Raw genomic sequence first — 57671 nt, forward strand, 5'->3', positions numbered from 1 at the left:
CCGTGGTCGGCCTGTCCGCCGGTGAGTCGGGCGAGTTCACCTCCACTCTGGTGGCGGGCGAGCACACGGGCAAGGAAGCGGTCATCACCGTGGCCGTGCAGTCGGTCAAGGAGCGCGAGCTGCCCGAGGCCGACGACGAATTCGCCCAGTTGGCTTCGGAATTCGACACCCTCGACGAGCTGAAGGAAGACCTCAAGAGCCGCGTCGAGCGCTCCAAGCAGGTCACCCAGGCCGGCGAGATCCGCGACAAGGTGCTCGAGGCGCTGCTGGAGCAGGTCGACGTGCCGCTGCCCGAGGCCGTGGTCAAGGCCGAGATCGAGGCCGTCGAGCACGACGCCGTGCACGGCTTCGACCACGACGAGGCCAAGCTGGCCGAGGCGCTCGAGGCGCAGGGCTCCAGCCTGGAGGAGTTCAAGTCCGACACCAAGGAGTCCGCCGAGAAGTCGGTGAAGACCCAGCTGCTGCTGGACGCCATCGCCGAGGCCGAGGGCACCCAGGTCGGCCAGGAGGAGCTCACCGAGCGCATCCTGTTCCAGTCGCAGCGCTACGGCCTGTCCCCGGAGCAGTTCATCCAGCAGGTGCAGCAGGCGGGCCAGCTCGGCGCGATCTTCGCCGACGTGCGCCGCGGCAAGGCGCTGGCGGGTGTGGTCGGTCAGGTCAAGGTGACCGACTCCGAGGGCAACGTCGTCGACACCGCCGAGATGTTCGGCGCCCCGGCTGACGAGGTCGCCGACGAGGCCGTCGCCGCCGAGTGATTTCAGAAAAGCCCAGGGCGGCAAGATCTTGATTGCGCTCTGAGCGAAGAAGGGGCGGTACCGGGAGTTCGGTGCCGCCCCGCTTCGTTAGTGTTTGTGACAGCGAACGCTGTGTAGGTTTCTCCGTACAAGCAAGCCGGTGAGAAGAGAAGGCAGGTATCCGTGACAATGAACAAGGCAGGGGTCGTCATGAGTTCCCCCACTGCTGGTCTCAACCTCAGTGATTCGGTGTACGAGCGCCTGCTGCGTGAGCGCATCATCTTCCTCGGTACGCAGGTCGACGACGACATCGCCAACAAGATCTGCGCCCAGATCCTGCTGCTCTCGGCGGAGGATCCGGAAAAGGACATCGCGCTCTACATCAACTCGCCCGGTGGCTCGGTCACCGCGGGTATGGCCATCTACGACACCATGCAGTACGCGGAGTGCGACATCCGCACCGTGGGAATGGGTCTGGCCGCGTCGATGGGGCAGTTCCTGCTCACCGCGGGCACCAAGGGCAAGCGTTTCGCGCTGCCGCACGCCCGGATCATGATGCACCAGCCGTCCGCCGGTATCGGTGGTTCGGCCGCCGACATCGCGATCATGGCCGAGCAGTTCGCGCACACCAAGCGGGAGCTGAACGAGTTGCAGGCGCTGCACACCGGCAAGTCCGTCGAGCAGGTCACCGCCGACGCCGACCGCGACCGCTGGTTCACCGCCAAGCAGGCCCTGGAGTACGGCTTCGTCGACCATGTGGTCAGCCACGCGAACCAGGCGAACGGATCCGGTAACTGAGCCGCGGCGAAAACCGCTCACCCACACAGACTTTGGAGACGAAGATGGCCTTGATCGACCCGCGCGCCGGACTGTCCGGCACCGCACCGGCGAGCCCCCAGGCGCGCTACATCCTGCCTTCGTTCATCGAGCACTCGAGCTTCGGTGTCAAGGAGTCCAACCCGTACAACAAGCTGTTCGAGGAACGCATCATCTTCCTCGGCGTGCAGGTGGACGACGCCTCGGCCAACGACATCATGGCCCAGCTGCTGGTGCTGGAATCGCTGGATCCCGACCGTGACATCACGATGTACATCAACTCGCCGGGTGGCTCGTTCACCTCGCTGATGGCCATCTACGACACCATGCAGTACGTGCGCGCCGACGTCGCCACCGTCTGCCTGGGCCAGGCCGCCTCGGCGGCGGCCGTGCTGCTGGCCGCCGGTACCCCCGGCAAGCGTGCCTGCCTGCCCAACGCCCGTGTGCTCATCCACCAGCCGTCGCTGGAGGGTGGCATCCAGGGCCAGGTGTCGGATCTGGAGATCCAGGCGGCCGAGATCGAGCGCATGCGGCGTCTGATGGAGACCACCCTGGCCCGGCACACCGGCAAGGACGCGGACACCATCCGCAAGGACACCGACCGCGACAAGATCCTCACCGCACAGGACGCCAAGGAATACGGCATTGTCGACACGGTGTTCGACTACCGCAAGCTGAGCGCGCAGAAGTAGGACGCACTCCGGGGTCGCTCGGAAGTTGCTGTTGGTCAGACGAATTGGGCCGGGCGGTCTGCCTCGCGGCGGATCGCCCGGCCGGTTTCACTCCGGGCCGCCGATCCCGCCGGGATACGGATCGGCGATTGCGCGCACCTGGCGGGGCGAATCTGCCCTCGTAGCGCGGAACGTGTTACAAAGCAGTGAGAACTCGCACATCCCGGGGCGAGAAACATGCGCGAGTTGTCGACCTCCGTCGCACTCACCGGGTACGGTCGAGCTAGGGATCGTTGCTCCCGGTTGACGGCGCCGCCCGACCCGCGCGAAATACTCGAAGTGTTCGTGATTACACGCGAGTGCGGCGGAAAGCTGGCAACCTGGACAGACGGTTGCACGCGGACAAGGAAGTAGGGACCCACGAGATGGCGCGCATCGGAGACGGCGGCGATCTGCTCAAGTGCTCGTTCTGCGGAAAGAGCCAGAAGCAGGTCAAGAAGCTCATTGCGGGACCAGGGGTGTACATCTGCGACGAGTGCATCGACCTGTGCAACGAGATCATCGAAGAGGAGCTGGCCGAGTCCAGCGAGGTCAAACTCGACGAGCTGCCGAAACCGGCCGAGATCCGGGATTTCCTGGAGAACTACGTCATCGGCCAGGACACCGCCAAGCGCACGCTGGCCGTGGCCGTCTACAACCATTACAAGCGCATTCAGGCCGGCGACAAGAGCCGCGACAGCCGCGGCGAGATGGTCGAGCTGGCCAAGTCCAACATTCTGATGCTCGGCCCCACCGGCTGCGGTAAGACCTACCTGGCGCAGACCCTGGCCAAGATGCTGAATGTCCCGTTCGCCATCGCCGACGCCACCGCGCTCACCGAGGCCGGATACGTCGGCGAGGATGTCGAGAACATTCTGCTCAAGCTGATCCAGGCCGCCGACTACGACGTCAAGCGCGCCGAGACGGGCATCATCTACATCGACGAGGTCGACAAGATCGCCCGCAAGAGCGAGAACCCCTCGATCACCCGGGACGTCTCCGGTGAGGGCGTGCAGCAGGCGCTGCTGAAGATCCTGGAGGGCACGCAAGCCTCGGTGCCGCCGCAGGGCGGACGCAAGCATCCGCATCAGGAATTCATCCAGATCGACACCACCAACGTGCTTTTCATCGTGGCGGGCGCGTTCGCGGGCCTGGAGAAGATCGTCTCCGATCGCACCGGCCACCGCGGTATCGGCTTCGGCTCCGAGGTGCGCTCCAAGGCGGAGGTCGACACCATCGACCACTTCGCCGAGGTGATGCCGGAGGATCTGATCAAGTTCGGCCTGATCCCCGAGTTCATCGGCCGCCTGCCGGTCGTCGCCTCGGTGACCAACCTGGACAAGGAATCACTGGTCAAGATCCTCTCCGAGCCGAAGAACGCGCTCGTGAAGCAGTACATTCGCCTCTTCGAGATGGACGGCGTGGATCTGGAGTTCACCCAGGATGCCTTGGAGGCCATCGCCGACCAGGCCATCCTGCGTGGCACCGGCGCCCGTGGCCTGCGCGCCATCATGGAGGAAGTGCTGCTGCCGGTCATGTACGACATCCCCAGCCGCGACGATGTCGCCAAGGTGGTCGTCAACGCAGATACCGTCACCGAGAACGTGCTGCCCACCATCGTGCCCCGCAAGGCGCAGCGCGCCGAGCGCCGCGAGAAGTCGGCGTAAGCCTCAGCGACCACCGTTGATGCCCCTGCACGGCCCGCTGCGTCCACTGGATGCGCGGGCCGTTCTCGACGACGAGGTGTATTGATCCGGCGCTCGGGGTACTCCGACAGGAGGGTTGAGCAACCAGCCCAGTCGTGAGCCATAGTCGCTTGCCGGACGCCGGAATCGTGGTGCCGTGCGCGACAGGACCGGGGTTCCCATGTCCACCGTCGAAACCGCTCAGGTCGAGCTATCGAATCAACAGCCGCGGACCAGGACAGCGCAGTCCCCGCATCCCGCCGACCGGTTACGGGTATCTGTCACCAGGCCGAGTAGATCCGTCACGCTGTGCGCCGTCGCCGGTGAAGCCGACCAGTTCACCGCCGAGCACTTCCGGCACCGGCTGATCGGCAGCCTCGATTCCGCCGCGCCGACCGTGGTGGTCGACCTCTCCAACGTGAGTTTTCTCGGCGTCGCCGGGCTGCGCGTGCTCCAGGAGGCGCGGGACTGGACCGGGCACACGCGGCGCACGCTGCGCCTGGTCACCGGTTCCCGCAGCGTCGACCGGCTGCTCGAAGTCGCTTCGGCCGCCGCCCCGTTCGAGATCGCGCCGGATCTGGCGTCGGCGGTCCTGGGCGTCGCGTAGCCGAACGGTCAGCTCGGGTCGCTGCTCATATCGTCCTGGCTCCAGTAGGCGCGCATGCTGACGATCTTGCCCGCGTCGTCGAACTCCATCACATCGATGGGGGACAGGGTGAAGCGCTTGTCACCGAACTTGGTGACGAGAGTGAACACGAAGGCCGCGTGCTTGCCTGCGATCCGCACGGTATCGGCCCGGAGTTCGGTTTCCCGGTCCAGGTTGGCGATCACCTCGTAGAACTCCCGGATGGCAGCGTGGCCCGTGCGCGGCTCGGTGCCGATCGGGTCCTCCACCGTGGCGTCGGGCGCGTAGAGCTGCACGATGTCCTCGGTCGGCCCGGAGCCGACCAGCTTGACGTACTGCTCGACCACATCGCGGATCTGCTGTGTCATGGACATTCCTCACGATTGAAACCTGTTTCAGTTCGGAGGGTAGCAGTCCCGCCGTGGTTCCCGCGGGAGGGAGCGCCATTGCTTCCTCGAATCGCCATTGAATCGATGGTCCCCGCGAGTGGTATCTCTGCTGAATGTGTCGGCTCACCCGGCGGTGTTGTTACGCCGATCCGGGCCGTTGCCCGGCATTGCCCGGCGCGGCCGAGCGTGCGAGTTCCCTCGCGGACGGGCGGGGCTGAAGCCGAACCGGATCGGTTCGCCACCCGGCATCGTTAAGTGTCTCGGCCGCAAGGTATTTCGGTCGCGGATCGCGCGTGCGGTCGCGTGCGTCACTCGAGTCATCGTGCGGGGTCCGGTGATTCGTCGCTGCCGGGCGCGGACCACCCGCTGCCGGTCGATCCGCCACTGGTATCTTCCTCCGGACCGTCGGGCGCGTGCCGTGCACTGTCCCAGGGCGGCGAAGCAGGTAAGTGAAAGCTACACGTTCCGTATTCCTTTCGTCCGTTTCGCCCGCTATCCATGGGTGTTACACCGGTTCTGACGACGCGCCCGGAGAAAACTCATCACCACCTTCACGCGGTGTGTCGACACGGAACCGCCAGGTACGTGCTGTTTACTCGGTCCGGTCAACCAGATGTTCGATCCAGATGTTCGAGTGACGAGTGAAAGCGGAGGAGTTATGGCACTGCCCACGATGACCGCCGAGCAGCGCACCGAGGCGTTGGCCAAAGCGGCCGCGGTGCGCAAGGCGCGCTCCGAACTGATCGGCAAGGTGAAGGCGGGCAAGGTCTCGGTCGCGGAACTGCTGAAGAAGGCGGAGACCGATGATCTGGTGAAGAAGACGAAGGTCGCCGCCGTGATCAAGGCGCTGCCCGGAGTCGGACCGGTCAAGGCCGCGAAGCTGATGGACCAGGCCGAGATCCCGGAGGATCGCCGCATCGGTGGGCTGGGCGCCCGCCAGCGGGCCGCCCTGCTGGACGCGCTCGAGGCCTGAGTCACACCGGGTTTCGGCACGTCGTAGTCTGCTGGGCATGGAACGAACGCTCACGTCCGTTGCTTGGTTGTGTGTCGAGGACGGCAGGTTGCTCGCGGTCCGCACCCAGGGCCGCGACGCCTTCTATCTCCCAGGCGGCAAACCCGAGCCGGGGGAAACCCTGGCGCGAGCGCTCGTCCGTGAAGTCCGTGAGGAAGTCGGCGTGCGGCTTGCCGAACACGCCATCACACCCGAGGTGACCATTACGGCTCCGGCCCACGGTCGCCCCGGCACCCTCGTCGAAATGCACTGTTTCCGCGCACCGGGACACGGCAGGCCCGCTCCGGCCGCGGAGATCGCCGAAATGGCCTGGCTCGGTCCCGAAGACGACCATCTGTGCGCACCGGCCGTGGTGCGGGCACTCCAGCATCTCACCGCGGTGCGTGGCTGGGAGTGGACCGCCTGACCCAACAGACCTGGAGACGCCCCGCAGCCGAAAAGCTGTGGGGCGTAACCAGTTTCAGCGAGGACCGGAGCGGCGAGGGAAGCGGAACTCGATCGGTTCGGGATCGGGGACCTGCGGTGTGCGCGGCGGCACCAGCATGCAGGCCAGACCGAGGCCCAGTAGCGCGATCACGCCGATCAGGCTCAGCGCGTAGCTGAACCCGCCGAGTTCGGCGGGTTTGTGGGCGGCGTGATAGATCAGATGCGGCACCGAGAACACCAGCCAGCCCAGCCCCGTCGCCTGGGCCAGGGCCGGACCGCCGCGCCACAGCGCGAACAGCGAGATCGCACCCAGCGCCAGGAAGAACCCGCCGACATCACCGGCCAGATGGTGATTGAACGGGCCGTCGACGGAGACCCACCGCAGGCCGAGACCCGGATAGCTGGTGTACCAGGAGCGCGGCGCCAGCACGGCCCACAGCCCGGTGACCAACCCGGTCGCGGCCAGGATGCCGAGCATGATCCGGACCGCCAGCCAGCGTTTGCGGTGCTGGTCGAATCGCATCCGCACCCGCACCCCGCCGGAATCGCCTTCCACCCTGATCCGCATCGGTCACCCCATTCCCTGCCGAGAAGATCGTGCTGTCACCGTAAACCCGCGATACACCTACCGGCAAGAGCGCTCGGGTCAGCGCTGAATGCGGTGTGCGCCGGTGTAGATGTTCATGCTCGGCCCGCGTAGGAACCCCGCCAGGGTGAGGCCGGAATCCGCAGCGAGGTCGACAGCCAGCGAACTCGGCGCCGAGACCGCGCCCAGCATCGGGACGCCGGCCTGCACGGCCTTCTGCACCAGCTCGAAGGAGGCGCGGCCGCTCACGATCAGCACGAGATCGTATGCGGGCACCCGATTTTCGCGCAGCGCCCAGCCGAGGACCTTGTCCACGGCATTGTGCCGGCCGATGTCCTCGCGCAGCGTGAGCAGCGTGCCGTCGGCGGTGAACAGGCCCGCCGCGTGCAGGCCGCCGGTGGCGTCGAAGACCGACTGCCGGTCGCGCAGGGTGCCGGGCATGCCGGCGAGGGCGGCCGTGGTGACGGTAAGCCCCTCGGCGGGAATGGGATAGCGGGTCCGGGCCCGCACCTCCTCGAGCGCGGTCTTCCCGCACAGCCCGCAGGCGCCGGTGGTCAGGAAACCACGCGGCGACACCGGAACCGGGGTACGCAGCCGCACGTCGAGCACGTTGTAGGTGTTCTGACCGTTCTCGTCGGTGCCCGCGCAGTACCGGGCGCTGACGATGTCCTCGGCGTCGGCGATGATGTTCTCGCTCAGCAGGAATCCGTGCACCAGGTCGATATCGCTGCCCGGGGTACGCATGGTGACCGTCAAAGACGTTCCGTCGAGCCGGATTTCGAGTGGCTCCTCCACCGCGAGGGTATCGGGGCGCTTGATCGCTCCGGCCTCGGCGATCCGCAGGGTCGGCCGGCGGGCGGTCACCCGGCTCACGACGGCGCCCCGACGTGCACGTGCGGCTCCAGCCGGATCGTCACCGCTTTCGAGACGGGTGTATTCGAGCGCGCCGCAACATGTTCCAAGGGGACCAGCGGATTGGTCTCGGGGTAGTAGGCGGCGGCATTGCCGCGCGGAGTCGGGTAGGCGACGAGCCGGAACCCGGTGACGCGGCGTTCGGAGCCGTCCGTCCACTCCGAGACCAGATCGACCAGATCGCCGTCGGCGAAACCGAACTCGGCGATATCCGCGGCGTGCACGAGCAGCACGCGGCGGCCGCCGTGCACGCCGCGATAGCGATCGTCCAGGCCGTAGATGGTGGTGTTGTACTGGTCGTGGCTCCGCAGCGTCTGCAGGATCAGGCGGCCCGGCGGCACGGCCAGCCAATGCATCTCGTTCACCGCGAAGTTGGCTTTGCCGGTGGCCGTGCGGAATTCGCGAGCGTCGCGCGGTGGATGCGGCAGTACGAAGCCGTTGCGCTCGCGGACCCGGCGGTTGTAGTCGGCGCAACCGGGCACCACGGCGGCGATGGCATCGCGGATCCGGTCGTAGTCGTCGCGGTAGCGGGCCCAGGGCACCGGATGGTCCGGGCCGAGCAGGGCCAGCGCCAGCTCGCAGACGATCGCGACCTCGCTGCGCAGGTGCTCGCTCACCGGCTGTAAACGGCCGGTGGACAGATGCACCATCGACATCGAATCCTCCACCGACACCTGCTGTTTCACGCCCGCGCGGAGATCGGCATCGGTGCGGCCGAGGGTGGGCAGGATGAGCGCGGTGCGGCCGTGCACCACATGGCTGCGATTGAGCTTGGTCGACACCTGCACGGTGAGTCGGCACCCGCGCAGGGCGGCCTCGGTGACCTCGGTGTCGGGCGTGGCCGAGACGAAGTTGCCGCCCATGCCGACGAACACCTTGGCCCGGCCCGCCCGCATGGCGCGAATCGCGGCGACGGTGTCGAGGCCGTGCTCGCGCGGGCTGCTGATGCCGAATTCGCGGTCCAGCGCGTCGAGGAAGGCGGCGGGCATCTTCTCCCAGATGCCCATGGTGCGATCACCCTGCACGTTGGAGTGGCCGCGCACCGGGCACACGCCCGCGCCGGGCTTGCCGATCATGCCGCGCAGCAACAGCAGATTCGTGGCCTCCTCGATGGTGGCGACCCCGTGCGCCTGCTGGGTCAGGCCCATGGCCCAGCAGATGATGATCCGCCGCGCACCGGCGAAGCGAGCGGCGGTGCGGTCCAGGTCGGCGCGGGTGAGCCCGGTCGCCTCCGCGACGGTGTCGAGATCGACTGCGCGGGTATGGGCGTCGTAGTCGGCGAAGCCCGCGCAGTGCGCGTCGACGAAGGGGCGATCCACCACCGTGCCGGGCGCGCGGTCCTCGGCCTCCAGCAGCAGGCGGCCCAGACCTTGGAACAGGGCCAGATCGCCGCCCAGCCGGATCTGGAGGAAATCGTCGGCGATGGCGACACCGCCGGTCACGCCCCGGACCGTCTGCGGGTCCCGGAAGCCGAGCAGCCCGGTCTCCGGCAGCGGATTGACCGCGATCACGGTGGTGCCGTTGGCTTTCGCGTCCGCCAGCGCGGTGAGCATGCGTGGATGATTGGTGCCGGGGTTCTGGCCCGCGACGATGATCAGATCGGCCAGGCCGAAGTCGTCGATCGAGACCGAACCCTTGCCGATGCCGATGGAACTGGTCAGCGCCGTGCCGGAGGATTCGTGGCACATGTTCGAGCAATCGGGCAGATTGTTGGTGCCGAAACTGCGGACCAGCAGCTGGTACAGGAACGCCGTCTCGTTGGCGGTGCGGCCCGAGGTGTAGAACACCGCCTCGTCGGGCGAAGCCAAGGCGCGCAACTCGTCCGCGATCAGGCGGTGGGCCTCGGCCCATTCGATCGGCGCGTAATGGGTGGCGCCGGGGCGCAGCACCATGGGATGGGTGAGCCGCCCCTGCTGGCCCAGCCAGTAACCGGATTTGCTGTCCAGCTCCTCGATGGAGTGGGTGGCGAAGAACTCCGGTGTGACAGTGCGCAGCGTCGCCTCCTCGGCGACCGCCTTCGCGCCGTTCTCGCAGAACTCGGCCGGACGGCGATGTCCGGTCGGCTCCGGCCACGCGCAGCCGGGACAGTCGAAACCGTGCACCTGGTTGACTCGCGCCAGCGTGCGCGCGGTGCGGATCACGCCCATCTCCGCCACCGACCGCGTCAGCGAGACAGCCACGGCGGTGAGACCCGCCGCCTGCTGTTTCGGCGGGGTCACGCTCAGGGCCGACTCGTCGATATCGGGTCCGGGACCGCTGCGGTGCATGGTCGGTATTGTCCTCTCCGCTCGCCGATCAGCGGCGGCAACCCCCGATCATCGGCGCTTCTGCAGGATCTTCGGCATGGCGGAGCGGCGTTCGCCGGGCCGATAGGTCACCACGCGTTCACCGACCCGGATGCTCCAGCCGGGCGGCAGCTCGGTGGCCGCGGTGCCGATCCGGGTCCACTGATCGGCGCCCGGCGCGGCGATGAACGTGCCCGCCGGGGTGGACGCGTCACGCACGAAGACCTTGCCGCGCTCCGGCGTGACGTAGGCGTGCACGCGTGAGACGTGCCGGTCGCGGGGGACCTGCAGTGGCGCGGCGGCCGCGGTGCGCACGGAATCGTCCGCGGCGGGGCTGCGCCCGATCACGTAGGGGCGATCGAGCGGGAAGGTGCTCTCGCCGTAGACCAGCGCACCGGTGCCCGGGCCGCGGGAATCCGGTGCGCTGGCCGGTGGGCGGGGCGAATCGGGGATCGGATTCTGCTGTGCCACAGCCGGTTCCGACACCTGCGACCACGCCTTGGGCATGGCCTCGGTGGCCGGGGGTTCGGCGCGTCCGTCGGGCGACTTGGCGGTGGGGCCCTCGGAGTCGGTGACGCGACGAGGCTGGGCCGGCTTCCCGCCCGAGGCGGGGGCCCGGCGCGGCGTCGCGGTCTCGGGTGTGCGCGCCGGGTCGGGGCGCTGCGGGCGGTCGTCGGTCTCGGCCGGTGCGGCCGCGGTGGGTGGCCCGTCGGTTTCGGCCGCGGTGACGGTTCGAGTAGATGTGCCTGCGGTGGCGGGTCGATCGGACGTGGCCTCGGTGGTCGGTCGATCGGATGCGGCTGCGCCGGCCGATCCGTCGGACGCGGGCGACGTGGTCACCGGGCCGGCACGGCGGTTGCGGCTGGACTCGTCGGGGACGGTGGGTTCGTCCAGCGCGTCGAAGCCCGCGGGCATGGTCTGGGCGGGCTGGGCCGGTTCGGGTGCGGCGGCCGGGCGCCGGGCCGGTCGCCGACCGGCGCGGCGTAGCCCGACGTGTAGTTCGAAGCCGCCGCCGGGCACGATGCCGTCACGCAGATCGGAGCGTGGATGCACCGGCATATCGATATTGCCGCTGATGCTGATGCGGCGCACCGGGTCACGCACGATCTCGTCCACCCAGGTGAACGCCCGGGCTCCGGACAGGCGCCGGGTGCCTTCGGCCCCTTGGATTTCCGCGATCAGCGGTCCGCGCAACAGGATGACGGTGCCGTCGGAGGTGGGGGCCACCAGACCGAACGGCGGCGGCTCGGAACCGCTCACGAAGATGACCGAAGCCAGCCGCTGCACGATCGCCGCACCCGGGTGCTCGCCCACGGCCACCGCCTCGATGGCCCCGAGAATCCGTTCGGTGGCGGCGGTTTCACCGCCCAGATAGATGACGACCTCACCGAAACGCGCGATCAGACCTTCGCCCGGCGCGATTCCCACGGTCGACGGGTTCTTGACCACCCGCGCCTCCTTCCGAGCATCCCGCTTGCGGCGCGCTGACAACACGGCCGCGGTCCGAACGGGTCACGCTCGCACCGGCGTCCAGCATAGGTTGTCTCCGACCGTCTGATCGGCGTCTCGCGCAGGTCGGCCGGGTTGCGCAAGCGCCTGTGCGGTGCGGTTTCCCGGGTGCGTTACACGCCTGCGGGATCACCTGCGGTGATAAGGATCATCGGGCCGCTGCGAACTCATGGACGTGATCGCGCACCCATTCGCCGAACGGGCGGGCGGGCCGGCCGGTGACGCGTTCGACGGTGTCGGTGAGCTCGGTCGGCACGCCGTCGCAGCGCGCCCAGTAGTCGAGCAGGCCGGTGGCGTACTGCGCGGGCAGGTGATCGGCCATTTCCGCGCGCCAGGCGGCCGGCGTCACGGGTTCGAACTCGATCGGATGGCCGATGATCGCGGCGAGTTCGCGCAGTTGCTCGGTGAAGGTGAGCGTCTGCGGGCCGGTCAGCGTGTGGTGGCGGCCGCGGTGTCGGGGGCTGGTGAGCAGCGCGTGTGCGACGGCGGCGACGTCGAGTTCGTGGATGGGATCGGTGTAGGCGTTCGGGTAGGGCAGGGTGATCGGGCGTCCGGCCCGAATCGACCAGGCCCAGCTGCGGGCGTTGCCCGCGAACGCGCCCGGGCGCAGGACCGTGACCGGCATCGGCGCGTCGGAGAGGGCGAGTTCGGCGTCGAGATGTGATTTCGCGACGGGGTTGGTGGCGGCGTCGGGGTCCAGGGTGGACGACGACGAGAGCAGCACGATGTGCTCGACGCCGGATTCGATTGCAGCGTCGAGGAATTCGGTGAGGTGGGCGGCTTCGGCGTAGAGGAAGACGGAAGCGATTCCGGCCAGGGCGGCCGGGAAGGTGCTCGGATCGCGCAGATCGCAGTGGACGGCGGGCTGGTCGAGTTCGGCGGGGCGGGCGGAGCCGAGGCGGACGGCGTGGCCGTCGGCACGCAACAGCGGGTGCAGGGCGGAGGCCACCGCGCCGCGGGCGCCGGTGAGCAGAAACATGGGAGATCCTTTGTGGCGAACGGAGATCGTTACGAACAGTGTTCGTCAGCGACGGTAGGTCCGGAACGATGTTCGTGTCAAACGCTGTTCGTCCAGGGCGTAGGCTCGCGGCCATGCGTGCACCCGTCAGCCGCCGGGCCCGACCGGCGAAAGCGCCGCTCAGCCGGGATGTGATCATCGAGACCGGACTGCGCGTCCTGGACCGGGAAGGGCTCGCGGCACTCACCATGCGCCGCGTCGCCCAGGAACTCGACACCGGAGCGGCCTCGCTCTACGTCTACGTCGCCAACCGCGACGACCTGATGACCGCCATGCTCGACCACGTACTCGGCACCGTGCCCGACCCAACCCCTGCCGACCGGCCCGCCGCCAAGGGCGCCGTGAAAACCGGAACCGGCGACGGCAATTGGCGAGAACAGCTGGACGCGCTGGTCGACGCGTCGGTGGCGGTGATGAGCCGGCACGAGGGACTCGCGCTGGTCGCGCTGGGCGCGATACCGACCAGCCCGAACGCACTGGCGCTGCTCGAACGCATGCTGACGCTGCTCGACGAGGCCGGGCTGGATGCGCGCACCCGGGCGTGGGCCGTCGACCTGCTGTACCTCTACATCACCGCGCAGGCCGCCGAGCAGAGCGCCTACCGCGTCAAAGGCGGTGACGTCGAGGGCACGGTCGCCGCGGCGCAGCAGGTGATCGACGCGCTCCCCGCGGACCGGTACCCGATGATCACCGGACTGCGCGAACAGATGCTCACCGGCGGTGACGCCCGCGAGGTGTGGGCGCTGCGCGTCCTGATCAACGGCATCCTCGCGACACCGGCCCGCTGAATCCGTGCCAGGATCGGGCATGCGAATGATCAGGCAGGCCACCGAATCCGACCTGCCGGAACTCCAGGAGATCGAGCGGGCCGCGGGGAAACCGTTCGCGGACATCGGAATGGACGCCGTCGCCGACGACGATCCACCCACGCTGGACACGCTGCGCGAGTTCCAGCTCGCGGGCCGCGCCTGGGTCCGCCCCGACGACACCGACCGCCCCATCGGCTACCTGGTACTGGGCCTGGTCGACGGCAGCGCCCACATCGATCAGGTGTCGGTGCAGCCGCGCTACCGTGGCCGGCGCATCGGCAAGGCGCTCATCGACCACGCTGTCACCTGGGCGAAGAACCAAGGACTGCAAACCATCACCCTCACCACCTTCATCGAGGTCCCCTGGAACGGCCCCTACTACCAGCGGCTAGGCTTCCACTACCTCACCCCCGCCGACGAAACCCCGGGCCTGCGCGCCCTGCGCGCCGCCGAATCCGCGCACGGCCTGGACCACTGGCCCCGCGCCTGCATGCGCGCCGACCTGGCCACCTGGACCTTCGGCTGACCGAGCTCTGTAGAGAGCCATCGAGTCGGCGATCAGGACACGGGACCCCTCGAGCTCACAGCGCTTTCCGTGACTCCGGCAGTGCTTTCGCTCATGCGATGTCGCGTGCGGGCATGTGAGGCCGGCGGCGGGGTAGTCGACTACGGCTGCGGTGCCTGTAGTCGAGTTCGGTTGTGGTGCTGGTGGTTGGGTTGGGGGATGGTGGCCGGGTTGGGGGACGGCGATCGGGTTCAGGGGGTGGCGGCCGCGGCGGCGGGGTAGGCGGCGGTGCGGTCTTCGGGGATGAGGCCGATGCGGGTGCGGCGGTCGAGCAGGTCGTCGGGGGTGAGGGCGGCCTCGTGGGTGACGGCGAAGGTGAATTCGGCTGCGGTGACGTCGATTCCGGGGGCGACCGGGGAGGCGGGGCCGGCGGCGAGGACGAGGGGGGCTTCGCTGCCGTAGCGGTCGACCAGGAGCGGGGGTGCGGTGATGCGATCGCGGGCGGTGCCGGAGACCGCGCCTACCAAGGGGATTCGGTGGGTGCGGCAGGGGGTGGCGGGCAGGTGGCGGGCGGTGACGGCGGCGTCGACCGCGTCCTGCGCCATGCGGCGGTAGGTGGTGAGTTTGCCGCCGACGATGGTGATGATGCCGTTGGGGGAGTGCAGGACGGCATGTCGGCGGGAGATGTCGGCGGTGCTGCCGCTGCTCGTTTTCAGCAGGGGACGAAGTCCCGCGTAGGAACCGCGAATATCGTTGCGGGTCAACGGTTCACGCAGGGCCGTGTTGATGGTGTCGAGCAGGAAATCGATCTCGGAGTCGGTGGGTTTCGGCTCGTCGGGGACCGGGCCGGGCGCGTCCTCGTCGGTGAGACCGAGATAGACGCGCCCGTGCGCGGCGGGGAACGCGAAGACGAAACGGCTGGTGGAGCCGGGAACCGGGACGGTGAGCGCGGCGGAGAGCCCGCCGAACGCCGCGGCGTCGAAGACCAGGTGGGTGCCGCGGCTGGGCCGCAACTCGATGCTCGGATCGACCTGATCGGCCCACACGCCGGTGGCATTCAGCACGGCGCGCGGCCGTACCTGGACGGTCTCACCGGTGAGGGTATCCCGCAAGGTCGCCGAATCACCCTGCACATCAAGGGCTTCCACGCGGGTGAGCACGGTGGCGCCGTGCCCGGCAGCGGTGCGCGCGAGCGCGACCACCAGGCGGGCGTCGTCGACGAGCTGTCCATCCCAGGCTTGTAATCCGCCGCGCAGCCCAGCGCGCCGGACGGTCGGCGCCAGCCGGAGCGCCTCGGCGCTCGCGATGTGCCGGGATCGAGGTAGCATCGCGGCCGGGGTTCCGGCGCTGCGCCGCAACACATCTCCGGCCACGAACCCGGTGCGGATCAGCGCGCGCTGCGCCGATCCGATGCCGGGCAACAGCGGCACCACCTGCGGCAGCGGCCGCACCAGATGCGGCGCGGTGGTCCGCAGCAGAATGCCGCGCTCGACCGCGCTCTCGTGCGCGATCCCGACCTGCCCGCTGGCCAGATATCGCAACCCGCCATGCACCAGCTTCGAACTCCACCGGCTGGTGCCGAACGCCAGATCCTGCCGTTCCACCAGCACTGTCCGCAGGCCCCGCGCGGCCGCATCCAATGCCGCCCCGGCCCCGGTGACACCGCCACCGATCACCAGCAGATCGATCCCGCCCGAATCGCCGAGCTCCCGCAGCTCCCGAGCCCGTCGCGCGGCGTTCAACGCGGTATCTCCCGGCATCGAATTCCTCGTCATCACAGTGCCTTTCCAATACCGGGCGACGACTCCACCGCAAGGCGAATCGCTGCATATGTAGTGACTTCGCAGTACAACTGGCGACTCCGCCGGCGTGAACGCGCGTGTGAAGTCACGTTTGACTGGGTGTTGTGGTGAGCAGGTGTGTGTTGTGCCCGTGTCGCGACTTCACAGGGCGGTTGGTGGCTCCGCCGGTGTGAACGCATGTGTGTTCGTCGCGTGTGGGTGTGGGCTGTGGTGGACTGCGGTGTGGGGGTCATGGGGTGGGGCGGAGGTAGCCGTCGACGGCGTGGGCCAGTTCGGTGTCCAGGGCGGTGTCGGGGAGGAGGGGAGAGACGGTGCCCGCCGATTGGACGGCGGATTGCGAGATCAGCAGGAGCATGGTGGCGAGGTGCTCGGGTGGGCCGGGGCGGATGGAGCCGTCATCCTGGCCCGCGCGGATTCCGGCGGCGAACAGGTCGATCAGGGTGCGCTGGTTGCGGCCCAGGCGGCCGAAGACGTAGGTGAGCATCAGGTCGGTGTCGGTGCGGAAGATCTTGCCGAACAACGGGTTCGAACGGATGCGGGCGGCACCGGCCACGATGCCCTCGACCAGCCGGGTGCGGCCGGGCCCCGCCTCGGGCATGGCGGAGGCGAGAATGGTGCGCAGCTCACGCACCAGCAGCTCGGCCACCAGGGCTCCGGTATCGGGCCAGCGCCGGTAGACGGTGGGCCGGCTGACACCGGCGCGCCGGGCCACCTCGGTGAGCGTGGTGCGGCGGACGCCGAATTCCTCGACGCACGCGCGCGCGGCATCGAAGATCGCCAGGTCGATGGCGGGCAGTTCGGGTTCGGTGCCGGGCTCGGGCATGTTCCTCCTCGTTACTGCTTGACACTCTATGTCAAACTGTAACGCATGGTCGATACGCAGCGCATCGAAGCGGAGTCCGAACCCGTCGAAAACCCGGGCGGGCCGACGGCGGCGGCGAGTATGGTGTGGGACGCCTGGGGTGTCCCGGCCGGACAGCAACCACTCTCGGAGCAGATCCGAGGCCTGCTGGCGCAGGTGTTCGGAGTATCCGGAACCCCGACGGCGCGCCGCGATGAGGGCGACGTGCCCCTCCGCGAGTCGGTCCTGACTCCGGCGCAGCGGAGCGGGTTGGTCGCGGTGGTCGGCGCGGCCCACGTCTCGACCGACCATCACGATCGCCTGCTGCGCGCGGGCGGCAAGAGCACACCCGACCTGCTGCGCCGCCGCGCCGATGGTCCACAGGATGCCCCCGACGCGGTGGTGTTCCCCGCCGACCACGACGAGGTGCTCGCGGTTCTGGAGTACTGCGCCAGCCACGAGATCGCGGTCGTCCCGTTCGGCGGCGGCACCAGCGTGGTCGGCGGCGTCGATCCGGTCCGGGGGCGCTTCGCGACCGTGCTCGCGCTCGATCTGCGCCGCCTGAACGCGGTGACCGGCATCGATCCGATCAGCGGCACCGCCACGCTCGGCGCCGGGCTCACCGGCCCGCAGGCCGAGGAACTGCTCGGCGCGCACGGACTCTCGCTCGGGCACTTCCCGCAGAGCTTCGAGTTCGCCAGCATCGGCGGCTTCGCTGCCACTCGCTCCTCGGGTCAGGCCTCGGCGGGCTACGGCCGCTTCGACGACATGGTGCAGCGCCTGAAGGTCGCCACGCCCCTGGGGACTTTGGATCTGGGCCGCGCCCCCGCCTCGGCCGCCGGACCGGATCTGCGGGAACTCTTCGTCGGCTCGGAGGGCACGCTCGGCATCATCACCGAGGTCACCCTGCGCGTGCATCCCAAGCCGGAAACCATCGGCTACCAGGCCTGGTCGTTCCCCGACTTCGCCACCGGCGCCGCGGCGCTACGTGGTGTGGTGCAGGCCGGGGCCGCCCCGACCGTGCTGCGACTGTCCGACGAGGCCGAGACCGGACTCAATCTGGCTCGCTCGGGTGATATCGGCGGTCGGCCCGTCACCGGATGCCTGGCCATCACCACCTTCGAGGGCAGCGCCGCCCACGTCGCGGCCCGCAGCGCGGAGGCGAGTGCCCTGCTGACCGCGGCCGGTGGTACGGCGCTGGGCGAGACCCCGGCCCAGGAGTGGGAGCACGGCCGCTTCAAGGCTCCGTACATGCGTGACGCGCTGCTCGACGTAGGTGTGCTGTGCGAAACCCTGGAGACCGCGACCACCTGGTCCGGCCTGCCCGCGCTGAAGGCGAAGGTGACTGCGGCACTGACGGATTCGCTCGGCGCGCAGGGCACCCCGGCGCTGGTGATGTGCCATATCTCGCACACCTACCCGACCGGCGCCTCGCTCTACTTCACCGTGGTCGCCAAGCAACTCGGCGACCCGCTCGCGCAATGGGCCATCGCGAAGCAGGCCGCGGGTGACGCCATCGTCGCGGCGGGTGGCACCATCACCCACCATCACGCCGTCGGCACCGATCACCGCCAGTGGATCCCGAACGAGGTCGGCGATCTCGGCCTGCGCGTATTGCGAGCGGTGAAAAAGGAACTGGACCCCGCGGGCATCCTCAACCCTGGGAAGCTGCTCTGATGACATCGGCGGTACCCCTCACCTCGGCCCTGGTCGTCACCAACCGGCTCTCCGGGCTCGGCAAGGGCCACGACGCGGCCACGGCGGCGATCACCCGGCTCGCCGAGCGCGGTGTCGAGATCACCGAGATCCGCGCTCCGTCGGCGGCGGAATCCGTTCGCCTGGTGCGTGATTCGCTGGACGCGCCGGATACCCGCCCCGGCGCCGTGATCTGCGTCGGCGGCGACGGCCTCATGAATGTCATGCTGGAAGCCGTTGCGCGGACCGGTGTTCCGCTCGGCCTGATACCCAGCGGCACCGGCAACGACCTGGCCCGCGCACTGGGCATTCCCACCGACGACCCGATGGCCGCCGCCGACCTCGCGGCCGCGGGTAAGACCAGGGTGCTGGATCTGGGCCGGATCGAGGCGGCGGGCGCGGACCCGATGTGGTTCGCGACCGTCACCGGCACCGGGTTCGATGCGCGAGTCACCTTGCGCGCCAATCGGATGCGCTGGCCCAAGGGGCCGCTGCGTTACTCCTTCGCGGCGCTGGCCGAACTCGCCACCGGGCTGTCGGTGCCGTATCGGATCGAGCTGTCCGGCGTCGCGCCCGGTGCGCTCGACAATCCGGCGGGCGACACCGTGATCGAGACCGACGCGGTGCTGGCCGCGATCGGCAATACCCGCACCTACGGCGGCGGCATGCTCGTGTGCCCCGACGCCGAACCCGACGACGGGCTGCTGGACATCACGGTGGTCGGCGCGGTACCGCGGACCGAAATGCTGAAACTGCTGCCGGCGCTGTCGGCGGGCAAGCGCATCGACCACCCGGCGGTGACCAAATATCGGGTCGCTGCCGTCACCTTGACGGCCGCGGGCGCACCGGCCACGGCCGACGGCGAGCCCGCGGGCACGCTGCCGATCACGTTGCGCGCCGTCCCGGGCGCGCTGACGGTGCTGGTGCCCTGAGCCCTGGACCGGCACCGAGAAGTGGTGCGAGCTGATGGCCATGTGGTGCCGCATGGAGAGGCGGTGGGCCGGCGCGCGGTCGGCGGGCCGAATTCGGTGGTCCGCTCAGCGGCCGAAGGCGACGCGGCCGAGTCGATTGAGGGTGCTCCGATCGACGAGCACCGCCGAGCGCGCCGAGCGGACCGGGGAGCGCGGGGCCTCGGCTGTCATCCGGCCGGCCAGCCGGGCCCAGCGACGGCAGTGCACGGTGAAGAAGAAGCCGTTGACCCGCCGCCCGCGGGCGTACTGCCCGGCCCGGGCCACGGTCGGCGGGACGTCGAGCATGACCAGGTGCAGTTCGCGTCCGTAGGCCGCCGACCAGCGCGCGATCAGGCGCCGCGCCCAACCGTAGGTGGCGCAGTCGTGGATCACCACCGGGCCGCGCGCGTCCCGCAGCGCCGCGCGGATCCCGGCATAGTGCGCCACGTGCACGACCGGCCGCCACAGCGGGTAGGGGAGCCAGCCGAGCTTGTGCCGCAAGCGATTTCGGGTGTGCTGCGAATCCAGGACCAGTGAGCCGCCCGGGCCGCGCGGCGGCGCCTCCAATTCGGCGGTCGCCCCGAAGAACATCCGCAGCGCGGTGCTCTTGCCCGCCCCGGGCACGCCCGCGAAGACCAGCGCCGACGTCGCCGGGTAACGCAATTCGTCGAGCGCGGCGCCGCGCAGATCGTGGATCGCGTCCGGCGCCAGGGCGGGCGCGTATCGGTACCCGGGATCAGGGTAGTGCGGCTCCGGGGAATACACCGGCAGAGCGTCGAGCGGGGGGTTCACCCTTCCCAGCGTTCACCAGTCCGCCACGGTTCGGCAACCGGGAAAACCCTGAATTTCCACCGGAATTGCACCGCCGGACACCCATTTACCGGCTGGACCAGCCGGTTTGCCGGACCGATGTGGATGCGATCACGGTGTGGATCGGCTCTTCGGCCGGGCCCGGACGTGCATGCGCTCGCCCTGACTGCCGAACAGGCTGAGGATCTCCACCGGCCCGCGCCCGGTGCTGCCGAACCAATGTGGTTGGCGCGTATCGAATTCCGCGGTTTCGCCGGGTCCGAGGATCAGATCGTGCTCGGCCAGGATCAGCCGCAATCGCCCCGACAGCACATACAGCCATTCATGGCCGTCGTGCACCCGCGGATCGGGTTCGCAGCGATCCGCCGGAATGATCATCTTGTAGGCCTGTAGCGGCCCGGGTTGCCTGGTCAACGGCATCACGGTGGTGCCGTTGACCTTTCGTGCGGTGGGGTGCACGCGCGGGTCGGCGATGGTGGGGGCGGCGACCAGTTCGTCCAGCGGCACCCCCAGGGCCAGCGCCACCGGCAGCAGCAACTCCAGACTGGCCTTGCGCTGCCCGGATTCCAGCCGGGACAGCGTGCTCTTGGAAATGCCCGTGCTCGCCGCGAGGGCGGTCAGGGTCATGTCGCGGCGAGTGCGCAGCGCCTTGACGCGCGGCCCGATTCCGGCCAGCGTGCCCGCGATCTCCGGTTGCCTGTCCATCGCTCCAGTGCACCTCCGATTCCCGGAAATGGCAACATCCGTTGCTGATGTCGCCGTTCGATGGCAGCCTCGTTCGCGGAGGTGATCGTCGAAATGAACGACGCGTATGACGTAGTGATCGTGGGTGGCGGAGCGGCGGGACTGTCGGCGGCACTGGTGCTGACCAGAGCGCGGCGGCGGGTGGCCGTGGTGCGCGGCGGCGCGCCGCGCAACGCGCCCGCCGAGCACATGCACGGATTCCTGTCGCGGGACGGAATGCCGCCCGGCGACCTGGTGACGGCGGGCGCGGCCGAGGTGGCCGGATACGGCGGGGAACTGCTCGACGACGAGGTGATCGACGCCGAAAGCGACACCGGCGCAGACGGATTCCTCGTCACACTGGCGGGCGGGCGGGTGCTGCGCGCCCGGCGCATCCTGATCGCCACGGGGCTGCGCGACGTCCTGCCCGAGGTGCCCGGCGTGCGGGAACGCTGGGGCCAGGATGTGCTGCACTGCCCGTACTGCCACGGCTACGAGGTTCGCGACCAGCCGCTGGGCGTGCTCGGCGGCACCGACCCGGGCGCGATCGCGCGGGCGGTGCACGTCACCCTGCTGCTCGGGCAATGGTCCCCGGACGTGACTCTGTTCGCGAACGGGATGACGCTGACCGAGGACGACCGGGCCCGGTTCGCGGCGCGGGGCGTGCGGGTCGTCGAGGGCGAGGTGGCCCGGCTGGTCGTCGACGGCGGATTGCGCGGTGTGGAACTCGCCGACGGGCGGGCCGTCGGGCGTGCCGCGATCTTCGTCACGCCGGAATTCGTCGGCAACGACGGCCTGTTGACCGCGCTGGGCTGCGAGTTCGACGACACCGGCTGGGTGCGCGCCGATCGCACCGGGCGCACCAGCGTGCCCGGTGTCTGGGCGGCGGGCAATGTGGTCGACCCGGCCGCGCAGGTGATCGTGGCCGCGGGCGCTGGATCGGCGGCCGCCATGGCGATCAACGGTGACCTGGTGGCCGAGGACACCCGGCTGCGGGTCGACGCGAGAAGCTGAGAATTGCTTATGGATTCGGGGCCTGGCCTCGGATCGCCGGTAAGCTCGCAGAGGTAGGCGCGGTCTTCGGTGTCCCTCATCCACCGAAGACCGCGCCTTCTGTATGTCCGGCGGAGGGCTGGCGGCGATCGGCCCCGGTGCCGACGACTAGAATGCCTGCGTGACCAGCGCAGCCTCTGATAAGCCGAATCGTGCCGACGCCCTCCCCAAGAGCTGGGACCCCAGCCAGGTAGAGAGTGCGATGTACGAGCGCTGGGTAGCGGCTGGTTATTTCGCCGCCGATCCGGCCAGCGGCAAGCCGCCGTACTCGATCGTGCTGCCGCCGCCGAACGTCACCGGCAGCCTGCACATGGGCCACGCCCTGGACCACACGCTGATGGACACACTCTCGCGCCGCAAGCGCATGCAGGGCTACGAGGTGCTGTGGCTGCCCGGCATGGACCACGCGGGCATCGCGACCCAGACCGTGGTGGAGAAGCGGCTCGCCGTCGACGGCAAGACCAAAGAGGACTTCGGCCGCGAACTGTTCATCGACAAGGTCTGGGACTGGAAGCGCGAATCCGGCGGCCAGATCCAGGGCCAGATGCGCCGCCTCGGTGACGGCGTCGACTGGAGCCGCGACCGCTTCACCATGGACGACGGGCTCTCCCGCGCCGTGCAGACCATCTTCAAACGGCTCTACGACGCGGGCCTGATCTATCGTGCCGAACGCCTGGTGAACTGGTCGCCGGTGCTGAAGACCGGCATCTCCGATCTCGAGGTCGACTACAAGGACGTCGACGGCGAACTCGTCTCGCTGCGCTACGGCTCGCTCGACGACGCCGAACCGCACGTCATCGTGGCGACCACCCGGGTGGAGACCATGCTCGGCGACACCGCCGTGGCCGTGCACCCCGACGACGAGCGCTACCGCGGCCTCGTCGGCACCACGCTCTATCACCCGATCACCGGCCGCCAGATCCCGATCGTCGCCGACGACTACGTTGACCCCGAATTCGGTTCCGGCGCGGTGAAGATCACCCCCGCGCACGACCCCAACGACTTCGAACTCGGCCTGCGGCACAACCTGCCGATGCCCACCATCATGGACGAGACCGGCAAGATCGCCGGCAGCGGAACCGAATTCGACGGCATGGACCGTTTCGAGGCGCGCGAGAAGATCCGGCTGCGGCTCGAGGCCGAGGGCCGCGTGGTCGGGCGCAAGTTCCCGTACACGCACAGCGTCGGCCACTCCGAGCGCTCCGGCGAGCCGATCGAACCGCGGCTGTCCATGCAGTGGTGGGTCAAGGTGGAATCGCTGGCCAAGGCCGCGGGCGACGCGGTCCGCAACGGCGACGTCAAGATCCACCCGGCCAGCCAGGAACCGCGCTGGTTCGAGTGGGTCGACAACATGCACGACTGGTGCATCTCGCGTCAGCTGTGGTGGGGCCACCGCATCCCGATCTGGTACGGCCCGGAGGGCGAGATCGTCTGCGTCGGCCCCGACGAGACGGCCCCCGAGGGCTTCGTGCAGGACCCGGACGTGCTCGACACCTGGTTCTCCTCGGGCCTGTGGCCCTTCTCCACCATGGGCTGGCCCGACGCCACACCGGAACTGGCGAAGTTCTATCCCACCAGCGTGCTGGTCACCGGTTACGACATCCTGTTCTTCTGGGTGGCCCGGATGATGATGTTCGGCATGTTCGTCTCCGACGATCCCGTGCTCACCGCCGGGAAGACGGACAAGCAGGTGCCGTTCCGGGATGTGTTCCTGCACGGCCTGATCCGCGACCAGTTCGGCAAGAAGATGTCCAAGTCGCGCGGCAACGGCATCGACCCGCTGGACTGGATCAGCGAATACGGCGCCGACGCGACCCGCTTCACCCTGGCTCGCGGCGCACAGCCGGGCGGCGACCTCTCGGTCGGCACCCCGCACGTCACCGCCTCGCGCAGCTTCATCACCAAGCTGTTCAACGCCACCAAGTTCGCGCTCATGAACGGCGCCGAGCCGGGCGAGCTGCCCGCCCGCGACACCCTGACCGACGCCGACCGCTGGATCCTGGACCGGCTCGACGAGGTCATCGTCGAGACCGACGCCACCCTGGACCGCTACGAGTTCAACAAGGCGTTCGAGGGCCTGTACCACTTCGCCTGGGACGAAATGTGCGACTGGTACCTGGAATTGGCGAAGGTGCAGTTCACCGCCTCCGAACAGCGGGCGGCCAGCACCCGGGTCGTGCTCGGCACGGTGCTGGATTCGCTGCTGCGCCTGCTGCATCCGGCCATACCGTTCGTCACCGAATCGCTGTGGCAGGCGCTGACCGGCGGCGAATCCATCGTGATCGCCAGCTGGCCCACCGTTTCCGGGGCGGCCGCCGACGCGGTCGCCGACCGCCGCATCGCCGACACCCAGCGCCTGATCACCGAGATCCGCCGCTTCCGCAGCGACCAGGGCCTGGCCGACAAGCAGAAGGTGGCGGCCAAGCTGATCGGGCTCGACGCCGCCGACCTGTCCGCGCAGCAGGACGCGGTGACGAACCTGGCCCGGCTGACCGAACCGGAAGCGGACTTCGCGGCCACCGCGTCACTGGAGGTCCGGCTCGGCACGGGCACCGTCACCGTCGAACTCGACACCTCCGACAGTATCGACCTCGACGCCGAACGTCGCCGCCTGGCCAAGGATCTGGCCGCCGCCGAGAAGGAGCTGGCCCAGACCACCGCCAAACTGGGCAACGAGGCCTTCCTGGCCAAGGCGCCGGAGAACGTCGTCGACAAGATCAAGGGCCGCCGCGATGTCGCCGCCGGCGAGGTCGACCGGATCACCGCGCGCCTGGCCGAACTGGAGGGCAAGTGACCGACGGCGAGGGCCACGACTACGACGACAACCCCGAACCCGAGCGGCGGTTCGCCGACGCGCGCCTGGACGCGGGGCCGTCGCCGGTCGACCTGGCCGAAATGGCGCTGGTGGAGGCCGAACTCGACCAGCGCTGGCCGGAGACCAAGATCGAGCCGTCGCTCACCCGGATCGCCACCCTGATGGACCTGCTCGGCTCGCCGCAGCAGAGCTACCCGGCCATCCACATCGCCGGCACCAACGGCAAGACCTCGGTCACCCGCATGATCGACGCGCTGCTCAGCGCGCTGCATCGGCGCACCGGCCGGATCATCAGCCCGCACCTGCAATTGGCGACGGAGCGGATCAGCGTCGACAACCAGCCGATCACCCCGGCGAAATACGTGGAGACCTTCCGCGAACTCGAGCCCTACATCGAGATGATCGACAAGCAGTCCACCGACGCGGGCGGCCCGCGGATGAGCAAGTTCGAAGTGCTCACCGGCATGGCGTTCGCCGCGTTCGCCGAAGCGCCGGTCGACGTGGCGGTGGTGGAAACCGGCCTGGGCGGTACCTGGGACGCCACCAACGTGATCGACGGCCAGGTCGCGGTGATCACCCCGATCGGGCTGGACCACACCGACTATCTCGGGTCCGATCTCGCCGCCATCGCCGGGGAGAAGGCGGGCATCATCAAGCGGGCCCCGGCCGACCTGCTGGTCCCGCGCGACACCGTCGCGGTGATCGCCGAGCAGGATCCCGCGGCCATGGAGGTGCTGTTGCGCCGGGCCGTCGAGGTCGACGCGGCCGTGGCACGCGAGGGCGCGGAGTTCCGGGTACTGGCCCGCCGGATCGCGGTCGGCGGCCAGCAACTCGAACTCCAGGGCCTCGGCGGTGTCTACGACGAGATCTTCCTGCCGCTGCACGGCGAGCACCAGGCCCGCAACGCCGTGCTCGCGCTGGCCGCCGTCGAGGCGTTCTTCGGCGCGGGCAAAGACCGTCAGCTCGATCTCGAGGCGGTGCGCGCGGGCTTCGCGAGCGTGGCAAGCCCCGGCCGGATGGAGCGGATGCGCAACGCGCCCACCATCTTCATCGACGCCGCGCACAATCCGCACGGCGCGCAGGCCCTCGCCGCGACACTCACCGCGGAGTTCGATTTCCGCAAGCTCGTCGGCGTGGTCGCGGTCCTGGCCGACAAGGACGCCGCGGGCATCCTGGACGCGCTGGAACCGGTCTTCGACGAGATCGTCGTCACCACCAACGGCTCACCGCGCGCGCTGGACGTCGACAGCCTCGCCAACCTCGCGGTGCAGCGATTCGGCGACGAACGCGTCGTCACCGCCGACAGTCTGCCCGACGCCCTGGAGACCGCCATCGCGATCGCCGAGGAAGCGGGCGAGGCGGGGGAGATGGTCTCCGGCGCGGGCGTCGTGGTGACCGGTTCGGTCGTGACCGCGGGCGCGGCCCGCTCCCTGTTCGGAAAGAACCCAGCGTAAAGGTGTTTCGCAGTGAGTGAAGCCGAGAAAGCCGTACCGGAACCCGCCACCGATCCGTGGAAGGGATTCCGCGGTGTCATGGCGGGCACGCTGATCCTCGAGGCCATCGTGGTGTTGCTGGCGCTGCCCGTGCTCGGCGCGGTGGGCGGCGGGGTGACCTGGGTATCGGGCACCTACTGCGTGGTGCTGGCCGTGCTGATGATCCTGGGCGCCGGCGTGCAGGGCCGATCCTGGGCCATGCCGTTCAATCTCGGACTGCAGGTGCTGGTGCTGCTCGGGGTGTTCTTCCATCCCTCGATCGGCGTGATCGGCGTGCTGTTCGCGGTGGTCTGGGGCTTCATCCTGATCCTGCGCAACGATGTGCGCCGCCGGATCGAGGCGGGTTTGCTGCCGAGCCAGCGCACGCAGCGCTCGGCCTAGTCCACCCGCCCATTATGCTGTCGCCGTGACTGAACAGACGTTGGTACTCGTCAAGCCGGACGGCGTTGCGCGCGGCTTGACCGGTGAGATCCTCGCCCGGATCGAGCGCAAGGGCCTCAAGATCGTGGCGCTCGAGCAGAAGAACGTGTCCGATGAGGTAGCCAAGGCGCACTACGCCGAACACGCCGAGAAGCCGTTCTTCGGCTCGCTGATCGAGTTCATCACTTCCGGCCCGGTGGTCGCGGCCGTCCTCGAGGGCCCGCGCGCCATCGCCGCGTTCCGTCAGATCGCCGGCGGCACCGACCCCGTCGAAAAGGCCGTCCCCGGCAGCATCCGCGGCGACTTCGGCCTGGAAACCCAGTACAACCTGGTGCACGGCTCCGATTCCCCCGAATCCGCCAAGCGGGAGATCACCCTCTGGTTCCCGGAATTCCCGGCCTGATTCATCCCGCGCATCGGGTGCGCTCCAGAGTCGCTGTCGGCGTGTTGGGTCTGCGCCGATGGCGAACGGGCGATGCTCGGTGTGGGATACTGGCAGTGGTTGCCACAGGCGCCGACTATTCGCGCAGGTACGCGAATTATCGGTGCCGGGTAACCGGATGACACCGCGGTTCGATGCCGATCATCGCTGCCACGGATGTCCACGCCCGAACGGGGCGGGGATGTTCGCGTCGGCATGCTGGATGAACGCTCACCCCGCGGAGTTCAGCCAACAGCCAGGCGCCGCGTAACCGGTGAGCCCGACCGACGAGAACCGTTGGCGGTCACCGGGCACGCGGTGCGAGACCACAGGACCTCACATCACCGATGTGAGGTGAACGGACAGCGCCCCCGCGTCGGCCGCGTTACTCCATACCGGGAGGGACGCGCCCGGGGGCCCGAGGAGACTTCGTGGCCGATCAAGAGCCGCTGGAAACAACATCACAGGATGCCGATCAATTGCCGGAGCGAATCCGAGTTCATGCGCTTGCCAAGCGGCTGGGAGTGACGAGCAAACGCATCCTGGCCAAACTCACCGAGTTGGGTTCCGACGCGCGTAGCGCGCAGTCGAATGTGGATCGGGCCGTCGCGGAGTCCGTGCGCGACGCGCTGGCCGCACCCGAGACCGAGACCCCCGCTCCCGATACCGGGGCCGCGCCGCCTGCCGTCGAGCCCGAGGCCGCGCCCGCGGCCGGAGCCGGACTGCTGTTCTCCGCGCCCGACGCACCGCACGGCGAACCGCACACCCCGTCGACCGAACCCGCGCACCAGCCGTCGATGCAGCTGTTCACCCATCCCGAACGGGACGAACCGCATGTCGTCGAACCGGTGGTGTTCGAGGCCGCCGCGTCGGTCGCCGCGCCGCTGTTCCTGCCGCCGGACGCGTCCGCGGTGGAGCAGGTGCGCAAGCAGCGCCGGTCCCGGCGCACCGAGGACACGCCACGCCGCGACGAAGAGCCGCCGGTGGAGACCGAGGAGGTCGAGGACGCCGGCGCCGAGGACGAGACCGATGCCGAGCAGAGCGGTGACGGCGACCAGCCGCGCCGCCGTCGGCGTGGCCGGCGCGGTCGCGGTCGCGGCCGGGGCGAGCAGCACGCCGAGGGAGAGGGCGAGGACGGCGACTCCGACGAGGAGAACACCGCCGCCGAGTCCGCCGACGGCGAATCCGCCGAGGCCGACACCGACAGCGACAGCGAGGACGACGAGTCGACCGGCGAGGGTTCGACCCGTCGCCGCCGGCGTCGCCGCCGCCGCAAGGTCGGTGGTGAGGGCGGTGAGAACGAGTCCGCCGACGACGATCCGCCGAACACCGTCGTGCACGAGCGCGAGCCGCGCAACAAGAGCCGCAGCCGCAATGTCGACGAGGTGCAGGGCATCACCGGCTCCACCCGGCTCGAGGCCAAGCGGCAGCGCCGGCGCGACGGCCGCGAGGCCGGTCGGCGTCGTCCGCCGATCCTGACCGAGTCGGAGTTCCTGGCCCGCCGCGAAGCGGTGGACCGGGTGATGGTGGTGCGCGAGAAGCACTTCGCCGGTGTCGGCGGCGCCGATCACCCGATCACCACCCAGGTCGCCGTCCTCGAGGACGACATCCTGGTCGAGCACTTCGTCACCAATACCGGTTCCGCGTCGATGGTGGGCAATGTCTATCTCGGCAAGGTGCAGAACGTGCTGCCCTCGATGGAGGCGGCGTTCGTCGACATCGGCCGCGGCCGCAACGGCGTGCTCTACGCCGGTGAGGTGAACTGGGAGGCCGCCGGGCTCGGCGGCAAGGAACGCAAGATCGAGCAGGCGCTCAAGCCCGGCGATCAGGTGCTGGTGCAGGTCTCCAAGGATCCGGTGGGGCACAAGGGCGCTCGCCTGACCACCCAGATCAGCCTGGCCGGACGCTTCCTGGTGTACGTGCCGGGCGGCACCTCCACCGGGATCAGCCGCAAGCTGCCCGACACCGAGCGCAAGCGGCTCAAGGAGATCCTGCGCGATATCGTTCCCGCCGACGCGGGCGTCATCATCCGCACCGCGTCCGAAGGCGTGGCCGAGGACGAGCTGGCGCGCGATGTGGAGCGGTTGCAGGCCACCTGGCGCACCATCGAGAAGGCCGCCGCCGACAAGGGGTCCGGCAGCCCCAAGACCCTGTACGAGGAGCCCGATCTCCTGGTCAAGGTCGTGCGCGATCTGTTCAACGAGGATTTCTCGCGGCTCGTCATCGAGGGTGAGCGGTCCTGGAAGACGGTGGAGAACTACGTGCGCACCGTCGCGCCGGACATGCTCGACCGGGTGCAGCGCCACGAGAACAACGGCGTGGACGTCTTCGGGACCTACCGGATCGACGAGCAGTTGGCCAAGGCGCTGGATCGCAAGGTGTGGTTGCCCTCGGGCGGCACCCTGGTGATCGACCGCACCGAGGCGATGACCGTGGTCGACGTCAACACCGGCAAGTTCACCGGCGCGGGCGGCTCCAACCTGGAGGAGACGGTCACCCGCAACAATCTGGAGGCGGCCGAGGAGATCGTGCGCCAGATGCGGCTGCGCGATATCGGCGGCATGATCGTCGTCGACTTCATCGACATGGTGCTCGAATCGAACCGGGATCTGGTGTTGCGCCGCCTGACCGAGGCGCTGGGCCGCGACCGCACCCGGCATCAGGTGTCCGAGGTGACCTCGCTGGGCCTGGTCCAGATGACGCGCAAGAAGCTGGGCACCGGTCTGGTGGAGGCCTTCTCGACGACCTGTGAGCACTGCCACGGTCGCGGCATCGTGGTGCACAACTATCCGGTGGAGCCGTCGGCCGCCGCCGAGGACGGTGCCGGTCGCAAGGAGCCGGGTTCGCGGCGTCGCCGCGGCCGGGACAAGGGTGCTGCCAATGCCGCACCGGCCGCCGCCGCACCGAGCGCCGCGCCGGTCGAGGAGGAGTCCGACGAGCAGATCGCGGTCAAGCGGGCCCATCCGGTGGCGCTGGCCATGGCCGCGCATCACGAGCACGACGAGGTGGAGGCCGACGAGGTCGTCGCCGTGACCGAGGAGGCCGTCGCGACGGTCGCCGAGGAGGCGGTGGCCGTCGCAGCGCCGGTCGAGCAGACCGCCGCCGAGCCGGTGGTGGAAGAGCGGCCGGTGCCGGAGCCGCCGGTTGCCGAGCAGCAGCCGGTCGAGGCGCAGCCCGCCCCCGAGCAGCAGCCGAAGGCGGCGGAATCCGCGAAGTGGGAGCCCGCTGCCGAGCCGAAGTCTGCCGGGGAACCGGTTGCCAACGGTGTGCCGGAGGTCCCGGCTACGCGTCCGTCCCGGCGCAGGCGGGTGGCTCGTTCGGCCGCCGCGCCCGCGGCCGACAGTTCGAGTGCGGTGTTCGTGCTCTCCAGCGCGGACGAACCGGCCGCCCCGGTCGCCGACTTCGCCGCGGATCCGGTGCCCGCCGAGCTGTTGCAGCGCAAGCCGCGACGACGGGCCGTCGGTCGACCGGCCGGACCGCCGGTCGAATAGGCCAGGGTTGCCAGCTGGCTGCCGGACCCGCGAATTGGGTCCGGCACCCCGGGTCTGGTAGCCTTGGTCGGTCGCTGCCTGGCGATGCGCGTGGCTGTTCGTCTCGACGAAACAGATGCCGCGCCCCGTGCAGCAACCAGCCAAGAAGTACTCGCGTCGCACCCTGCGGCGTGACCCAGCACGTACATCATTCGAGTGGAGGAAGCCGACCGATGGCAGCGTACGCAATCGTCAAGACCGGCGGAAAGCAGTACAAGGTCGCGGTCGGTGACCTGGTGAAGGTGGAGAAGATCGAGGGCGCGCCGGGCACTGCCGTGGCGCTGTCCCCGGTCCTCGTCGTCGACGGGTCCGAGCTGACCACCGACGCCGCGAAGCTGGCCAAGGTCTCCGTGGCCGCCGAGGTCGTCGAGCACACCAAGGGCCCGAAGATCCGCATCCACAAGTTCAAGAACAAGACCGGCTACCACAAGCGCCAGGGTCACCGTCAGCCGCTGACGGTCATCAAGGTCACCGGCATCAAGTAAGACATCCCGAGGAGAATCAGCTATGGCACACAAGAAGGGCGCGTCCAGCTCCCGGAACGGACGCGATTCCAACGCCCAGCGACTCGGCGTCAAGCGCTTCGGCGGTCAGACCGTCAACGCCGGCGAGATCCTGGTCCGTCAGCGCGGCACCCACTTCCACCCCGGCGTGAACGTCGGCCGTGGCGGTGACGACACCCTGTTCGCCCTCGCGGCGGGCGCGGTCCAGTTCGGCACCAAGCGTGGCCGCAAGACCGTCAACATCGTCGTCCCGGAGCCGGTGGAGGCCTGACCGCCTAGCCGTTCCGACGCAGACTGAAGCGGGTCAGGGTTGCATGCCCTGGCCCGCTTTGCTGTTCATATCACTGTTGTGTCCGCACTGCCTGTCCCTCAGGGGACGTTGAGCCAAGAGGAGGATGATTCGGCCTATGTCCAAATTCATCGACCGTGTCGTGCTTCATGTGCGTGCGGGCAAGGGTGGCCACGGCTGCGCCTCGGTGCACCGGGAGAAGTTCAAGCCGCTCGGCGGGCCGGACGGCGGCAACGGGGGCAATGGCGGCGACGTCATCCTCGAGGTCGACTCCAATGTGCACACGCTGCTGGACTTCCACTTCCACCCGCATGCCAAGGCCGGGAACGGCAAGCCCGGCGAGGGCGGCAATCGGGACGGCAAGCGCGGCGGTGAGCTCGTGCTGAAGGTGCCCGATGGCACCGTGGTGCTGGGTTCGGACGGTGAGGTGCTAGCGGACCTGGTCGGGCCCGGCAACCAGTTCATCGCGGCCCGCGGCGGGCGCGGCGGCCTCGGCAACGCCTCGCTGGCCTCCAAGGCGCGCAAGGCGCCCGGTTTCGCGCTGCTCGGGGAGGACGGCGAGGAACTCGATGTCGTGCTCGAGCTGAAGTCGCTCGCCGATGTCGGTCTGGTCGGGTTCCCGTCGGCCGGTAAGTCCTCGCTGGTCTCGGTGCTCTCGGAAGCCAAGCCGAAGATCGCGGACTATCCGTTCACCACGCTGGTGCCGAATCTGGGTGTGGTGCAGAGCGGTGACACCACCTTCGTCATCGCCGACGTGCCGGGTCTGATTCCGGGCGCCAGCGAGGGCCGCGGCCTGGGCCTGGATTTCCTGCGCCATCTGGAACGCTGCGCGGTGCTCGCCCATGTCGTCGACTGTGCGACGCTGGAGCCGGGCCGGGATCCGGTGTCCGATGTCGACGCGCTGGAAGCCGAACTCGCCGCCTACAAATCCGAGCTGGCCGCCGATACCGGTCTCGGTGATCTGGCCGACCGGCCGCGCGTGGTCATCCTGAACAAGACCGATGTGCCGGACGCGGCCGAACTGGCCGAGATGGTCACTCCCGAGTTCACCGCGCGCGGCTGGCCGGTGTTCGAGATCTCCGCGGTGACGCGACAGGGCTTGCGGCCCTTGACTTTCGCGCTCGCCGATATGGTGCGCGAGTACCGCGAGGCGCATCCCAAGGCCGCGCCGAAGCGGCAGGTGATCCGTCCGATCGCGGTCGACGCCTCCGGGTTCAGCGTGATCGCGGATCCGCAGGAGCCGGGCGGTTTCATCGTGCGCGGGACCCAGCCCGAACGCTGGGTGCGCCAGACCCAGTTCGACAACGACGAGGCGGTCGGCTACCTGGCCGACCGGCTGGCTCGCCTCGGTGTCGAGGACGCACTGGTCAAGCAGGGCGCGGAGCCGGGCTGCCCGGTCACCATCGGCGATGTCACCTTCGAGTGGGAGCCGCAGATCTCCGCGGGTGTGGAGATCGTGCCGACCGGGCGCGGCACCGATATCCGGTTGGAGCACAACGACCGGATCAGCGCCTCGGAACGCAAGCACGCCTCGCGGGTGCGGCGTGGCCTGGTGGACGAGGACGGCAACGAGATCAAACGGGACACGAAGTAGTTCACGGCGCTCGGCGTCGGTCCTGCTGTAAGGGAGTTCGATTGTGACGCAGGTGAATTCGGAGTTCTCCGCGGCCGTCTCGCCCGCCGGACTCAGCCCGGCTCGCCATGCGATCGCCTCGGCGCGCAGTGTGGTGGTCAAGATCGGGTCCTCGGCGCTGACCAGCCTGGAAGGCGGCCTGGACACCGAGCGGCTGGATCGCCTCGCCGACGCGGTGGAGGCGCGGATGCGCGCGGGCTCCGATGTGGTGGTGGTGTCCTCCGGCGCGATCGGTGCGGGGCTGGCTCCGCTCGGATTATCCAGTCGCCCAAGGGATCTGGCGACCAAGCAGGCGGCGGCGAGCGTGGGTCAGCTGGCGCTGGCGCATGCCTGGGGCACCTCGTTCGCGCGCTACGGCCGCACGGTCGGTCAGGTGCTGCTGGTCGCCGACGATTTCGCCCGCCGGGAACATCACCGCAACGCGCAGCGCACCCTGGACCGGCTGCGGTCGCTCGGCGCGGTCGCGGTGGTGAACGAGAACGACACCGTCGCCACCGAGGAGATCCGGTTCGGCGACAACGATCGGCTGGCCGCGCTGGTCGCTCATCTGGTCGGCGCGGACGCGCTGGTGCTGCTGTCGGATGTCGAAGGGCTCTATGACGGCGATCCGCGCAAGGGTGCGGCCAGTTTCATCCCCGAGGTGCGCGGCAGTGCCGACCTCGACGGCGTAATCGCCGGTAGCGGTGGGGCTTTGGGTACCGGCGGGATGGCGTCGAAGTTGTCCGCGGCGCGCCTCGCCGCCGACGCGGGGGTGCCGGTGCTGCTCGCCGCCGCCGCCGAAGCCGATGTGGCGTTGACGGCGGGCACGGTCGGCACCGCGTTCGCGGCTCGTCCGGGTCGGCTGTCGGCCCGCAAGTTCTGGGTGCGGCACGCCGCGGACAGCCGCGGGGCGCTGCTCTTGGACGACGGTGCGGTGCGTGCGGTCGCCGAGCGGCGCGGGTCGCTGCTGGCGGCGGGGATCACCGGGGTGCGCGGCCAGTTCTCCGGCGGCGATGTCGTGGATCTGGTCGCCGCCGACGATCGGATCGTCGCGCGCGGCGTGGTGGAGTACGACAGCGCCGAACTGGCCACCATGCTCGGTCGTTCCACCCATGATCTCCCGGAAACCATGCGCCGCCCGGTCATTCACGCCGACGATCTGGTCGGCCTCTGAGATCAGCGGGCAGCCGCAGGATTTGGTCGGCGCCTCCGATCAGCCGGGGTGGTCCGGAGGAATTTATCGCCGACCGAGGTCAGTCGCCAGGTGGTCGGGTGCGGTCGGCGATCAGCGGGTGGGCCGCAGCGGGGCGCGGTGCAGTACCTCGACGTACATGATCCGATCGTCGACCACGTCGAGCGCGAGCATGCCGTCGGTCGACCGCAGCGGCACGCAGCGGTGGCCGGGCCCGTACGGTTCGCCCTCAGGATGCGGCGCGGTGCGCAGGCTCTGACAGAAATCGTCACGGCAGGTGCATTCGCCGACCAGCGGCAGTTCCCCGATGCTGGTCGCGAGCCGGTGTTCGCCCGCGGCCTGTAGCAGTTCGACCAATTCGTCGGCCAGATTCGGGTAGACCTCGGCGACCAGCGGAGCATCCTTCGTCATGTCGCTGCTCTCCTGGCTCATGGGAAAAGACCTGGTTGATTGGCTGTGGGCGTCGGCTGGTTCGGGTCCGCCGGGATGGGGCCGGTGACACCGGGCTGCCCACCGGGATCGGGAAGGGCGGGAGCCGGAACCGGGGCGGCATCGGGGATCTGGTTCGGGGGACCTGGCTGCGGTTCGGGGGTGGCGGGTGCGGGCTGCGGGGGCGGAGCCGGGGTTGTCGGTTCCGGTGCGGGTGATACGGGGGCCGGTTGCGGTGTCGGCGAGCTCGGTTCGGGCTGCGGCGCCGGTGTGTTGGGCTCCGGCTGCGGCGTGGGTGGAGCAGGCTGGGGTGCGGTCGGGCTCGGCTCCGGTTGTGGTGCGGGCGAATTCGGCTGCGGCGCGGGTGCACTGGGCTCCGGCTGCGGCGTGGGTGGAGCAGGCTGGGGTGCGGTCGGGCTCGGCTCCGGCTGGCTCGGCTGGGGTGTCGATGGTTCCGGTTCCGGATTCGGCTGCGGCGTCGATGGAGTCGGTTCCGGAGACGGTTGCGGTGTCGACGGGGCGGGCTGGGGTTCGGACGGCGTCGGGTCGGGCTGGGCGGGTTCCGGATCCGGAGTGGCGTCCGACGGTGGAAGGTACTGTGGCGGATCATAATCCGGCTCCGGGGTCACCGTGGGCCGATCCGTCAGCCCCGGGATCACCGGCGGTGCGGGCAGCGCGGGCACGCCGGTCCCCGCCAGGCTGTAGGCCGGTTTGTACACCATGTTCATCGCGAGCACGGCTTCCTGCCGCAGCGCCTCCTGCGCCAGCTGCGCGCTGATCACATTGGCTGCCTCGAGCAGCCGCGCGATCGCGCCGACCGGCCCGGAACCACCGGGCGGCACCACCGCGACCTTGACCGCTTCCGCGGCTGCGGCGAGCCCGCCGAGCCGGGCGCCGACCTGGCCCAGAATCCCGCTGAGTTCATCGACGGAGGCGGCGAAGCTGCGCGTGCTGGCGTAGGCTGCCTCGGCGGCCGCGCCCTCCCAGGCCATGGAGTTCATGACCCGGTCGGCGCTGGCGCGGGTGAGCGGGAAAGCGGTGGCCAGGGTGCCGGCGGCTTCCAGCCAGGTGACCGAGGCGCGCGCGATCTCGGCGGCGTCGATCTGCTGGGTGCCCGCGTAGATCTGCTCGTGGGTCATGGACTCGAAATGTTCCATGGAGGTGATGTAGTTCGGGTCGCTGCCACTCATGCCATGCTCGCTTCCAGCGCGCGCAGGGCGGCGGCGTTCGCGGCGTCGGCTTCGTCGTAGAGTCCGGCGCTGGTCAGGAACGCGGCCTGCATGGCGTAGGCGGCCTCGATGTAGCTGTCCAGCAGGGCGGCGGCCTCGCGCGCCTTGGCGCCGAATCCGGCCTGTAGCTCGCGGGCGGAGTGGAAACCGCCGTAGCCCGGCAGGTCGGCGACGGCTTCGAGTCGCTGCTTGAGGTGCACCAGCCGATCCGCTTCGTGCTGATACATTTCCGCGCAGCGCCGGGCCGCCGCGGGATCGAACTTGACGGTGCCCGCCTGCGCCTGCTGCTGGAACGTGGCGATATCGGCTCGGCTGGTCTCGATCGTCATACGCACCCCTGCTAACTCTCGGTCGGACCCAGACTAGCCGCAAGCACCCGCGCTTAGCCAAGCATCGAGGTGCTCACCGCAGCTGGACCGGAATGCGTTTCTGGAGTTGGCCCGCGAGCTGTTCGGCGGAGGCGGGCACGATGTGCACGGTGTCGCCCGCCTTGATCAGATACCGGCCGTCGCCGCGCACATCGATCCAGGTGTAGTGAATCGGCGGGGTGGGTTCGTCGCGGTCCAGCCGCGGTTCGATCCGGATATGTCCTTCGGCGCTATGGGGTTTGAGCAGCAGTTTGCGGATCGGGCTCGCGCCCGGGTGCGGCGTGGCCGATTCGGCGTCGCGGACGGCGCTGGCGGCGGCGGCCCGGGACGGCTCGTGTCCGGCGGGCGTTTTCGGCAGCCGCGCCGCGATCCGGGTGCCGATCTTGTCGCTGCGGCCGATCGAGATGTGCACGCGCCCACCGAAATCCGCGCGGGTACCGGGTTCCTGGACGGCGAGTACGGCGCGGTCGTAGACCACGCAGGCGAGCAGGCGCAGTTCGGTGCCGGGCGTGTGACCGCCGCCGATGGCCACGATCCGGGTGTGCGGTGCGGCGAGGATGCGCAGGCAGGCGGACAGGTCCGGGTCGCCGCCGCGGGGCAGCCGCTGTTCCAGGCGCAGCCGGAGCTGGTGCGCGGCGTCCTCGGTGCGCGGCGTCTCCAGGATGCGTAACGGATACGGGTGCCGATCCAGTTCGGTCTCGCGCCACAGGTGGGCGAACTCGTCCGGAGTGAATGTCCAACCCACGCCCGAATCACTCCTCACAAACCCCCGCATGACTGGTGGCAGCATAACGGGTGTCCGTCCCGACCTCGCGCGCTAACGTCGCGGACGATTATCGGATATACCAAAACACAACCCCTCGGTATCGCTCGGCTGGGTCGTGAGCTGTGTCGTCGCTTCGGTCGAGTGCCCTACTCCGCCCCGGTTCGGGGTGATGGGAGACGCTGTGCAGGTACTGGGCCCATGGACCGACCAGGCGACGATCACCGCGCTGGCGGGCGGCAAGGCACGCGGACTGCACAGTGTGCACAACGGTGGCTTCCGGGTGCCGGAATGGGTGGTGTTCGGCACCGATGTCTTCGAGTGTTTCGCCGAGGAGGCGGGGCTGGCGGCGGCCGTGGCCGAGTTCGCGGCGCTCGACGATCTGGACCGGGCGCTGGCGGCGGGCGCGGCGCTGCGGGCCCAGGTGGGAGCGGCCGAGCTGTCCGCGGGGATGCGCGCGCTGATCGGCGGCGGGTACGAGCGACTCGGGGCCGGTGCGGTGGCGGTGCGGTCCTCGGTGTCGGCCGAGGACGGCGCGCAGCACTCCTACGCGGGGCAGTTCGACTCGTACCTGAACGTCAACGGGGTGGCGGCGGTGCTGGAGCGGGTGCGCGACTGCTGGGCCTCGGCGTTCTCGGACCGGTCCATCCGCTACAGCTTCGCCCAGGGCCAGCCCCGGGCGGGCGGTACGGCCGTGGTGGTGCAGCGGCTGGTGGCGGCCCGGGCCAGTGGCGTGGTGTGCACCGCGAACCCGATCACCGGCGCGCCGGACGAGGTCGTGGTGAGCGCGGTGTACGGGCTCGGCGAGGGGCTGGTCTCGGGCGCGGTGGACGCCGATTCGGTGATCGTGCGGAAATCGACGGGCGCGGTGCTCGAGACCATCGTCGGCGACAAGGACCGCCGGTATGCGCCCGCTCCCGAACAGGGCTGTCAGGTGCGTGCGGTGGATCCCGAGGAGCGCGAGCGCCCAGTGCTCACCGCGGCGGAGCTGGCCGAGCTCACCACCTTGGCCCGCCGACTCGAAAGTGACCGCGGCACACCGCAGGACATCGAGTGGGCGATCGACGACACCGGTATCTGGGTGCTGCAATCGCGGCCGATCACCACCGCGGTGCGCGGCGGTGTGGACGCCCGCTGGGCCGCCGCCGTCATCCAGGGGGCGGGGGAGACCGTGCCCGCGGGTGAGCTGCGAATCTGGGACAACGCCAACATCATCGAGAGTTTCAGCGGCATCACCTCGCCGTTGACCTACAGCACCGCCGCCGAGATCTACGGTCGGGTGTACGACGGGTACGCGCGGTCACTGCGGGTGCGCGGCCGGCAGCTGCGGCAGACGCGGGCGTGGACTCCGGTGCTGCTCGGCAGTTTTCACGGCCGTGTGTATTACAACCTGCTGCACTGGTATCGGATGGTCGGCATCGCGCCGGGGTATCCGTTGAACCGCAAGGTGCTCGAGGCGGCGCTGGGTGTGGATGAGCCGCTCGCCGACGATATCGCCACCACCTTGCGCCCCTTCACGTTCCGTACGCGGCTCGGCCGAGTCTGGGCGCGGACCGCGACCACGGTGGTGTACCTGCGGCGGCTGTTCGGCATCGATGCCATGGTCGAGCGGTTCCTGAGCGAGTTCTACCGGGTCTACGACGAGTACGACGCGCTGGACTACACCGGAATGTCCGGTCCGCAGGCCTATCGCGCCTATCGGGAGGTCGATCGGGATCTGGTCGAGCGCTGGGGCCCGCTGATGGTGCTCGACGCGATCCTGTTGACCTGCACCGGATTGCTGTTCGGGCTGACCAAGCTGTTGCTGCCGAAAGCGCCGGACTGGCTGGCGCTGACGGTGGTGGGCCCGGGCGCCGATATCGAGTCGGCCGAGCCGGCCCGCGCGATGACCGCCCTGGCCGAGCGGGTCGGCACCGACCCGGTGCTGACCGAACTCGTCGAGTCGACTCCGCCGCAACAGGTCTACGACCGGCTCGGCGACCATCCGGAATTCCGGGCGGCGGTGCGGGACTATCTGGACCGATACGGTTACCGCAGTCTCGACGAGCTGAAGCTGGAAACGCCGGATCTGCGCGAGGATCCGGCGAGCCTGTTCATCATGGTGCGCAGCACCCTCGCCTCGCTGCGGCAGCACGGGCGACCGGACGCGGGCACCGACCGGCGCGCGGAGGCCGAGCACTATCTCGACACCCATCTGCGCGGCATCCGACGGCGCATCTACGAACGGTTGCGCGCCAAGGTATCCCGTTGCGCCGCGCATCGTGAGCGGGTGCGGTTCTGTCGCACCAGGGCGTTCGGTGTGGTGAAGCGGATGATCCGGACGATGGGCCGTGATCTGGTCGCCCGCGACGTGCTCGACGAGTTCGGCGACGTGTTCTACCTGACCGTCCAGGAGCTGCGCGGCTGTTACGAGGGCGCCGACCCGGCCGGGTTGCGCAATCTGGTCACCGCTCGAAAAGCGCAGCGCGCCAAGGACAGCGAGCTGGTGGCACCCGCTCGCTTCGTGACCATCGGGTCCGGTTTCGGCCGGGCGGAGCTGGCCGGGCAGGGCTGGGTGCCGGTCACCGAGATCCCGTCCGCCACACCCGGCACGGTGCTGGCGGGCACGCCGTCGGCCGCCGGGAGCGCCACCGGCGCCGCGGTGCTGGTGGACGAGCCGCGCGATATCGCGGGCGGCATCCTGATCGCCTATCGCACCGATCCGGGCTGGGTGGCCGCGCTGCCGTCGGCGTCGGCGCTGGTGATCGAGCGCGGCAGCCCGCTCACCCATGTCGCGATCGTCGCGCGGGAACTGGGGGTGCCGACTGTCGTGCAGGTCAAGGATGTGACGAAGAAGGTGCGCACGGGCATGCGGGTGCGGGTCGACGGTTCGGCCGGCACCGTGACCGTGCTGTCCGAGGAGGAGACGACCGATGCGTCCTGACAACGCGGCCCCGGAGTGGGCGCGCAAACTGCTGGAGCGGACCCTGGACGTCGTCGCGGTACCGGAGGATTCGGCGATCCTGCTGGAGGGTTCGCTGGCCGAGGGGTTCGGCAATGCCGGATCGGATGTGGATTTCCTGGTGGTCGTGCCGGGCGATGGTGATATGCCGACGCTGCCCGCTGTGCTGTTCGTCGACGGGCGGCGGGTGGAGGTGCGCACTCGCTCGGTGGGTCAGCTGCGCGATCAGCTGCGGCGTCTGACCGCTGATCTCGACGAGGATCTGCTCAACCGGTGCCAGCGCTTCCTTCGTGCGCTCGAGATCCGGTCCGGTGCGGTCGATCTCGATGAACTGCGGGCCCTCGTGCCGTACCCGCGCTTCGCGGCGAGCCTGGCCGGGTGGTGGACCGTTCGCGCCACCCACGCGCTGCGCTACGCGGTCGCGCTCCGCGCGCTGGGCGCGGATGCGGAGGCCACCGGGTGGGCGCGCGACGGGTTGCTCCAGGCGATCAAGGGATGGGCGGCAGGACGCGGCGAGACCTATCTGGAGACGAAATGGCTCCCGCACCAACTGGATCGGATGGCCGACGATCCGCTGATCGCGGCCTGTCGCGCACTGTCGGACCTCGATGTCTGGTCCCCGCCCGACCGGACCCCGCCCGCCGAGGACGCGCCGGGAGGCGAGAGTTCGGTGTGGGAGCGGGTGTGGGAGCTGGCCGCCGCGCTCGGCGTCGACGACATCACCCACGATTCGGATCAGGTGCTGTTCGCCCGCGTACCCGGTGTCACCACCTGGCCCCTCGGGGAGCGGGTGCATGTATTGCGCGACGACCGTGAGGTGTTCGTTCTGTCCGCCCGTGCCGCCCGCGCCTGGCGCTCGGTGGTGTTCGGCCGGTCGGTCCGCGCCGTGCTGGCGGCCGCCGACGCTGATATCCGGGTCGAGCTTGCCGCCTTCGTGCGGTTGGGCCTGGTCGGATTGCGTTGGCGCGGAGCCGGTTCGATCGAACCGGCGCTGGCAATGTGCAAGCCGCTGCGGCCCTACACCCCGGTGCCGGGCGGCCTGACGCCCGCGCTGGGACTCACCGGCGCGGCGCTGGACGACGAGATCGCCACGCTGTGCCCGCTGCCCGCGCAGCGGTTCATCGCCTGCGGAATGAACGTGGTGTGGTCGAATATCGTGCTGGAGAACGCTCGCGAGGATCTGGCGGGCGCGGTGGCCGACGGCCAGGGCGCGGTCGCCGATCTCGCCGCGCATCGCCTGATTGCCATGACTGTGCGAATCCTGCTGTCCACCTATGGTATTCATCCACTGCCTGCCGATGTCGCGCCGCTGGAGACGCTGCGGCGGGTGCTGCCCTCGGATACGCTGCGCCGAGCCGATCTGCTCGCCGCGCTGGAATCGGCGCAGCGGGTGCGCTTCTCGCGGATACTGCGTGACGGCGTCGAGCCGGAGCCGGTGCTGGCGGTACTCGACGACTTCGCCGGGCTGGTCCGCTGGGTCGCCGGTGGCGGATCGGCCGGCGGATTCCCGTCCTCCTTCGATTCCCGAGAACAGTGGAGCCGCACCTTGGCCATCAGCTACGAATGGCTGCGCCTGGCCGCCTATCTGGACGCCGAGCTGCCGCTCGACGAAGCCCGCGATCTGTTGACCACCGGTGGCCGGCAGCCGCACCTACGGTCGGGAGGAACCGCATGAGCCTGCGTGAGACGGCGCTGGTGACCGGCGCCAGCGGATTGGTCGGGGCCGAGGTGGTGGCCCGGCTGGCGGCCGCCGGGCGGCCGATCACCGCACTGCTGCACAAGGATTCGAGTATCACCCGTAATGACGGCACGGTGCTGGAGCCGGGCGTCGCGGTCTCCGGCGATATCCGGCTGCCCGGGTTCGGGCTGCTCGAGCGGGACGCGACGGAGCTGGCCGAGCGGGTGGGCATCATCGTGCACAGCGCGGCGACCACGTCGTTCAATGCCGCCCCCGCGGACTACGAGGAACTGAACGTGCGCGGCACCGCGCACGCCATCGAGCTGGCCCGCGACTGGGATGTGCCGCTGGTGTACATCAGTACCGCGTATGTATGCGGCACGCGCGGTGGCGTCGTCGGCGAGGACGAACTGGATGTCGGCCAGAGTTTCGCCAACGGCTACGAGGAGAGCAAGTTCCGGGCCGAGCAGCTGGTGCGCGCGTCGGAGGTGGACTGGGTGGTGGTGCGACCGGGCATCGTCACCGGCGCGTCCGGCACCGGCGTCATCCGGGACTACAAGAATCTGTACTCGGTGGTCAAACACATTGTCCAGGGCCGCCTTCGGACGCTGCCCGGCCGCTACGACGCCACCCTGGCGCTGGCACCCATCGATCATGTCGCCGACGTGATCGCCGCGGCCGCACTGGATTTCGACTCGGCGGCGGGCCGCACCCTGCACGCGCTCGGCCGGGACGCGCTCTCGCTGCGCGAGATCTCCGACGTGCTTGCCGAGTACCCGTCCTTCGCGGTGGCCACCTTCGTGCCCGACACCGCCTTCGACGAAAGCGCACTCGCGGAGACCGAGCGCACCGCCTATCGCCGGGTGGGCTCGCGCTACACCAGCTACTTCCAGCGCAAGCTGACCTTCGACACCACCCGGGCCGATATCCTGCTCGGCCGCCCGTCGCCGCCGACCGGCAAGGAGTATCTGCGCGTGCTGCTCGATTACTGCCTGGAATCCGGCTACCTGGGCGCGCTGCCCGGCGAGGTCGAGGGGGCCGCCCGGTGACCGCGGCCGGCGATACGCTACTGGGCGCGCTGACTCCGTCGGCGGCCAAAGCCGAGGTCTACGCCGCCGACACCTATGTGCAGGAGTCGGTGGACCAGCTCCGCGATCTCGGCATCGATCCGGCCGCGTTCGCGCGCGATCATTCCCTGCTGCTGCTCAAACCGGACGCAGTGGTCGCCCGCGCGGTCGAACCGACCCTGGAATGGCTGGCGCACAACGATTTCGAGGTGGTGGCCGCGCACCGCTGCGCCGTGAACCGGCACCTGGTACGCGCGATCTGGTACTTCGCCTGGAATATCGCCTCGGCCGAACGGCGGCGGCTGGCCGACCTGCTGGTCGGTATCTCCGACGCCCTGGTGCTGGTGGTGCGGGGCGAGGCGGATGCGCTACCGGTCTCGGTGCGGCTCACCGCGGCCAAGGGGCCCACGGATCCGCGTAAACGACAGCCCGGCGAATTGCGATATCTGCTCGGACAGCACAACTTCCTGTTGAACCTGGTGCATTCGCCGGACGATCCGGCCGATGTGCTGCGCGAGTTCGCGATCTTCTTCGACGAGGCCACCCGCAGGCGGGTATGTACCGACGCCACCGACGGCGCGGCGCGGGCCCGCGAACTCGCGCGGGAGCTCTACGCGGTGACACCCGCGCGGAGTTTCGAGCGTGCGGCGGCGGTGGCGCGCTTGCGGCGCGACCTCGGCGCGGCGAATGTGCCGGTCGCGCCGGAACTGTCCGACGCCGGCTGCGCGCGGCTGCTCTACGACGCGTGGGCCGCCGGGCACGAGCTCGACCCCTGGTCGGTGCTGGTGCTCGGCTCCTATGTCCTTCCGATGCGGACCGGCAGCGGGCCGCAGACACTACCGCCGGTGACGGCGAAAACCTGGATGGAGGGCCGATCATGACCCAGACCTCGGCGGTGGCGGCATCACATCTGCGTACCGTGTCCCGGGTGCTCGCGCATCGGTGCGCGGTGTCGGAGGTGTTCGTGACCTCGCTGGACCGGATCGGGCCGGAGGAATTCCTGGTCGGCGCGCAGCTACCCCGGATGCACGCCTACTACGGCGATCACGCGAGCGCGCTCGGGCTGCGCCATGATCCGCTGGTGGTGATGGAGGCGGCCCGGCAGGCGTCGATCGCGGTGACCCACGAGTTCTTCGGCGTGCCGCCGGAGATGGCGTTCATCGTGCGGACTTTCAACGGCACCGGCAGCGACACCGCCGTGTGGGAAACCGGTACCGCGCCGGCCGATCTCGTCATGACCGTCCGAGTTTCGGGGCGGCATCTGCACCAGGGCGTGCCGCACGGTCTGGACCTGGTTCTCGACATCGCCTGCGCCGGCGCGCCCATGATGACGGTGGACGGCTCCTTCTCCTGGACCACGCCGCAGCGCTGGGAGGCCATGCGCGCCGGTTTCCGGAACAGCCTGGGGCTCGGTGAGTTCCAGGGGCCGGGCCCGGTGGCCGAACGCGCGCCCGCGGACGTGGTGGGCCGGGAGAATCCGCGCAATGTGGTGATCGGCCCGCCGTGCCACGCCGGGCGCATCGCCCGGGCCGGCCTGGTCGCCGATCTCGCGCACCCGTTCCTGTTCGACCACCAGCTCGATCACGTGCCCGGCAGTCTGCTGATCGAGGCCGCACGTCAGACCGCACTCACCCTGCTGCCCGATCTACCCCGATTGGTCAGCGTCGCAAGTGGTTTCGAGCGTTTCGTGGAGCTGGACCGGCCGGCCGAGTGTGTCGCCGAGATCGTCGAGTCCGAGGTCGATCCGCTGGTGGTGCGGTGCTCGCTCGAGCAGGCCGGGGCGGTCGCGGCCCGGGTCGATCTGGAGTTCGGCACCGACCCGGTGCTCACCGATCCGGACGGGAAGCCGTGATGGAGACCGAGTTGCTGACCACCACCCGGGCCTTCCGGCGGCGCCTGGACCTGACGCGTCCGGTCGAGCGGCAGGAACTGCTGGACTGCCTGGATATCGCCGTGCACGCGCCGAGCGGGACGAATCGACAGCCGTGGCGGTTTCTGGTGCTCACGGATCCGTCGGTCAAGCAGGCGGTCGCCGAGTACTACCGAAAAGGGTTCGCCGCCAACCTCTCCGGTCGTACACCCCGCCCGGACCAGCTGCGTGATCTGGACTCTGGCCGATACCTGGCCGAGCATCTGCCCGAGGTGCCCGCGCTGGTGCTGGTCTGTGTGCCGGGCCGCCCGCCCGAATCGCCGGTGCGGCTGGCCAGTTTCTACGGTTCGGTCTATCCGATGGTCTGGAATCTGCTGCTGGCCTTGCACTCTCGTGGTCTGGGCGCGACGCTGACCACCGCGCATCTGGCCTTCGAACGGGAGGTCGCGGGCCTGCTCGGTATCCCGTTCGACGAGGTCACCCAGGTCGCGTTGCTGCCGGTGGCGCATCTGCGGCCCGGCGCACCGGCCCCGGGCCCGCGCATCGCGGCGGCCGAGGTCACCCGGTGGAACCGCTGGGACGGCGCGTGACCGAAACCGGCACCGCGCCAGGACTGTTCGTCTCGATCGCCCGCCTGGCCCGGTTCACCAGGGTGATGTACAAGCCGCACTACCTGGTGTACGCGATCATCTGGGTGCTGGCGCTGGAGGGCATGGCCGCGGCGGTCGCGCCACCGGAGTCGCCGTGGCGGCCGAGCGGCGCGACGGTCGTCCGGATCGTGGTGGTCGCCATCGCCCTGCTGTATCTGCGCATGCTCGACGAACAGAAGGATCTCGATTACGACCGGGTCCACAATCCGGACCGGCCGCTGGTCACGGGTGCGGTTTCGGCAGCCGAATTACGCTGGGCCATGGGGGTTCTCGGTGCAGTGTCGATCGCGCTGAGCCTGGCCCTGTCGGTGCGCTCCGCGCTCACGATCGCCGCCGTGCTCGGTTACGGGCTGGCGCTGTGGGCGATGGAGCGAGGTTCGGAGCGGATGCGTACCGGGATCCTGCTCAATCTCGCCATCACCTACCCGATCCAGTTGCTGGTGATCGCCTACGTCTTGCTCTCCGCCATCGATACCGGCGATATCGAGCCCAGCGGGCGCGCGACGGCGGTGGCTCTGGTCTCCACCGGTGTCTTCCTGAGCTTCGAGGTCGTTCGCAAGACCGCGCGCGAAGACCGGCCCGGGGAGCTGCTCTATTCGCAGCCGCTGGGCCCGGCGGGCAGCGCCGTCGTCGCCCTGCTGCTGGCGATCGGCGCGGTCACGGCCTATCTGCTCCTGCTGCGGCCCGCATTGGCGGCCCCGGTGCCACTGGAATGGATTCCGGTGGCGCTCTTGGTGATTCCGGTCGGGGCCACCTGGCGGTTCCTGCGCGGCCGGGACATCGAGCACCCGGTGCTCCCGGCGGTCGCCTTCACCCTGCTGTGCTATCTGAGCTTCATCGCCCTCGCACTCTGGTCAGGGTGACCGGCAGCCGATCCGGCGCGGGCACGAAGTCACGCGTCGTGGCCCGCACCGGATGCTCGGGATCGGGTACCGGCTGCCAGTTGGCGAACAGCGCCGTGGTGGCCAGGGTGATGGCCATGAGCGCGAAGGTGTTGCCGGGGCAGTGCCGGGCCCCGACACCGAAGGGAAGCACGGCCTTCTTGTCGATCTCACCGACGCGGCCCGGGAACCAGCGGTCGGGATCGAAGGTTTCCGGCGCCGGATAGAAGTGCTCGCTGTGGTGGATCAGATAGGGGCTGTAGACGATGGTCGCGCCGTCGGGCAATGTGGTCCCGCCGAGCCGGACCGGGCCGTCGGCGGTTTGAGTGCTCACCCACGGCGCCCAGTAGCGCAGCGTCTCCAGGATGACCAGCCGCAGGTACGGCAGCGACGCTACCTGGTCGGGGCGCACCTGGCCGTGCTCGACGAAATCGTCGAGCTCCCTGCGTAATTCGGCCTCCACCGGCGGATTGGTCAGCACCTCGTGCCAGACCCAGGCCAGAATCGACGCGGTGGAGCCGACGCCGGCGGCCAGCATGAGCAGCAGTTCGTCGACGATCTCGGCGTCGCTGAGCCGCGCCCCGCTATCCGGGTCTACGTGGCGGACCAGCGCCGAGGCCACATCCGGGAATTCCCGGTCGGTGCGCCGATATTCGGCGACGACCGCCCCGATCTCGGCGCGCAGCGCAGCGGCCTTGGCGGAGAACTTGCGATTGGCCAGGAAACGTAGCCGCCGCACCGGCGCGGGCAGTGCGGCCCGGACGATCACCTGCTTCAGCAGCCAGCGAATATGGCGGCGCACCTCCTGTTCGGCCGGACCGCTGAAGTCCGCGGTGAACAGAGTGGCGGAGACGATGTCGAGCACGAGCTCGTTCGCTTCCTCGACCAGATCCACCGGACGGCCGACGGGCAGCCCGCCGGCCCATTTGTTCACCAGATCGGCCGCGATGACGGCGTACTCGTTGATCCGGCGCTGGCGCAGCGCGGGCGCGATCATGCGCCGGCGCACGGCGTGCGGTTCGCCGCTGAGCACGTTGGACGCGCCGCGAATCACCTCCCGCATGGTTTCGGCCAGCTCGTCGCGGTGGAACGTGCCCGCCTCGCCGAGACCGACGGCGCGGACCAGGTCCGGGGTAGTCAGCACGTAGGCGGGGCGCGGGCCGAGATAGACGCGCACGATCGGGCCCAGGGCGGTCAGGGATTTCACGAAGCCGAGGGCATCACGCAGCACGATCACGCTGTGGCCGAGCAGGGGAAGACGGTGCGGTGCGGTCGGAATAGGCTGGGACACAGGCCGAATCGATTCAGTCGTCGGAGCGAGCAGTTCCTGGTACAGCGCGAGCAGATCTCCGGTCAGTCGCGACTGCCGCGCGCCGTCACGATGATCGGCGAGGATCTCGCGCATCGCGGTGAGTTTCGCGGGGTCCGCGGCCAGTGCGCGCAGGGCGGCGGCCAGAGCGGGCACCGAGGCGTCGGCGGCGCGGACGCCGCCGCCGTCCGGCACGGTCTCCGACAGTTCCGGATCGCAGTACACCACCGGCAGCGCCATCGCGATCGCCTCGAGCAATGCCATTCCCTGCGTGTCGAAACCGCTGGAGGGGAACAGCAGCACGTCGTGCTCGGCCATCCGGGCCAGGCATTCGGCCTGGGTGACCCCGCCGTGCAACCGAATTCGCCCGCCCGTCCCGGCCGACTCGATGCGCGACCGCGCCACCGCCGCCAGATCGCCGGTGCCGTAGATGTCGAGCGTGCAGTTCTCGACCCGGCCGACCGCCTCGATCGCCTCGAGCAGGCGTTTCTCCGGAGACAGACGGGCACACCACAGCACCCGCAGTGGACCTCCGGCCGGCGCTCGCGAGTCGCCGTCCGCGCGTGCGGCGTCGAGCAGCTCGTCCGCGATGCCGTTGGACAGCACCGTGACCGGACGCTCGAACCCGTGCTCGCGCACCAGTTCCGCGAAATGCCCGGACGGCACGATCACCCGATCCACCGCCCGGGCCTGTCCGATCATGGTGTGCCAGGCATGCCGGGCGGCCCGCGTCTCCGTGACGCGGGGCAAGGCGGTTCCGTGCGGCACCAGCCCCGCGTGCACGCCGCGCAACAGCAGCGCCGAGACGTAGGGCACCGGCGATGTGTGCTGGATGAAGACGTCGTCGCGACTGTGGATCGTCTGCACCACCGGCAGGCCGTGGCGGCGCGCGGCGCGCAGCCCGGCGATCGCGACGCCGTAGGTGGTGTGCAGGTGCACCACATCGATCGGCCCCCGTGCGGCGAACTCCGTGTCGATCATCCGGTTGGTGGCCGGAGTCGGCCCCACGACGGCGAATCCGTTGACGCGCAGACCCGCTAGGGCCGAAAGAACCACCAGATCGGCGTCCGGTTCGGTAGATTCCGGCGTGGGCGCGGCGAACACGGTGACCCGATGCCCGAGCCGTTCCAACCCCCGTCGCTGGGCACGCATGGAGGACTGGATCCCCCCGATCGTCGCGGGATGGAAATCGCTGAACAGTGCGATGTGCACGGGTTCACCGTACGGACCCCGGAGGGTTCATGAGTCACGATTTGCACAGCCGGTACAAGATCGAACGGATACGGGGACGATCATGAGAATCGCGATCCCGCTGACCGGCACCCGGGGCGACGTCCAACCGGCCGTCGCGCTCGGGCTGGAACTGCGCCGCCGCGGCCACGATGTCTTCGTCGGCGCGCCCCCCAACCTGGTCGACTTCGTCACCCGGGCGGGGCTGCCCGCGGCCCCGTGCGGCCCCGACGTGCAGCAGCTCTACTCCTCGGACGAGGGGCAGCGCGCGCTCGCCGCGGGCAGCAGCTTCCGGCTCATGCAGCTGGTCGGCAAGCAGATGGCCGGATACGCCGCGCGGATGAACCGTGAGGTGATCGACGTGTGCGTGGGGGCCGATCTGATCGTGTCCACCATGCTCACCGAGGATCGGGCGGCGTCGGTGGCCGAGGCCATGGAGGTGCCGATGGTCTCGCTGCACGGCTTCCCGTCGCGGATGAACGGCGCCTACCCGTTTCCCGGGGTGCTGCCGCCGACCGCGCGTCCACCGGCCGCGGTCAACAGGGCGACCTGGCTGCTGGCCGAGAACCTGCGGCGGGTGGTCTTCCTGAAGTACCTCAATCAGCTGCGCCGCGAGCTCGGCCTGCGCGGATCGCTGACCAGCCCCGCGGAGATGCTGGCTCGGCGCGCGGTGCCGGAGGTGCAGATCTACGATCCGGCGCTGGTGCCGGGCCTGGCGCAGGAGTGGGATGCCCGCCGCCCGCTGGTCGGTTTCCTGCCGCTGGAGCGGTTCACCCGGGAGGCGATCGGTGAACTCGCCGCCGATCACGGTGATCTCATCGCCTGGATCGGCGCGGGCGAGCCGCCGGTGTACTTCGGGTTCGGCAGCATGCCGATCCGGGACACCCATGCCGTGCTGTCGATCGTCGAGGACGTGTGCGCGCGGGTCGGCCGCCGTGGCCTGGTCAGCGCGGGCTGGAGCGATCTCGCCGTCGCCGACGCCGAGACCGGGCCGAATATCAAGGTCACCGGCCCGGTCGCGCACGACATCGTCTTCCCGCTGTGTGTGGCGGCCGTGCATCACGGCGGGATCGGCACCACCTTCGAGAGCCTGCGGGCCGCGCTGCCGACGGTGGTGTGCTCGGTGTCGTTCGACCAGCCCATGTGGGGCGGGCAGGTGGTGCGGCTCGGGGTCGGCGCGCACCTGCCGTTCCAGCAGCTCGATCGCGAGCACCTGGCCTCGGCGCTGCGCACGGCGCTCGGCGAGGAGACCAGGCAGCGCGCCAAAATGCTGGCCGCGCAGCTCCATTCGCACTCCGACGCCACGGCGCGCACCGCCGACATCGTCGAATCGACCGCTACCGGGTGAGCGCCGCGGCGGTTTCCGACTGCTGGGTCATGGTGCGGCGCAGCGCCCGCCGCACCATCCGGAGCCGCGACACCCTGGTGATCTCGCTGCTGCTGCCGATCCTGATCATGCTGCTGTTCGTGTACGTGTTCGGTGGGGCGATCGAGGTCGAGGGACCCTACCTGGACTACGTGCTGCCGGGGATCATGCTGCTGTGCACCGGTTTCGGTGCGTCGATCACCGCGACGGCGGTCGCCGCCGACATGAGTTCCGGTGCGGTGCAACGGTTCCGGACGCTGCCGATGTTCCGGCAGGCGCTGCTGGCCGGGCACGCGGGGGAGGGGGTGCTGCGCAATCTGGCCGCGGTGGCGATCGTGCTGATCCTGGCCCTGGTGCTCGGATTCCGGCCGCGCGCAGGTATATCGGGCTGGCTGACCGCCACAGCGATCGTGGTGCTGTTCGTCGTCGCGGTCACCTGGATCGCCGTCGCGCTCGGGCTGCTGGCCCGCAGTCCCGAGGCGGCCGGGGGATTCACCTACGCGATCATGTTCATTCCGTATCTGAGCAGCGCCTTCGTGCCGACCAGCACCATGCCGGGCTGGCTGCGCGGCTTCGCCGACCATCAGCCCGCCACGGCGGTGGTCGAGGGCCTGCGCGGGCAACTCGACGGTGCGGGCGGCGGCGTCGTCGCGGCCGGGTGCTGGTGTCTCGGGCTGGCGCTGCTCGGATACGTGACGGCCGCGCTGCGCTACGAGAGCCGCTAGCCGCCGTCGCCGGGGCGGCTCGGGGTGCGTTCGGCGGCGGTGGCCAGGTAGTCGCCGAGCTCCCGGCGCAGCGTCACATCCAGCGAGCGTGCCAGCGTGCTGTGCACCGAGGCCACCGCGAGCTCTCGCATCTTGTTGAGCATCGCTGTGGTGCCGGCGATTTCGGTGCTGGTATCGGGCAGCCAGCCCGCGCCGTGCTCGTCCACGATGTGCTGTTTGGCGGCGGTGATCATGGTGTGGGTGATGTCGTCGATCCGGTCGGCGACCTTGGCGTAGATCTCGATGAGCGTGCGCAGCTCGATGCCGTACTCGTGCAGTTCGGCGAACGAGGCCAGCAACTGGGTGTCGGTGAAGATCACCGTATCGCCGTCCAGGCGAACCAGTTTCATCTCGCGCAGCCGCTCGACGAGTTCGTCGGTCTCGGCGCCGAGAATGGTCTCGATCAGTTCGCGGGAGACCTCGAAGGTCTCGTCGGTCCCCCACGGCGCGGTGACGGCGCGTTGCAGGCCGAGCACCTCGGTGATGTCCTTGCCGGTCTCCCAGCTGGTGATGAAATCGGCGATGTGCGCGGTGGTGAAACCGCGCTGCAACAGGGCATCGATCAGGCGCAGGCGATCGAGGTGCAGGTCACCGTAGAGGCTGGCCCGGCCGTCCTTGCCGATCGGCGGGGGCAGCAGACCGCGCTCCTGATAGGCGCGCACATTGCGGGTGGTGGTGCCCGCGGCGCGAGCGAGGTCATCGATCCGGTATTCCGTCATCGCCCACACCTCCCGCGCCTGCTCCCGATTCTCGACCGCCCGAGTCTAGCGGCCCGCCGAGCCCGTCTTGGGCCGCCGCGCACGGCGACCCGCGACGGTGGCTCACGACACCGCGGCCACCGTCGAGGCGGCGCCCACGGCGGGCGCCAGCTCGTAGTCGTCCAGTTTCAGCGTGCGCAGCTGGTTGACGTACTGGGTCGCGAAACCCGGGTACATGGTGGCGTTGAAACCGTCCTCGGTCAGATACCAGCTGTGGCAGCCGGAATTCCAGGTGGTGGCGGTGAGCCGCCGCTGGATGGCCGCGTTGTAGCGGTCCTGCCGGTCCCGCCGCACGTCGAACAGGCGCAGGTTCCGGTCCAGGATGGTCTTGACGGCGTCCGACAGATAGTCCAGCTGCGCCTCCATGTACACCAGTGCCGAATTGTGGCCGGGGCCGGAATTCGGGCCGAAGGTGAAGAACAGATTCGGATACCCCGACACCGTGACGCTCTTGTACGCGTAGGCGCCGCGGGACCACTCCTCGCCCAGCACCCGGCCCTCGCGCCCGACCACCGGAATCGGCGTGCCGGCCTTGGACACGTCGAAACCGGTCGCGAACACGATGCAATCCGCCTGGTGCTCGATGCCCTCGGCGGTCCGGATGCCGTGCTCGGCGATCCGGGCGATCGGCCAGGTGATCAGCTTGCAGTTGTCGCGCTGCAACGCCGGGTAGTAATCGTCGGTCATCAGCAGCCGCTTGCAGCCCGCCCGGAAATCCGGGGTGAGCTGGCGGCGCAGCCACGGATCCTTGACCTGCCGGCGCAGCTGGGCCTTGCCGACCAGTTCCACCACCCGGGTCAGCGGGGTATTCCAGACGACGCCGAGGGCCACCGACTCGTGCCCGTAGAACCAGGCCTGCCGTGCCAGTGACTCCGTCGCCGGCACCTGCCGGTAGAGCTGTTTGAGCAGCGGATGGGTCCGCCGGTTGATCCGCGGCAGCACCCAGCCGGGCGTACGCTGGAAGACCTTGACCGACGCGGCGGTCCGCACCAGCTCCGGAATGATCTGCACCGCACTGGCTCCGGTACCCACCACCGCGACCCGCTTGCCGGTGAAGTCGTAGTCGTGGTCCCAGCGGGCGCTGTGGATCTTGTGACCCCGGAAGTCCTCGATACCGCGGATGGCCGGGAAGCTGACATTGGCCAGCGGCCCCGACGCCAGCACGACCGCGCGGGCCCGGATCGGCTCACGCCCGTCGACGGTGATCGTCCACTGCCCCGCCGGTTCGTCGAACTCGATACCGGTCACGGTGTGCCCGAAGCGGATTCGCTCGTGCAGCCGGTATTCGCTGGCCATCGAGTCGATGTAGCCGAGGATCTCGCGACTGCCCGAGTAGGTGTGCGACCAGTCCGGATTCGGCGCGAAACTGTAGGAGTACAACCGCGACGGAATATCGCAGGCCGCCCCGGGATAGGTGTTGTCGCGCCAGGTGCCGCCGATCCGGGTGCCCCGCTCGAGCAGTGTGAAATCGTGGATTCCCTTTTGCCGCAACCGGATCGCCGCGCCGATACCCGCGAACCCGGCGCCGATGATCGCGACGTCGACGGTGTTCATGCCGCGGGCTCGTAGGTGATTTCCTGCGACCACGTCGGGTCCTTTCGCAACAGCGCGCGGGGAACCCGTGCGGTGATCTTCACCAGCGCGTCGGCCAGCAGGTGATACGGGTGGTTCCGGTCGATCACCCAGTTGCTGTGCATCTTCACGATCTGATACATCGGCAGGCGGCGCGCGAATTCGCTGCGCTCACCGACATTGCGGTACCGCTTGAACGCCGCGTACAGCTTGTCCTCGTCGACACCCATCGCGACGATGTTGTCGCGCATCTTGTTCAGCAGCGGCACATAGCTGAGCACGCCGATCAGGAAGGTGGGCTTGATCCAGCCGCCGACCAGTTCGATCATCAGCTTGCGCATCTCCGCGTGGCCGAGCACATCCATGACGGCGAAATCGACGGCCAGATGCCGAGATTCGTCGGCATTGATGCGTTTGAAGACCTCCTGGCAGACCGGGTCCTCGATCTCGTCCATGACGAATTTGACCAGCGCGCCGTCCAGCGCCACCTCGAGCATCGGGATCACGGTGCCCAGGAACGACAGGGACATGTCGTCGGCGTACTGGTCCAGGAAGTCGATCACCAGCTTGACGTTGATGTTCGGCTGCGGGATCTCGTCACCGTCGAGCATGCCCCAGCGCCGCATCAGCGCCAGCTCGGCATTGGCGTGCTTCTGCTCCTCGGCGTGGAAGTAGCGGTAGATCTCGCGCAATGTCTCGGTCGGGGCCTTCTTGGCCATGGCGGCGAAACCGCGCGCGCCCACATTCTCGATCCACATCAGATCGGCCATGAACGGCGCGAGTTTGGCGTGCAGCTCCGGTGAGATCGTTTCCGCGCCGGGGGCATCCCAGTCGATATCGGCCAGCGCCCACTGCCGGTCCTTGATCTTGCGGAGCATATCGTCGAAGTCCATAGCTTCCTCCGGGTGTGAGCTCAGCGCCCGGAGGCGGTAGCGGAGCGTAACCATGTAGGGCGTAGTGAACGCCGGAAATCGGATACAGCCATGTCAGACTCCTGTTCTATCGGTGACCGAGATCCGGTCGGGGGAAGGCGAAGCGTCCTGCGGCAGTAGGCGATCCAGCAGACCGAGGACGAAGGTGTACTGCGCGGGGAAATAGCGCTTGAGCCGCCACACCACCTGCGCGTCCAGTTGCGGCAGCACGTAGAGCTGGCCGCGGTCGTTGGCGTCGAGGGTGGCCTCGGCAACCTGATCGGGGGTGAAACCCGTGATCCGCATGAGGGTTTCGGCCAGTCGGGTGGCCTCGCCGGTGATCCGGCCGTCGCGGGCGACATTGGTCTTGACGAAGGTCGGGCACAGCACCGTCACGCCGACGCCGGTGCCGCCGAGTTCGGCGGCCATGGTCTCCGACAGCGACATCACCGCCGCCTTGGCGGTGTTGTAGGCCGCCATCGACGGCGCGGCGGCGAACCCGGCGGCCGAGGCGACATTGATGATGCCGCGCGGTCGCTCCCGGGAGGCGCGCAGCTGCGGGGTGAACACCTCGCAGCCGTGCACCACGCCGAACAGGTTGATGCCCAGCGCCCAGTTCCAATCCTCGAAACCGATGTCGCCCACATGTTTTCCGCCGATGCCGACCCCGGCGTTGTTGATCACCAGCGATGCCGGGCCGCCGAATATCGAGGCTGCGAACCGGGCCAGATTCTCCACGTCCACCCGCTGGGCGACGTCGCAGCGGAAGGCGTGGGCGGCGCCGCGGTACTCCCGCTCGATCAGGGCAACCGTCTCGTCGGCGCGCGCCTCGTCGATATCGGCGCAGATCACCTGGCCGCCGCGGCGGGCCAGCTCGAGGGCGAAGGCGCGGCCGATGCCGCTGCCCGCGCCGGTGACCACCGCCCGCGCCCCGTAGGAGCGGCGCGGTCGCACCGACACCGGGATCAGTTTCTCCAGTCCGAACATTCAGCTCACCTTCTCGACGGTGGAAATCTGTGCCGCGCACAGGAACTCGGCGGCGCGGGCCAGCGCCTGATCCGCTTCGGGCACCAGCGCGGGCAGCGCCTGGAAGACGTGCACCTGTCCCGGCCAGAGTTCGAGCCGCGCCTCGCCGCCGGCCGCGCGCACCATCGCGTGCAGCTCCCGGGCATCGGCGGCGAGCATCTCGGCGCCGCCGGCCTGTACCAGAATCGGCGGTAGCGCAGTACCTTTCGGGATGCGCAGGCGCAGTCGCGGTGCGTCGTCGGGCAGGCCCGCGGTGTACTGCCGCGGCAGCTCGCGAGCGGCGCGGGCGCTGATCAGGGGATCAGGGTGACTGCGCTCCCGCGTGGCGGCCAGGCCGAAGGTGAGATCGAGCAGCGGCGAGAACAGGGCGACCGCGGCCGGTTGCGGCCTGCGGTGCCGGTCGTTCTCGAGCAGCAGGTCCACGATGAGGTGCCCGCCCGCGGAATCACCGGCGAGCACCAGGTCGGCGGCCGCGTATCGGCTGCGCAGCCAGCGATAGCCCGCTTCGACGTCGTCGGCGGCGGCCGGGAACGGATGCTCCGGCGCCAGCCGGTAGTCGATGACGAAGACCGGCAGGCCGGTCTGCTTCGACAGGCGGGCCGCCAGGCTCCGATGGGTGCGCGCCGAGCACAACACATACCCACTGCCGTGTATGTAATACACGGCCCGGGACCCGAACGCGACCCCCGGCGCGCGCACCCAGTCGCCCCGGACCGCACCATCGCGGACCTTGGTGACGGTGGTGCCGGGCAGCGGCGGGCCGCCGACGGCCATCAGGGTGGCGACGAGCGTGCGGGCGAACCAGATACCAGGCGGGTTCATGGGAATGGCGCTGTGCACCGGCCGCAGGGTGAGCGCGGCGGCGGTGGCCGTGACGGCGGCGCGCAGGGAGGGCGCCGCCGGAATGGCGGGGACCGAGGTCCTCATTGACCTTGTCATACATTCAGAATCAGCCACAAATGTGCCATTTGTCAATGGCGGGTTCGGGCCTTGCTGCGCTCGGCGGTTCGCCCTGAGGTAAAGGGGCCAAGGTGTGTTGTGACTGAACCGGTCGGGGGGTGTTATGACCGCTGGTTGCTAGTAGCCGCGGGTGGGATCGATGGGGGCCAGGAGGTCCTGGTTCGCTACGAAGCGGGCTACGTTCGCGGCGACGTGGTCGGCGAATGCGGCCAGGCGCAGCTGGGGTGGGTTCGAATCGTGCGGTGTGACAATGGCGTTCGGCAGGGTCCAGAGCGGGTGGTCGTCGGGGAGCGGCTCCGGATCGGTGACGTCCAGGCCCGCGCCCGCGATGGCGCCCGTTGCCAGCGCCGCGACCAGGGCGTCGGTGTCGATCAGGCTGCCACGCGCGACATTGACGACCCAGGACGACGGCTTGAGCCGGGCCAGTTCGTCCGCGCCGAGCAGATGCCGGGTCGCGGCCGTGGCGGGCGCGGCGATCACCACGTGGTCGGTGCGCGACCAGACCTTGCCGAGCTGATCGGCGGGTACCGTCTCCACCGATTCCGGGATATCGGGCCCGGTCACCGGGGTGCCGGACCGATTGACCGCGATGACGTGCGCCCCGAGCGGCGTCAGCATGGGAATCAGCGCGCGGCCGATACCGCCCGCGCCGACAATGGTGACCGTCTTGCCGCGCAGGGTGCCGACATGCGGAAAGAAATCCTGCTGCCGCCAGCTCGTCGCCCGCAGCTGCTCGGGCAGGTAGCGCACGCCCGCGAGCAGCAGCATGAGCGTGTGCTCGGCCACGCTGTGCGCGAAAGCGCCTGCGGCGGAGGTGAATCGGACGCCGGGGAACCGGTCGATGACACCGGCCTCGAACCAGTCCTCGATACCGGCCGCGGGCAGCTGCACCCACTCGATGCTCGCGGGCAGCCGCTGCGGGAACTCCTGTGGGCCACCCGCCCAGATCAGGGCGCGGGCCTCGGCGAGATCGGCCACCGTGGCGCCGCCTTCGCCGATGGCCTTGATCAACAGGGTGGGATCGGGCCGGGCCGGGCCGACGGCGATCGGAACGACTGTCTCACTCATCCTCGCGGACCTCCCTGTGACGGCTCAGCACCACCTTAATGCGGCGGCCCGGGGGCGGTCAGGGCTGGTCCTCGGGCGGATCCGCGACGATCCGGTCCCGGTCGGCCCACGCCAGCAGCGGGGTGATGTCGAAGACCGCGTCATCGATCCCGGCATGCAGATCACCGAGCTTCGCGTAGCGGGGCGGGACGGTGCGCATGGTGAAATCGCGAGGATCGATATCGGGGATCTCGTCCCAGCGGACCGGCGTCGACACGGTCGCCTCCGGCACGCCGCGCACCGAGTAGGCGGCGGCGATGGTGTGGTCGCGGGCGTTCTGGTTGTAGTCGACGAACAGCAGCTTCGGATCGCGGTCCTTGCGCCACCAGGTGGTCGTCACGTCGTCGGGGGCACGGCGCTCCACCTCGTGCGCGAAGGCCAGGGCCGCACGGCGCACCTCGGTGAAACCCCACTCGGGCGGGATCCGCACGTACACGTGCAACCCATGTCCGCCTGAGGTTTTCGGCCAGCCGACCGCACCCAGGTCGTCGAGGACCTCGTGCACCACCCCCGCCACCCGCTGCACCCGCGACCACGGGCACTCCGGCATGGGATCCAGATCGATGCGCCACTCGTCGGGGCGCTCGGTATCGGCGCGCCGAGAATTCCACGGATGGAACTC

Annotated in this window: 52 protein-coding genes (2 of these 52 cut by a window edge); 30 read left to right on the top strand and 22 right to left on the bottom strand. The window is 69.5% G+C overall.

The window, feature by feature from the left end:
- From tig to ACFVMC_RS15815, 5 genes are all read left to right on the top strand, one after another.
- A protein-coding gene (gene tig / locus ACFVMC_RS15795) for a trigger factor (RefSeq protein ID WP_379210797.1) crosses the window boundary here: on the top strand, positions 1–755 show its 3' portion. The gene continues 604 nt to the left of window position 1, outside the view; the window shows 755 of its 1359 coding nt (coding positions 605–1359); its start codon lies off the left edge, out of view; the stop codon is at positions 753–755.
- Between the two features lie 189 nt (positions 756–944).
- Positions 945–1532: an ATP-dependent Clp protease proteolytic subunit gene (locus ACFVMC_RS15800; RefSeq protein ID WP_379210799.1), complete on the top strand. Its 588-nt coding sequence runs from the start codon at positions 945–947 to the stop codon at positions 1530–1532.
- A 44-nt stretch (positions 1533–1576) separates the two neighbouring features.
- Entirely contained in the window at positions 1577–2242 is a 666-nt protein-coding gene (locus tag ACFVMC_RS15805) for an ATP-dependent Clp protease proteolytic subunit (protein ID WP_379210801.1), read from the top strand.
- 404 nt (positions 2243–2646) lie between these two features.
- Entirely contained in the window at positions 2647–3927 is a 1281-nt protein-coding gene (clpX, locus tag ACFVMC_RS15810) for an ATP-dependent Clp protease ATP-binding subunit ClpX (RefSeq protein ID WP_356971089.1), read from the top strand.
- A 199-nt stretch (positions 3928–4126) separates the two neighbouring features.
- Positions 4127–4552 (top strand): STAS domain-containing protein, encoded by a 426-nt coding sequence (locus ACFVMC_RS15815; RefSeq protein WP_379210803.1) that lies wholly within the window; start codon positions 4127–4129, stop codon positions 4550–4552.
- A gap of 8 nt (positions 4553–4560) precedes the next feature.
- On the opposite strand, the gene ACFVMC_RS15820 is transcribed toward ACFVMC_RS15815, so the two are convergent.
- Positions 4561–4938 (bottom strand): nuclear transport factor 2 family protein, encoded by a 378-nt coding sequence (locus ACFVMC_RS15820; RefSeq protein WP_379210805.1) that lies wholly within the window; start codon positions 4936–4938, stop codon positions 4561–4563.
- A gap of 679 nt (positions 4939–5617) precedes the next feature.
- Here ACFVMC_RS15820 and mihF point away from each other — a divergent pair.
- Positions 5618–5932 carry an integration host factor, actinobacterial type gene (gene mihF, locus ACFVMC_RS15825; protein WP_194819046.1) on the top strand — a complete coding sequence of 105 codons (315 nt, stop codon included), beginning with the start codon at positions 5618–5620 and terminating at the stop codon, positions 5930–5932.
- Positions 5933–5969: 37 nt separating this feature from the next.
- Positions 5970–6377, top strand: coding sequence for an NUDIX domain-containing protein (locus ACFVMC_RS15830; RefSeq protein WP_379210807.1), 408 nt, complete (start codon positions 5970–5972; stop codon positions 6375–6377).
- Between the two features lie 54 nt (positions 6378–6431).
- Here ACFVMC_RS15830 and ACFVMC_RS15835 read toward each other — a convergent pair whose 3' ends face one another.
- The 5 genes from ACFVMC_RS15835 to ACFVMC_RS15855 form a co-directional block, all read right to left on the bottom strand.
- Entirely contained in the window at positions 6432–6965 is a 534-nt protein-coding gene (locus tag ACFVMC_RS15835; protein ID WP_379210809.1) for a hypothetical protein, read from the bottom strand.
- A 78-nt stretch (positions 6966–7043) separates the two neighbouring features.
- Positions 7044–7856: a formate dehydrogenase accessory sulfurtransferase FdhD gene (fdhD, locus tag ACFVMC_RS15840; protein WP_379210811.1), complete on the bottom strand. Its 813-nt coding sequence runs from the start codon at positions 7854–7856 to the stop codon at positions 7044–7046.
- A complete protein-coding gene (locus ACFVMC_RS15845; RefSeq protein ID WP_379210813.1) occupies positions 7853–10162 on the bottom strand; it encodes an FdhF/YdeP family oxidoreductase in 2310 nt (769 codons plus the stop codon). Before ACFVMC_RS15845 ends, fdhD begins: the two co-directional genes overlap by 4 nt.
- 48 nt (positions 10163–10210) lie before the next feature.
- The gene (locus tag ACFVMC_RS15850; RefSeq protein ID WP_379210815.1) at positions 10211–11629 is read right to left on the bottom strand and encodes an FHA domain-containing protein; all 1419 of its coding nucleotides are present in this window, start codon (positions 11627–11629) and stop codon (positions 10211–10213) included.
- 208 nt (positions 11630–11837) lie between these two features.
- Complete coding sequence (locus tag ACFVMC_RS15855; protein WP_379210817.1) at positions 11838–12668, bottom strand: NAD(P)H-binding protein; 831 nt, start codon at positions 12666–12668, stop codon at positions 11838–11840.
- Positions 12669–12781: 113 nt separating this feature from the next.
- On the opposite strand from ACFVMC_RS15855, the gene ACFVMC_RS15860 reads away from it, so the two are divergent.
- Both ACFVMC_RS15860 and ACFVMC_RS15865 read left to right on the top strand, forming a co-directional pair.
- Positions 12782–13495 carry a TetR/AcrR family transcriptional regulator gene (locus ACFVMC_RS15860; protein ID WP_379210819.1) on the top strand — a complete coding sequence of 238 codons (714 nt, stop codon included), beginning with the start codon at positions 12782–12784 and terminating at the stop codon, positions 13493–13495.
- 19 nt (positions 13496–13514) lie between these two features.
- On the top strand, positions 13515–14042 hold the full coding sequence (locus tag ACFVMC_RS15865) for a GNAT family N-acetyltransferase (RefSeq protein WP_379210821.1): 528 nt from the start codon (positions 13515–13517) through the stop codon (positions 14040–14042).
- Positions 14043–14272: 230 nt separating this feature from the next.
- Here ACFVMC_RS15865 and ACFVMC_RS15870 read toward each other — a convergent pair whose 3' ends face one another.
- Together ACFVMC_RS15870 and ACFVMC_RS15875 are read right to left on the bottom strand one after the other, a co-directional pair.
- Positions 14273–15796: a glycerol-3-phosphate dehydrogenase/oxidase gene (locus ACFVMC_RS15870; RefSeq protein ID WP_379210823.1), complete on the bottom strand. Its 1524-nt coding sequence runs from the start codon at positions 15794–15796 to the stop codon at positions 14273–14275.
- Between the two features lie 256 nt (positions 15797–16052).
- On the bottom strand, positions 16053–16646 hold the full coding sequence (locus ACFVMC_RS15875; protein WP_379210824.1) for a TetR/AcrR family transcriptional regulator: 594 nt from the start codon (positions 16644–16646) through the stop codon (positions 16053–16055).
- A 120-nt stretch (positions 16647–16766) separates the two neighbouring features.
- Here ACFVMC_RS15875 and ACFVMC_RS15880 point away from each other — a divergent pair, with 120 nt between their 5' ends.
- Both ACFVMC_RS15880 and ACFVMC_RS15885 read left to right on the top strand, forming a co-directional pair.
- Complete coding sequence (locus tag ACFVMC_RS15880) at positions 16767–18341, top strand: FAD-binding oxidoreductase (RefSeq protein ID WP_379211521.1); 1575 nt, start codon at positions 16767–16769, stop codon at positions 18339–18341.
- Complete coding sequence (locus ACFVMC_RS15885) at positions 18341–19291, top strand: YegS/Rv2252/BmrU family lipid kinase (protein ID WP_379210826.1); 951 nt, start codon at positions 18341–18343, stop codon at positions 19289–19291. The genes ACFVMC_RS15880 and ACFVMC_RS15885 overlap by 1 nt, the downstream gene beginning before the upstream one ends.
- A 105-nt stretch (positions 19292–19396) precedes the next feature.
- Here ACFVMC_RS15885 and ACFVMC_RS15890 read toward each other — a convergent pair whose 3' ends face one another.
- Both ACFVMC_RS15890 and ACFVMC_RS15895 read right to left on the bottom strand, forming a co-directional pair.
- A complete protein-coding gene (locus tag ACFVMC_RS15890; RefSeq protein WP_379210828.1) occupies positions 19397–20101 on the bottom strand; it encodes an AAA family ATPase in 705 nt (234 codons plus the stop codon).
- A gap of 129 nt (positions 20102–20230) precedes the next feature.
- Positions 20231–20824: a helix-turn-helix domain-containing protein gene (locus tag ACFVMC_RS15895; RefSeq protein WP_379210830.1), complete on the bottom strand. Its 594-nt coding sequence runs from the start codon at positions 20822–20824 to the stop codon at positions 20231–20233.
- A gap of 60 nt (positions 20825–20884) precedes the next feature.
- Between ACFVMC_RS15895 and ACFVMC_RS15900 the strand changes: the two genes are divergently transcribed.
- The 10 genes from ACFVMC_RS15900 (at position 20885) to proB (ending at position 34152) form a co-directional block, all read left to right on the top strand.
- Positions 20885–21856 (top strand): NAD(P)/FAD-dependent oxidoreductase, encoded by a 972-nt coding sequence (locus ACFVMC_RS15900; protein WP_379210832.1) that lies wholly within the window; start codon positions 20885–20887, stop codon positions 21854–21856.
- Between the two features lie 160 nt (positions 21857–22016).
- Entirely contained in the window at positions 22017–24689 is a 2673-nt protein-coding gene (locus ACFVMC_RS15905) for a valine--tRNA ligase (protein ID WP_379210834.1), read from the top strand.
- A 101-nt stretch (positions 24690–24790) separates the two neighbouring features.
- Positions 24791–26164, top strand: coding sequence for a bifunctional folylpolyglutamate synthase/dihydrofolate synthase (locus ACFVMC_RS15910; protein ID WP_379211522.1), 1374 nt, complete (start codon positions 24791–24793; stop codon positions 26162–26164).
- Positions 26165–26242: 78 nt separating this feature from the next.
- Positions 26243–26584, top strand: a complete 342-nt coding sequence (locus tag ACFVMC_RS15915) for a DUF4233 domain-containing protein (protein WP_379211524.1) — start codon at positions 26243–26245, stop codon at positions 26582–26584.
- Positions 26585–26609: 25 nt separating this feature from the next.
- Complete coding sequence (gene ndk, locus ACFVMC_RS15920) at positions 26610–27026, top strand: nucleoside-diphosphate kinase (RefSeq protein WP_379210836.1); 417 nt, start codon at positions 26610–26612, stop codon at positions 27024–27026.
- Positions 27027–27475: 449 nt separating this feature from the next.
- Positions 27476–30535: a translation initiation factor IF-2 N-terminal domain-containing protein gene (locus ACFVMC_RS15925; protein WP_379210838.1), complete on the top strand. Its 3060-nt coding sequence runs from the start codon at positions 27476–27478 to the stop codon at positions 30533–30535.
- 212 nt (positions 30536–30747) lie between these two features.
- On the top strand, positions 30748–31059 hold the full coding sequence (gene rplU / locus ACFVMC_RS15930) for a 50S ribosomal protein L21 (RefSeq protein ID WP_379210840.1): 312 nt from the start codon (positions 30748–30750) through the stop codon (positions 31057–31059).
- 22 nt (positions 31060–31081) lie between these two features.
- On the top strand, positions 31082–31348 hold the full coding sequence (gene rpmA, locus ACFVMC_RS15935) for a 50S ribosomal protein L27 (protein WP_379210842.1): 267 nt from the start codon (positions 31082–31084) through the stop codon (positions 31346–31348).
- Positions 31349–31484: 136 nt separating this feature from the next.
- Positions 31485–32960 carry a GTPase ObgE gene (gene obgE / locus ACFVMC_RS15940; protein WP_379210844.1) on the top strand — a complete coding sequence of 492 codons (1476 nt, stop codon included), beginning with the start codon at positions 31485–31487 and terminating at the stop codon, positions 32958–32960.
- 112 nt (positions 32961–33072) lie between these two features.
- The gene (gene proB / locus ACFVMC_RS15945) at positions 33073–34152 is read left to right on the top strand and encodes a glutamate 5-kinase (protein WP_379211526.1); all 1080 of its coding nucleotides are present in this window, start codon (positions 33073–33075) and stop codon (positions 34150–34152) included.
- Between the two features lie 111 nt (positions 34153–34263).
- Here the strand turns inward: proB and ACFVMC_RS15950 are convergent, their stop codons facing one another.
- The 4 genes from ACFVMC_RS15950 to ACFVMC_RS15965 all read right to left on the bottom strand — a co-directional run bounded on the left by ACFVMC_RS15950 (position 34264) and on the right by ACFVMC_RS15965 (position 36941).
- Entirely contained in the window at positions 34264–34581 is a 318-nt protein-coding gene (locus ACFVMC_RS15950; RefSeq protein ID WP_379210846.1) for a hypothetical protein, read from the bottom strand.
- A 17-nt stretch (positions 34582–34598) separates the two neighbouring features.
- Positions 34599–35789 (bottom strand): hypothetical protein, encoded by a 1191-nt coding sequence (locus ACFVMC_RS15955; RefSeq protein WP_379210848.1) that lies wholly within the window; start codon positions 35787–35789, stop codon positions 34599–34601.
- Complete coding sequence (locus ACFVMC_RS15960; protein ID WP_379210850.1) at positions 35786–36157, bottom strand: hypothetical protein; 372 nt, start codon at positions 36155–36157, stop codon at positions 35786–35788. Before ACFVMC_RS15960 ends, ACFVMC_RS15955 begins: the two co-directional genes overlap by 4 nt.
- A 73-nt stretch (positions 36158–36230) precedes the next feature.
- Entirely contained in the window at positions 36231–36941 is a 711-nt protein-coding gene (locus tag ACFVMC_RS15965) for an ESX secretion-associated protein EspG (protein ID WP_379210852.1), read from the bottom strand.
- Positions 36942–37131: 190 nt separating this feature from the next.
- Here ACFVMC_RS15965 and ACFVMC_RS15970 point away from each other — a divergent pair, with 190 nt between their 5' ends.
- From ACFVMC_RS15970 to ACFVMC_RS16000, 7 genes are read left to right on the top strand one after another with little or no spacing between them, the layout of a single operon-like run.
- Complete coding sequence (locus tag ACFVMC_RS15970; protein ID WP_379210854.1) at positions 37132–39882, top strand: phosphoenolpyruvate synthase; 2751 nt, start codon at positions 37132–37134, stop codon at positions 39880–39882.
- Complete coding sequence (locus ACFVMC_RS15975) at positions 39872–41575, top strand: hypothetical protein (RefSeq protein WP_379210855.1); 1704 nt, start codon at positions 39872–39874, stop codon at positions 41573–41575. The genes ACFVMC_RS15970 and ACFVMC_RS15975 overlap by 11 nt, the downstream gene beginning before the upstream one ends.
- Positions 41572–42627 carry an SDR family oxidoreductase gene (locus ACFVMC_RS15980; protein ID WP_379210857.1) on the top strand — a complete coding sequence of 352 codons (1056 nt, stop codon included), beginning with the start codon at positions 41572–41574 and terminating at the stop codon, positions 42625–42627. The genes ACFVMC_RS15975 and ACFVMC_RS15980 overlap by 4 nt, the downstream gene beginning before the upstream one ends.
- Entirely contained in the window at positions 42624–43526 is a 903-nt protein-coding gene (locus ACFVMC_RS15985) for a nucleoside-diphosphate kinase (protein ID WP_379210859.1), read from the top strand. Before ACFVMC_RS15980 ends, ACFVMC_RS15985 begins: the two co-directional genes overlap by 4 nt.
- A complete protein-coding gene (locus ACFVMC_RS15990; RefSeq protein ID WP_379210861.1) occupies positions 43523–44497 on the top strand; it encodes a ScbA/BarX family gamma-butyrolactone biosynthesis protein in 975 nt (324 codons plus the stop codon). The genes ACFVMC_RS15985 and ACFVMC_RS15990 overlap by 4 nt, the downstream gene beginning before the upstream one ends.
- Positions 44497–45105, top strand: coding sequence for a nitroreductase family protein (locus tag ACFVMC_RS15995; RefSeq protein ID WP_379210863.1), 609 nt, complete (start codon positions 44497–44499; stop codon positions 45103–45105). The genes ACFVMC_RS15990 and ACFVMC_RS15995 overlap by 1 nt, the downstream gene beginning before the upstream one ends.
- Positions 45102–46028: a hypothetical protein gene (locus tag ACFVMC_RS16000; protein WP_379210865.1), complete on the top strand. Its 927-nt coding sequence runs from the start codon at positions 45102–45104 to the stop codon at positions 46026–46028. The genes ACFVMC_RS15995 and ACFVMC_RS16000 overlap by 4 nt, the downstream gene beginning before the upstream one ends.
- Here the strand turns inward: ACFVMC_RS16000 and ACFVMC_RS16005 are convergent.
- Positions 46000–48567, bottom strand: coding sequence for a cytochrome P450 (locus tag ACFVMC_RS16005; protein WP_379210867.1), 2568 nt, complete (start codon positions 48565–48567; stop codon positions 46000–46002). The two genes, ACFVMC_RS16000 and ACFVMC_RS16005, sit on opposite strands and share 29 nt — an antisense overlap.
- 82 nt (positions 48568–48649) lie before the next feature.
- On the opposite strand from ACFVMC_RS16005, the gene ACFVMC_RS16010 reads away from it, so the two are divergent.
- Positions 48650–49933 carry a glycosyltransferase gene (locus ACFVMC_RS16010; protein ID WP_379210869.1) on the top strand — a complete coding sequence of 428 codons (1284 nt, stop codon included), beginning with the start codon at positions 48650–48652 and terminating at the stop codon, positions 49931–49933.
- On the top strand, positions 49930–50676 hold the full coding sequence (locus ACFVMC_RS16015; protein ID WP_379210871.1) for an ABC transporter permease: 747 nt from the start codon (positions 49930–49932) through the stop codon (positions 50674–50676). The genes ACFVMC_RS16010 and ACFVMC_RS16015 overlap by 4 nt, the downstream gene beginning before the upstream one ends.
- Here ACFVMC_RS16015 and ACFVMC_RS16020 read toward each other — a convergent pair.
- From ACFVMC_RS16020 to ligD, 7 genes are all read right to left on the bottom strand, one after another.
- The gene (locus tag ACFVMC_RS16020) at positions 50673–51434 is read right to left on the bottom strand and encodes a MerR family transcriptional regulator (protein WP_379210873.1); all 762 of its coding nucleotides are present in this window, start codon (positions 51432–51434) and stop codon (positions 50673–50675) included. The genes ACFVMC_RS16015 and ACFVMC_RS16020 overlap by 4 nt on opposite strands.
- A 102-nt stretch (positions 51435–51536) precedes the next feature.
- The gene (locus ACFVMC_RS16025; RefSeq protein ID WP_379210875.1) at positions 51537–53027 is read right to left on the bottom strand and encodes a flavin-containing monooxygenase; all 1491 of its coding nucleotides are present in this window, start codon (positions 53025–53027) and stop codon (positions 51537–51539) included.
- Entirely contained in the window at positions 53024–53938 is a 915-nt protein-coding gene (locus ACFVMC_RS16030) for a ferritin-like domain-containing protein (RefSeq protein ID WP_379210877.1), read from the bottom strand. The genes ACFVMC_RS16025 and ACFVMC_RS16030 overlap by 4 nt, the downstream gene beginning before the upstream one ends.
- A 93-nt stretch (positions 53939–54031) precedes the next feature.
- Positions 54032–54943, bottom strand: a complete 912-nt coding sequence (locus tag ACFVMC_RS16035; RefSeq protein WP_379210878.1) for an SDR family NAD(P)-dependent oxidoreductase — start codon at positions 54941–54943, stop codon at positions 54032–54034.
- Positions 54944–55909, bottom strand: a complete 966-nt coding sequence (locus ACFVMC_RS16040; protein WP_379210880.1) for an alpha/beta hydrolase — start codon at positions 55907–55909, stop codon at positions 54944–54946.
- Between the two features lie 150 nt (positions 55910–56059).
- A complete protein-coding gene (locus ACFVMC_RS16045) occupies positions 56060–57010 on the bottom strand; it encodes a D-isomer specific 2-hydroxyacid dehydrogenase family protein (RefSeq protein ID WP_379210882.1) in 951 nt (316 codons plus the stop codon).
- Between the two features lie 58 nt (positions 57011–57068).
- Positions 57069–57671, bottom strand: partial view of a non-homologous end-joining DNA ligase gene (ligD, locus tag ACFVMC_RS16050; protein ID WP_379210884.1) — the 3' portion only. The gene runs 360 nt beyond the window's last position; 603 of the gene's 963 nt are visible here — the last part of the coding sequence; the start codon falls outside the window, past its right edge — the gene reads right to left on this strand; it ends in the stop codon at positions 57069–57071.

The organism is Nocardia sp. NPDC127579 (genome assembly GCF_042672005.1).
Taxonomy (GTDB): domain Bacteria; phylum Actinomycetota; class Actinomycetes; order Mycobacteriales; family Mycobacteriaceae; genus Nocardia.

Coding starts and splice junctions, on each gene's coding strand:
- ACFVMC_RS15800 (WP_379210799.1), top strand. CDS start 945: ATGAGTTCCCCCACTGCTGGTCTCAACCTCAGTGATTCGGTGTACGAG.
- ACFVMC_RS15805 (WP_379210801.1), top strand. CDS start 1,577: ATGGCCTTGATCGACCCGCGCGCCGGACTGTCCGGCACCGCACCGGCG.
- clpX (WP_356971089.1), top strand. CDS start 2,647: ATGGCGCGCATCGGAGACGGCGGCGATCTGCTCAAGTGCTCGTTCTGC.
- ACFVMC_RS15815 (WP_379210803.1), top strand. CDS start 4,127: ATGTCCACCGTCGAAACCGCTCAGGTCGAGCTATCGAATCAACAGCCG.
- ACFVMC_RS15820 (WP_379210805.1), bottom strand. CDS start 4,938: ATGACACAGCAGATCCGCGATGTGGTCGAGCAGTACGTCAAGCTGGTC.
- mihF (WP_194819046.1), top strand. CDS start 5,618: ATGGCACTGCCCACGATGACCGCCGAGCAGCGCACCGAGGCGTTGGCC.
- ACFVMC_RS15830 (WP_379210807.1), top strand. CDS start 5,970: ATGGAACGAACGCTCACGTCCGTTGCTTGGTTGTGTGTCGAGGACGGC.
- ACFVMC_RS15835 (WP_379210809.1), bottom strand. CDS start 6,965: ATGCGGATCAGGGTGGAAGGCGATTCCGGCGGGGTGCGGGTGCGGATG.
- ACFVMC_RS15845 (WP_379210813.1), bottom strand. CDS start 10,162: ATGCACCGCAGCGGTCCCGGACCCGATATCGACGAGTCGGCCCTGAGC.
- ACFVMC_RS15855 (WP_379210817.1), bottom strand. CDS start 12,668: ATGTTTCTGCTCACCGGCGCCCGCGGCGCGGTGGCCTCCGCCCTGCAC.
- ACFVMC_RS15860 (WP_379210819.1), top strand. CDS start 12,782: ATGCGTGCACCCGTCAGCCGCCGGGCCCGACCGGCGAAAGCGCCGCTC.
- ACFVMC_RS15865 (WP_379210821.1), top strand. CDS start 13,515: ATGCGAATGATCAGGCAGGCCACCGAATCCGACCTGCCGGAACTCCAG.
- ACFVMC_RS15870 (WP_379210823.1), bottom strand. CDS start 15,796: ATGACGAGGAATTCGATGCCGGGAGATACCGCGTTGAACGCCGCGCGA.
- ACFVMC_RS15875 (WP_379210824.1), bottom strand. CDS start 16,646: ATGCCCGAGCCCGGCACCGAACCCGAACTGCCCGCCATCGACCTGGCG.
- ACFVMC_RS15880 (WP_379211521.1), top strand. CDS start 16,767: ATGGTGTGGGACGCCTGGGGTGTCCCGGCCGGACAGCAACCACTCTCG.
- ACFVMC_RS15885 (WP_379210826.1), top strand. CDS start 18,341: ATGACATCGGCGGTACCCCTCACCTCGGCCCTGGTCGTCACCAACCGG.
- ACFVMC_RS15895 (WP_379210830.1), bottom strand. CDS start 20,824: ATGGACAGGCAACCGGAGATCGCGGGCACGCTGGCCGGAATCGGGCCG.
- ACFVMC_RS15900 (WP_379210832.1), top strand. CDS start 20,885: ATGGCAGCCTCGTTCGCGGAGGTGATCGTCGAAATGAACGACGCGTAT.
- ACFVMC_RS15910 (WP_379211522.1), top strand. CDS start 24,791: ATGGCGCTGGTGGAGGCCGAACTCGACCAGCGCTGGCCGGAGACCAAG.
- ACFVMC_RS15915 (WP_379211524.1), top strand. CDS start 26,243: ATGGCGGGCACGCTGATCCTCGAGGCCATCGTGGTGTTGCTGGCGCTG.
- rplU (WP_379210840.1), top strand. CDS start 30,748: ATGGCAGCGTACGCAATCGTCAAGACCGGCGGAAAGCAGTACAAGGTC.
- rpmA (WP_379210842.1), top strand. CDS start 31,082: ATGGCACACAAGAAGGGCGCGTCCAGCTCCCGGAACGGACGCGATTCC.
- obgE (WP_379210844.1), top strand. CDS start 31,485: ATGTCCAAATTCATCGACCGTGTCGTGCTTCATGTGCGTGCGGGCAAG.
- ACFVMC_RS15950 (WP_379210846.1), bottom strand. CDS start 34,581: ATGACGAAGGATGCTCCGCTGGTCGCCGAGGTCTACCCGAATCTGGCC.
- ACFVMC_RS15955 (WP_379210848.1), bottom strand. CDS start 35,789: ATGAGTGGCAGCGACCCGAACTACATCACCTCCATGGAACATTTCGAG.
- ACFVMC_RS15960 (WP_379210850.1), bottom strand. CDS start 36,157: ATGACGATCGAGACCAGCCGAGCCGATATCGCCACGTTCCAGCAGCAG.
- ACFVMC_RS15970 (WP_379210854.1), top strand. CDS start 37,132: ATGGGAGACGCTGTGCAGGTACTGGGCCCATGGACCGACCAGGCGACG.
- ACFVMC_RS15975 (WP_379210855.1), top strand. CDS start 39,872: ATGCGTCCTGACAACGCGGCCCCGGAGTGGGCGCGCAAACTGCTGGAG.
- ACFVMC_RS15980 (WP_379210857.1), top strand. CDS start 41,572: ATGAGCCTGCGTGAGACGGCGCTGGTGACCGGCGCCAGCGGATTGGTC.
- ACFVMC_RS15990 (WP_379210861.1), top strand. CDS start 43,523: ATGACCCAGACCTCGGCGGTGGCGGCATCACATCTGCGTACCGTGTCC.
- ACFVMC_RS15995 (WP_379210863.1), top strand. CDS start 44,497: ATGGAGACCGAGTTGCTGACCACCACCCGGGCCTTCCGGCGGCGCCTG.
- ACFVMC_RS16010 (WP_379210869.1), top strand. CDS start 48,650: ATGAGAATCGCGATCCCGCTGACCGGCACCCGGGGCGACGTCCAACCG.
- ACFVMC_RS16020 (WP_379210873.1), bottom strand. CDS start 51,434: ATGACGGAATACCGGATCGATGACCTCGCTCGCGCCGCGGGCACCACC.
- ACFVMC_RS16025 (WP_379210875.1), bottom strand. CDS start 53,027: ATGAACACCGTCGACGTCGCGATCATCGGCGCCGGGTTCGCGGGTATC.
- ACFVMC_RS16030 (WP_379210877.1), bottom strand. CDS start 53,938: ATGGACTTCGACGATATGCTCCGCAAGATCAAGGACCGGCAGTGGGCG.
- ACFVMC_RS16035 (WP_379210878.1), bottom strand. CDS start 54,943: ATGTTCGGACTGGAGAAACTGATCCCGGTGTCGGTGCGACCGCGCCGC.
- ACFVMC_RS16040 (WP_379210880.1), bottom strand. CDS start 55,909: ATGAGGACCTCGGTCCCCGCCATTCCGGCGGCGCCCTCCCTGCGCGCC.
- ACFVMC_RS16045 (WP_379210882.1), bottom strand. CDS start 57,010: ATGAGTGAGACAGTCGTTCCGATCGCCGTCGGCCCGGCCCGGCCCGAT.